The following is a 56,386-nucleotide window of genomic DNA, read 5'->3' on the forward strand; positions in this document are numbered from 1 at the left end:
GGGGGGTGGGGGGGGGGGGGGGGGGGGGGGGGGGGGGGGGGGGGGGGGGGGGGGGGGGGGGGGGGGGGGGGGGGGGGGGGGGGGGGCGGGCCCCCCCCCCCCCCCCCCCCCCCCCCGGAGCGAGCGGCCGAGCCCGGCCTCGCCGACCCCGACGCCGTGGACGCCGGCGAACTCATGCTGCAGGTGCCCGCGGGGCGGCTCCTCGGCTCCGTCCTGCTCTCCGGAGGCGTGCTGGGGGTGCTGGCCGGGTCCCTGATCTGGCTGGGCGGTCTCGCCCTCGTGGTCGCGCTGCTGCCCGAGGCGGTGCTGGACGAGGGGGAGACCCTGACCGGGATCGGCGCGGCCGCGTCCCTGCCGGCCCTGTTCTCCGTGGCCGGCGTCGCGTGGTCCCGGCTGAACGCCGGCTGGGGCTTCCAGGTGCGCCGCTCCACCGACGGGCTGCGACTGCGGCACGGGCTCACCGAGACCACCCACCAGACCGTCCCGCCGGGGCGGGTGCAGGGGGTGACCGTCTCCCAGCCCCTGTTCTGGCGGCCCTTCGGCTGGTATCGGGTGAACATGGCGGTGGCCGGCTACCTGCAGGAGTCCGACGGCGCCCGGGACGTCGCGCTGCCCGTCGGTCCGTGGGAGGACGTGCTCCGCGTCCTCACGGTCGTGGCACCGGACCCGGGCCTGGACGGTGATCCGCGCGCCGCGCAGGGGCTGACCCCCGCCGGGCTCATGCACCTGGGCGTGCACGGCTCCGGCACGGAGGGCGGCTTCCAGCACGTGCCGCGGCGCGGCAGGTGGTGGTTCAACTGGTTCGCCTGGCAGCGGATCGGCTTCACGACGACGCGGACCCTCCTGGTGGTGCGCAGCGGCTGGTTGAACCGCCGGCTGCAGACCCTCCAGCACGAGCGCGTGCAGGCGGCCGAGCTGGTGCAGGGCCCGGTGCAGCGCCGCCTGGGTCTGGCCACGGTGCGCGTGTGGGTCGCGGGGGCGAAGGCCGTGGTCCGCGACCTCGACGAAGACGTGGCCGTGGACCTGTACGCCCGGGAGGCCCGGCACGCGGCCGTCTCGCGTCGCCTCGCCGACCGCGATCAGTGGATGCGCCCCGAGGAGCTGGCCCGCTTCGAGCAGCGCACGCGCGAGGTCGCGGCCACCGAGGTGGGCCGCCGCGAACTGGCGCGGGCCGGCGTCGGCGGCGGCGCCGTCGTCGGGGAGGAGAGCGGGGCAGACGTCCCCGCTGTGCGCGGCGAGGAGGAGCGATGACCGGCGGACTCGACCTGAGCCTGGACCCGCACGACCCGGCGCAGCGGCCCGGGCGGCTGGGCGTCGGCGTGGTGAGCGCGGGCCGGGTGGGGGCCGTGCTGGGCTCGGCGCTGCGGGCTGCGGGCCACACGATCACGGGCGTGCACGCCGTCTCCGAGGCCTCGCGGGACCGCGCGGAGATGCTCCTGCCGGGCGTGCCCGTCCTGGAGATCCCCGAGATCCTGCGCCGCTCCGAGATGGTCGTCTTCGCCGTCCCGGACGACGCGCTGGGCGAGCTCGTGACCGGCCTGGCCGCCGCGGGCCACGTGCAGACCGGCCACCTGCTCGTGCACACCTCCGGCCGCTACGGGGTGGGGGTGATGGAGCCGGTGCGCGCGCACGGGGCGATCCCCCTGGCGATCCATCCGGCCATGACGTTCACGGGGCTGAGCCTCGACGTCGCCCGGCTGCAGGACTGCGTGTTCGGCGTGACCGCTGACCCCGTGGTGCTGCCCGTGGCCCAGGCGCTCGTGGTGGAGATGGGCGGCGAGCCCGTGGTCGTGAAGGAGGCCGACCGGGCGGCCTACCACCTGGCGCTGTCCCACGGGTCGAACCACCTGGTGACGCTGACGGCGCAGGCCCGTCAGATCCTCGAGACGATCGGGGTGGCCGACCCGGAGCGGGTGCTGCGCTCGCTCATGACCGCCGCCCTGGAGAACGCGCTCACCGACGGCGACGGCGCCCTCACCGGCCCCGTCGCCCGCGGTGACGTCGACACGCTGCGGACCCACCGCGAGACCCTCGGCGAGCTCGAGGCCGGGGGATTGCCCGCCGACGTGCGTGCCGTGTGGGAGACCCTCGCCCGCGCGACGACCGACCGCGCCGAGACCCGCGGCACGCTGCGCGCGGACGCGGCGGCGCGGCTGCGCGAGGTCCTCGACGGCTCCGACGACCCCCACGACGACTGACCGACCCCCCCGCCGCCCCCGCTTTCGTTCGGGAAACGGCGGGTCCCGGATCGTTTTCGTTCGGGAAACGGCGGGTCCGGCGGCGTTCGCGTCGCTGGGACGGGACCCCGAGACCGCGCCCCGGCCGTCAGAGGCGCCCGTCGCGGATCGCGGCGACGACGCCGTCTGCTGCGTCCTCGATCTGCCGGTACATCTCCTCGAACTGCGGCCGCGGATACCCATACGGATCGGGGACCTCGCGCACCCCGGCGCTGTCCGCATCCGACGCGAACTCGCCCATCAGGTGGATCCGGTCCCGCTGCTCGTCCGTGGTCGCGAGCCGCCGCGCATCGGCGAGGTTGGACTCGTCCATCGCGAGGATCAGGTCGGCGTCGTCCATGAGGTCGGCGGACAGCTGCACCCCCACCGTCGGGAACTGGTAGCCCAGTTCGCCGCCGACCTCGCGGGTGAGGTGATGCGGCCGGGCGCCCACGTGCTCGCCGGACGTGCCGGCGGAGGTGACCTCGACGTCGTCGAGACCAGCCTCCGCGAGCTTGCGGTTCAGCACGGCCTCGGCGGCGGGCGAGCGGCAGATGTTCCCCAGGCAGACGGTCATGATGCGCATGGGGCCAGTGTCTCAAGTCCGGGCGGGGGCGGCGGACGACGACGGTCAGCTCGGCCGCGCATGCGTTCTCGGTGCCGAGATGGGCGCGTCCACGAGCGTTTTCGCTGGTGAAACGGAGGCCTCAGGCGGTCCGTCCCCCGGCTCCTCGCCGTTTCCCGAACGAAAGCGCTGCGACACGCCGCCGTTTCTCGAACGAAAGCGCGGCTGGCACCGTCGGTTCCGGCGACGGCGGCGCCCGACGCGCCTGGCAGGATGGAGGCCATGACCGACCAGCCCGAGATGAGCCCCCTGACCGAGCCCGAGCGGGAGTGGGTGCGCGTCCGCCGCGACTTCGCCGCGCAGGAGGGCGTGGACCACCTGGACCTGGACGCGGTCGCCGCCTACTACGACGCCGTGCTGGCCCGCTCGCAGGCCGAAGCCGAGGAGCTGGACCCCGAGGAGCTGGCGGTGCTGCTGGACGTCGTCGCGGTGCTGCTCGGCGAGCACCTGGGCGCGCGCCACGGCATGCAGTGGGTGACGGTCGCGGATGAGGAGGGGCCCGCCCTCGCGCTGCGGGACACCCTCTCGGACGCCGTCGTCTTCCCGCAGCCGGTGGTCGGCCAGAGCTGGAACCATCAGGCCACGGGGGAGTGGATGGGCGAGTACGTCGACTGGCTCGGCGAGCAGCTCCAGCAGATCCGGGCCGACGCCGGCACGCGGCCCGGCGCCTGAGGCGCGGCGGGCACCGGGGCGGCCCGCCGTCGATGCCACCACCCCGCCGCCCTCCGTGTTGCCCGGATCACGTGCGGGCCGATAGAAACGAACGCATGACCTCCACCCCGGACACCGCGGACACCCCCGCCACCCCCTTCCACGACCTCGACGCCTTCACCGCCCTGCCGCGCGTGGCCGGTCTCACCCTCAGCCCGGACGGCGCCCGCCTGGTGACCACCGTCGCCACCCGGGACGCGAAGGGCACCGGCTACGCCACCGCCCTCTGGGAGGTCGACCCCGCGGGCGAGCGCCCCGCCCACCGCCTGACCCGCTCCCGCGAGGGCGAGGCCGGCGCACAGTTCGCCGCGGACGGCACCCTCTTCTTCACCTCCGCCCGCCCCGACCCCGCCGACGCCGAGGCCGAGAAGCGCAGCGCCCTGTGGGCCCTGCCGGCCCGGGGCGGCGAGGCGCGCGTGGTGCTCTCCCGCCCGGGCGGCGTCGCCGCGGTCACGTGCGCCTCCGCGGCGGACCGCGTGGTCGTCACGGCGGACCGGCTGCTCGGTGCGACCACCGAGGCCGAGCACGCGGCCCTCGCGCAGACCCGCAAGGACGCCGGCGTGGACGCCATCCTGCACACCGGCTACCCCATCCGCTTCTGGGACCACGACCTCGGCCCCGCCCGCCCCGAGCTCTTCGTCCTCGAGCCCGGCCCGGACCCGCAGGGTGAGCCCGCCACGGACGCCGACGCCGCCGAGCCCGCCACGGACGCCGACGCCGCCGAGCCCGGCCCCGCCGCCTCCGGCCTGGCTCCCGAGGCCGACGACGTGGCGCACCACCTGCGCCACGTCTCCGGATTCCCGCGCTCCCACGCGTTCGGGATCGGCGCGCAGGTGGCCCCGGACGGCTCGTTCCTGCTCACCACGGCCGCCACCGCCGAGGCTCGCGGCAACGTGCGCGAGGGCACGGTGGTGCGCGTGGACCTGGCCACGGGCGAGCACCGCGTCCTGCACGACGTCCCCGGTGAGGACGTGGCCGTCGGCCCCGTCAGCCATGACGGCACGCGCGCCGTCGTCGTCCGCACCCCCGACTCCACCCCGCACTCCGCCGTGCACCCGCGCCTGTACGTGATGGACACGGCCACGGGCCAGACCACGCCCCTGGCCCACGGCTGGGACCGCTGGGCCGACGTCGTCGCGTGGCTGCCGGACGACTCCGCGGTGATCGCGCTCGCGGACTCCGAGGGCCGCCGCCCGGTGTTCCGCATCGAGGTGGCCACCGGCGCCGTCGCGCAGGTGACCCGGGAGGACGAGGCGTGGACCGACATCGTGCTCTCCCCGGACGGGGCCACGGCCTACGGCGTCCGCTCCTCCTACCTGTTCCCGCCGGAGGTGGCGCGGATCGACCTGGCCACGGGCGAGACCACGCGCCTGCCGAACCCCGTGGAGCGCCCCGCGATCCCGGGCACCCTCGAGGACGTGGAGACCGTCGCCGAGGACGGCACGCGCGTGCGCGGCTGGCTCGTGCTCCCCGAGGGGGAGGCGCCGGCCGGCGGCCACCCGCTGCTGCTGTGGATCCACGGCGGGCCGCTGGGCTCGTGGAACGCGTGGAGCTGGCGCTGGACGCCGTGGATCATGGCGGCGCGCGGCTACGCGGTGCTGCTGCCGGACCCGGCGCTGTCCACGGGCTACGGCCAGGACTTCATCGAACGCGGCTGGGGCCGCTGGGGTCAGGCGCCCTACACGGACCTGATGGCGCTCACGGACGCCGTCGTGGCGCGCGAGGACGTCGACGGCGACCGCACCGCCGCCATGGGCGGCTCGTTCGGCGGCTACATGGCGAACTGGGTGGCCGGGCACACCGACCGGTTCCGGTGCGTGGTCACGCACGCCTCGCTGTGGGCGCTGGACGGCTTCGGCCCGACGACGGATGCCGCGTTCTACTGGGCCCGCGAGATGGACGAGCAGATGCAGCAGGAGAACTCGCCGCACCGGTTCGTGGGCGAGATCGTCTCCCCGATGCTCGTCATCCACGGCGACAAGGACTACCGCGTGCCGATCGGCGAGGGGCTGCGCCTGTGGTCGGACCTGCTGGCGAAGTCTGGGCGGCCGGCCGCCGCGGACGGCACCACCGACCACCGGTTCCTCTACTTCCCGCACGAGAACCACTGGATCCTGGCCCCGCAGCACGCGAAGGTCTGGTACGAGGTCGTCCTCGGCTTCCTGGGCGAGCACGTCCTCGGCGACGGCGCCCCGTCGGCCCCGGAGACGCTGGGACTGACGCGGCCGTCGTCGACGGCGGGCTGAGCCGCCGGGCCCGGCGCCGGGCATCGTGACGGGCGGTTGAACGTCTCCGATCAGCTGCCCGTCACCGGCTGTTCACCGGGCGGGCCGTCTGTGGCCGGTGGGGGGCCACCCGGCCGACACCCGGATCTGGCCCACTGGAGCGGTCATCCCCCTCCCGGAAAGGACCGTTCCATGACCTCCGTCCGTCGTCACGCCGCCCGCGGCCTCGTGGCCCTCGCCGCCGCCGTCGCCGTCAGCGCCCCGCTGGCCGCCCCGGCCGTCGCCGCCCCCGCCGCACCGACGGCCCCGGCCGCCGCGCAGTCCGCCACGGGCAAGCCCGTGGTGCGCCCCGACGTCGTCGGCCACCGTGGTGCCTCCGGCTACCGCCCCGAGCACACCCTGGCCGCCTACGAGCTGGCCGCCGCCCAGGGCGCGGACGTGATCGAGCCGGATCTGGTCTCCACCAAGGACGGCGTGCTCGTGGTCCGCCACGAGAACCTGATCGACGGCACCACGGACGTCGCCCAGCGACCCGAGTTCGCGGGCCGCAAGACCACCAAGGTCGTCGACGGCGTGGCCCTCACCGGCTGGTTCACCGAGGACTTCACCCTCGCCGAGCTCAAGACCCTGCGCGCCAAGGAGCGCCTGCCGCAGGTCCGCCCCGAGTCCGCGTCCTACGACGGCCGGTACCAGGTGCCCACCTTCGAGGAGGTGCTCGAGCTGCGGGAGCGCCTCTCAACTCGGTACGGCCGCGAGATCGGCGTCATCCCCGAGATCAAGCACCCCACCTACTTCGACTCCCTCGGCCTGTCCATGGAGGAGCGCGTCGTCGAGCTGCTCCACGAGCACGGCCTGAACAAGCGCAACGCCCCCGCCGCCGTGCAGTCCTTCGAGCTCGCCAACCTGCGCGACCTCAACGAGAACCTCGGCCTCAAGGCCGAGACGGTGTTCCTGTCCAGCGTCACCGGCGCGCCCTACGACTCCGTGGCCGCCGGCGACACCGTCCGCGACTACGACTTCTACGAGACCGCCGCGGGCATGCGCGAGGTCTGCGCGGCCGGCGTCGACACGCTCGGCCCGGCCTTCGCGCAGATCATCACCAAGGAGAAGGACGGCTCGATGGGTGAGGAGACCGCGTTCGTCTCCCTCGCCCACCGCGCGGGTCTCGAGGTGGTGCCGTACACCTTCCGCGCCGAGAACCAGTTCCTCTACACGGAGTTCCGCTCCTCCGCGGATCCGAATGCGCAGGGCGACATGGTCGGCATGATCCAGCCGTTCCTCGACGCCGGCATCGACGGCTTCTTCACCGACCACCCCGACCTCGGCGTGCAGGCCGTGGACACCTGGATGCAGGGCAAGAAGGAGCACCCGGGCCGGGGCGTCGGCAAGACCGCCCAGCAGGGCCTGAAGGTGCGCTGACCCCGTCCCGACCGGAGACGATCCCGGCGGACCCGAGGTCTTCCGGCAGGGTCCCTGCGGTGCTTACCTTGGCGTTCAAGACCGGTGGACCCGGTGACGTGGACGGCCAGAAGGGTCGGCCACGAGGGGCCGCCGACCCGGACGAAGGAAGGCACAGCATGACGACGAACACGCCGAAGAACGCCCACGGCTCCTCAGCCGAGGGCCGTGACGCCAAGGACCAGGCGAAGGACAAGGCCCAGCAGGCCGCGGGCGAGGCCCAGGGCCAGGCGAAGGCCGTGGCCGACGACGCCAAGGACAAGGTCCAGGACCTCGCAGCCACCGCCAAGCACGAGGCCGGCCAGGTGAAGGACGAGGCCGCTGACCAGGTGCAGTCGCTGGTCGGCTCCGCCCAGGAGCAGGTCGGCGCGCAGGTGCAGACCCAGCAGGAACGGCTCGCGGGCCAGGTGCGCAGCTACACCGACGACCTGCACCGCGTGGTCTCCGGTGAGCAGCCGCAGACCGACCTGGTGCGTCAGGGCGTCGCCTCGGTGGCGAACCGTGCCGAGGCCCTGACGCAGCGCCTGGAGACCGCGTCCCCGCAGGACCTGCTGCAGGACGTGCGCGGCTTCGCCGCTCGCCGCCCGGGCACGTTCCTGGCCCTCGCCCTGGGCGCCGGGCTGGTGGCCGGTCGACTGACGCGCGGCATCCGCGACGCCGCCCAGCCGGACTCCGCCGCCTCCACCGCGCCGCGCCGTCACGAGACCCGTCCGGACGCGGTGCACGCGGACGTGACCCCGCACCACCTGGACTCGCAGGCCCCGGCCTACTCGAGCGATTCGCTCTCCCAGGCCGACGGCCGCGTCGCGGACGGTGCCGGGCCCCGCCGCGCGGCCGGCGTCGGGGACATCCCGTACGGCACGCAGGCGCCGGTACAGCAGGGCCTGACCGCCGAGCGGCCGTTCGACCAGACCCGGCCCGGGGGTGACGCATGAGCACCGCCCACGAACCGTTCCGCGACGCGACGCCGCACTCCGGCGCGCACACCCCGCCGCCCACGCAGGCGGAGTTCCGCGCCGAGCACGAGAGCCTCGGCGAGATGTTCCAGAGCCTGTCGGCCAAGCTGTCGACGCTGGTCAGCCAGGAGATCGCCCTGGCCAAGGCCGAGGCCACCGAGTCCGCGAAGAAGGCCGGCAAGGGGGCGGGCCTGCTGGCCGGCGCCGCCGTCGGCGGCTTCTTCCTGCTGATGTTCCTGTCCCTGGCCCTGATGTACCTGCTCGACGTGTTCCTGCCGATCGGCTGGGCCGCGTTGATCGTGGCCGTGCTGTGGGGCGTCGTCGCGGCCGTGCTGGCCGTGCAGGGCAAGAAGGACATCGAGAAGATCAAGGGTCTGCCGCAGACCCAGGAGACGCTTCAGGAGATCCCCGAGACCCTGAACCCCGCGAAGGAGACGCGATGACCACGAGCAACAACCCCGATGAGATCCGCGCCGACATCGAGCGCACGCGCCGCGAGCTCGGCCAGGACGTGGACGCCCTCGCCGAGAAGGTGAGCCCCACGAAGGCCGTGTCCCGGCAGACCAACCGCATCAAGGACGGCTTCATCCACGCGAAGGAGAACATCATGGGCTCCCCCGAGCAGCACCGCCACGAGCCCTCGCTGGGCGATCGCGCCCACGGGGTGCTCGACGACGCCCGGGCCTCCGCGTACGGCGCGGCAGGCCAGGCCCAGGACCGCCTGGGCGACGCCGGCGACCGCGTGTCCGAGTGGGCCGACGACGCCCAGCTCGCCCTGCAGCAGGCCCCGGCTCAGCTGCGCGGCCGCACCGCGGGCAACCCGCTGGCCGCCGGGCTGATCGCCTTCGGCGCCGGCCTGCTGCTCAGCTCGCTGATCCCCGCCTCACGCGTGGAGCAGCGCGCCGCGGAGGGCCTCAAGGAGCAGGCCGCCCCGCTGGTGGACGAGGCCAAGCAGGCCGCCCAGCAGCTGCGCGAGGACCTCGAGCCCGCCGCCCGCGAGGCCGCCGGGAGCGTGAAGGAGTCGGCCGCCGAGGCCGCTTCCCACCTCAAGGAGCAGGGCACGGACACGGCGCAGGACCTCAAGGCGGAGTCCCAGGACGCCGCCCGCCAGGTGAAGGACACCGCGAAGGACGCCTGAGCCCGACCCGAGCACGACGCCGGCCGGTCCCGTTGACGGGACTGGCCGGCGTCGCGCGTTTGGGGCCGAATCCGGCCCGCGGCTCAGGCCTTGGACCAGATGCGCGTGGTGAGGCGGAAGTCCTCCCCGAGGCCCCGTGCCTAGACTCGGAGGGTGACCCCTCTCGACCGCGTCCCCGACCAGCGCCCCGTCCCCGCCGGCACCGGCCTGACCCTCGAGGACGCCCTCCCCGCTCCCGTGACGGCCGAGGCCGACGGCGTCTCCGCGCGCCCGCGTCTGGCCCGGACCGTCGCCGAGATGCGCTCCGCTCTCCGTGAGCTCGTCGCCCACGCCACGGACGACGGCGACGCCGAGCCCGTCACCGTCGGCCTGATCCCCACGATGGGCGCCCTCCACGGCGGCCACGCGGCCCTGGTGCGGCGGGCCCGCGCCGAGAACGACGTCGTCGCGGTCAGCATCTTCGTGAACCCGCTCCAGTTCGGCGATCCGGCCGACCTGGAGCACTACCCGCGCACCCTCGACGCGGACCTGGACCTGCTGGCGGCGGCGGGCGCCGACGTCGTGTTCGCCCCGGACGTGCAGGAGATGTACCCGGGTTACCCGGACGCGCCGATCGTCACCGTCTCCGCCGGCCGCATGGGGGAGGTCCTCGAGGGCGCCTCCCGCCCGGGCCACTTCGACGGCGTGGCCACCGTCGTGGCGAAGCTGTGGAACATCGTGCGCCCGGCGGCGCCGGTCCTGCGCAGCTACTTCGGCCAGAAGGACGCGCAGCAGCTCACCGTCCTGCGCCGCCTGGCCACGGACCTCGACATCGACGTCGACGTCCGCGCCGTGCCCATCGTCCGCTCGCCCGAGGGCCTCGCGCTCTCCAGCCGCAACACCCGCCTGGACGCCGCGGGCCTGGAGCACGCGCTCGTCCTCAGCCGCGCCCTGCGCTCCCTGGCCGACGCCGCGGCGTCCGGTGAACCCGTCGACGTCCAGGCCGCGCGCCGGATGGTCGAGGACGAGCCGGGCGTCGAGCTGGACCACCTCGTGGTGGTGGACCGGGACACCTTCGCCGAGCTCGGTCCGGAGCTGCTGTGCCAGCCGCTGCGCCGCGAGGCCCTCGCCCTCGTGGCCGCGCACGTGCCGCCCGTCCGGCTGATCGACACCATGGTGCTGCCCGCCGCGGGGCCCCTGCCGTGACCCCGGAGCGTCTCGCCGCCGCCTTCGACAGCCCCTCGCCCACGCTCGCCGCGACGCTGCTGGGGTGCCGGCTGACCGTCGTCGCCCCGGACGGCGCCGTCACCGTGCGGCTGACCGAGACCGAGGCGTACGGGAACGCGGGCGCGGACCCCGGCGCCCACTCGTTCCGCGGTCGCACCGAGCGCAATGCCGCGCTGTTCGGGCCGCCGCGGCGCACGTACGTGTACCTGAACTACGGCATCCACCGCTGCCTGAACCTGGTCGGCCACCCCGAGGGGGAGGCCGGCGGTGTGCTGCTGCGTGCGGCCGAGGTGCTCGCGGGAGGGGACCTCGCGGTGGCCCGCCGTGGCCGGGACACCGGCCTCAAGCTGCTCTCCGGCCCGGGCAACCTCGGCCAGGGCCTCGGCATCACCCTGGAGATGGGCCATGCGCCCGTGGAGATCGTCGCCGCGCCGCCGGAGGTGGCCGACGACGGCGGCACCCCGGCCCGCCTCGCCGCGCCGGCCGCGCCCGCCCGGTTCCTCCTGGCCCCGCCCGCGCCCCGCGATCCGGCCGAGCCGCCGACCGAGGTCGTGACGGGCCCGCGCGTCGGCGTCTCGGGGGAGGGCGGCTCCGTGCGCTTCCCGTGGCGGTTCAGCGTGGCCGGCCACCGCAGCGTGTCCGCGTTCCGGCGTGGGCGCAACGTGCCGGACTGAGCCCCAGACCTTGTCGGCCGCCCCGGCCCCGTGCCTAGGTTGATCCCATGACCGAGATGAACAAGACCGCCCACGGCGAGACCCAGCAGACCGTCACCCGGACCATCGACGCGTCCGCCAAGGACGTGTTCGACTTCCTGACCCTGCCCGCGAACCACGCGAAGTTCGACGGCTCGGGCATGGTGCAGTCGGACGACAAGACCCAGCGCATCCAGAAGGTCGGCGACGTGTTCACCATGAACATGCACGCGGAGCACATGGGTGGCGACTACCAGACGGACAACCACGTGGTCGCCTACGACCCGAACAAGCTGGTCGGCTGGAAGACCGCCCCCGCCGGCACCGAGCCCAAGGGCTGGCAGTGGGTCTACCGGCTCGAGGACAACGGCTCCGGCAGCACGGACGTGTCCCTCACCTACGACTGGACCGACGTGACCGACCCGGAGCTGCTGGAGAAGAACCTCTTCCCGATGGTCTCCGAGGAGCAGATGGAGGAGTCGCTCGCGAAGCTGGCCGCCGAGGTCGGCTGAGCCCCCGCCTCCCGACGGCGGCCCCCGGGCCGGCCGTCCCCACGACGACGGGCACGCACCCGACCAGGGTGCGTGCCCGTCGTCGTGTCCGGTGTCACGGCTAGAGTGCCGTGCGAGACCGTCCCACCCCCCACGTCCAGGAGGATCCGCCGTGACCGCCACCGCCGAGCCCGAAGTCCCGTCGCCGCGCGAGGACCTGTACCGCCACGTCAACACCGGGTGGCTGGACACCCACGAGATCCCCGCGGACCAGGGCGCCTACGGCGCGTTCCTCGAGCTGCGGGACGCGGCCGAGCTCGCCGTCCGGCACCTGTGCGAGGACGCCGTGCGCGAGGTCGGCGCGGGCTTCGACCCCGCCCAGGCGCGCGTGCAGGCCACGGCCGCGGCCGGCGCGCACCGGGACGCCCCGCTCGCGCCGCTGGATGCGGAGGACACGGAGGGCATGGAGCATCCGGAGCTCAAGCGCCGGATCGCCGCGCTGTACGCCTCCTTCATGGACGACGAGACCGTGGAGGCCCGCGGCCTCGAGCCGATCGCCTCGGACCTGGCGGCGGTGGCCACCGTGACCACCCCTGCGGAGCTGCTCACCCTCTCCGGGCGACTGCAGCGTCAGGGCGTCTCCGGCCTCATCAACACCGGCGCACTCAACGACGCCGGGAACCCGGACCGCATGCTCCTGCACCTGCTCCAGGGCGGCCTGGGCCTGCCGGACGAGTCCTACTACCGGGACGAGGCCTACGCCGAGATCCTCGCGCAGTACACCGAGCACACCGGCCGCCTGCTGACGCTGGCCGGGATCGGCGCGGACCGGGACGAGGCCGCCGCGCTGGGCGTCCGGGTGGTGGAGCTGGAGAAGCGCATCGCCGCCCTGCACTGGGACCTGGTCCGCAGCCGGGACGCCGTGGCCCGCTACAACCCCATGACCCACGACCGGCTGACGGAGCTCTTCCCCCTGGCCGACGCGTGGCTCGAGGGCGTGGACGCCGCCGGCGAGCGCGCCGCGGAGGTCGTGGTGTGGCAGCCGGACTTCCTCTCCGGTGTGCAGGGGCTGCTCGAGGGACCCGAGGCCGCCGACCTCGAGGACTGGCGTCACTGGCTGATCCTGCAGGTGCTGCGCTCCTTCGCCGGCTTCCTGCCGGACGCGTTCGTGCAGGAGAACTTCTCCTTCTACGGCCGCCGCCTGGCCGGCACCGAGGAGGTCCGCCCCCGCTGGAAGCGCGCGGTCGCGTTCGTCAACGGGGCGGCCGGCGAGGACGTGGCGCAGCTCTACGTGGCCCGCCATTTCCCGCAGGGCCACGTGGCCGCGATGGACGAGCTCGTGGGCCTGCTCCAGGAGGCCTATCGCCGGTCCATCGAGGAGCTCGAGTGGATGGGCGAGGAGACCCGTCAGCGGGCGCTCGAGAAGCTGGCGATGTTCCGCCCCATGGTGGGCTACCCCTCGAAGTGGCTGGACTACTCCGCCCTCGAGGTCCACGCCGGCGACCTGCTGGGCAACGCCCGCTCCTCCTCGGAGCTCGAGTGGGAGCGGGACCTGCGCAAGATCGCGGACGGGCCGGACCCGGAGGAGTGGCACATCACGCCGCAGACGGTGAACGCGTACTACTCCCCGCTCGAGAACGCGATCGTCTTCCCGGCCGCCATTTTGCAGCCCCCGTTCTTCGACCCCGAGGCCTCGATGGCCGCGAACCTGGGGGCGATCGGCGCCGTGATCGGCCACGAGATCGGCCACGGCTTCGACGACCAGGGCTCGCGGTACGACGGCGCCGGTCGGCTCGAGGACTGGTGGACCGAGGAGGACCGCGCGGCGTTCACCGAGCGCACCTCCCGGCTGGTGGCCCAGTACAACGCGCTCTCCCCGGCCGAGGCCCCGGACCACCGCGTCAACGGCGAGTTCACCCTGGGGGAGAACATCGGCGACCTCGGCGGCCTGGGCATCGCCCACCGCGCCTTGGAGATCTGGCGGGACGAGGGCGACGGCGCCTCCCTCGACGCCGCGGCGGGGGACCGCGAGTTCTTCACCGCCTGGGCCACCGTGTGGCGTCAGCTCACGCGACCGGAGGCCATGGTCACCCGCATCGCCTCGGACCCGCACTCGCCCAACGAGTTCCGCTGCAACCAGGTGGTCAAGAACATCGACGCCTTCCACGAGGCGTTCGGCACGCGCGAGGGGGATCCCATGTGGCTGGCCCCGGAGGAGCGCGTCACCATCTGGTGATCCCGCCCGCCGGCCGGGCCCGCGGGTCCGGCCGGCGGCTCACTCGGACTCGGCGGGGTCCTGCATCCGGGTCTGACGCTCGGCGGCCAGCCGGTCCAGCAGGCGCGTCAGCGTCCGGATGTCCTCGCGGTCCCAGCGCGCCAGGTCGTCGCGCAGCCCGCGACCCGCCGGGCCGCCGCGCACCGCGTCGAGGCGGGCGAGCCCCTCGGGGCTGGCGCTCAGGAGGGCGGAGCGGCGGTCCCGCGGGTCCGGCTCTCGGGTGATCAGCCCGGCGGCCTCGAGGTCGCGGACCATGCGGGAGACCTGGGCGCGGTCCACCAGCAGGCCCTCGGCCACGGCCGAGGGCGTCATGGTCCCCTCGTTGGCCAGCATCATGAACGCCTTCATCGCCCCGACGGACAGGGCCGGGCTGAGGGCCGCCGCGTAGCGGACCATCACCTGGCGGTGCTGCAGGACCAGACGCGAGAACGCCTGCTCGAGCCCCTGGACGGCGGCCTCGAAGCCCGCGTCGTCGCCGCCTCTGCCCGGGTCCGGGGCGCCGTCAGCCACGGCGGGCCCGGACCAGCGCGGTGACGACGGCCGCCAGCAGGGCCGTCCCCGCCACGGCCAGCGCCGCGGGGACGACGGGCCGGCCGGCCACCGGCGACGCCGTCGCCGGGCGCTCGGCCGCCACCGCCCGGGACTCCTCCGGGTCCTCGGCGGGATGCTGCCCCTGCGCCGCGGTCACCACGGGGATCGGACCGGTCGCGGGCAGCGTCTGCATGGCCTCGGCCGTGGAGTGGGTGGCCAGGTCGGCGCGGGTGGCGTGGAGACGCTCGGAGGTGGTCATGCGACCCAGCGGGATGTTCGGCAGGAACAGGATCGCGATCAGCGCGACGATTGCGAGGGGCACGCCCACGAGGAACGCGTGGGAGATGCCGGTGGCGTAGACGTCCTCGAAGATCGAGCGCAGGCCGTCGGGCATCTCTGCCACGCGTGGCAGGGTGCTGGACTGCAGGCTCTCGGACCACTCGGCGGCGTCCGGGCCCAGGCTGCGCAGGGCCGCGGCGAGGTCCGCGCGGCGCTCCTCGATGCGGTCCGGGACCACGTTGGAGACCACGGCGCCCATCACGGCGACACCGATGCTGCCGCCCAGGGTGCGGAAGAAGGTGACGCCGGAGCTGGCGACGCCCATCTGCCGCGGGTCGGTGGTGTTCTGCACCACGAGCACGAGGTTCTGCATGGTCATGCCGACGCCGGCGCCGAGCAGGAACATGTAGAGGGACACCAGCCAGAAGGAGGTGTCGTAGTGCAGGGTGCCGAGCAGGGCGGTGCCGGCGATCAGCAGGACGGCGCCGATCACGAGCCAGCGCTTCCACACGCCGGTGCGGGTGATGAGGCCGCCGATCACCGTGGAGGACACGAGCAGGCCGAGGATCATCGGGATGGTCATGAGGCCGGCCTGGGTCGGCGTCGCGCCGCGGGCCAGCTGCATGTACTGGGCCAGGTAGACGGAGGAGCCGAACATGGCCAGGCCCGTGGCGATCGAGGCGATCGTCGCGAGGGTGAAGGTGCGGTCGCGGAAGAGGGTGAGCGGGATGAGCGGCTCGGCGACGCGCAGCTCGGTCACGACGAACAGGACGGTGGCGACGGCGGCGCCGCCGAGCATCCACGCGGTGGTGGTGCTGGCCCAGTCGAAGTCGCGACCGGCGCTGGTGACCCAGATCAGCAGCAGCGCGGTGGCCGCGGTCAGGAACACGATGCCGAGGTAGTCGATGGACACCTTCTGGCGCTCGCGGTGCGGGAGGTGGAGGGTGCGCTGCACCATCACCAGGGCGACGACGGCGAAGGGCACCGCCACGAAGAAGTTCCAGCGCCAGCCCCACAGGTCGGTGATCACGCCGCCGGCGAGCGGGCCGCCCACCGTGGCCACGGCCATCACGGCGCCGAACAGGCCCATGTAGCGGCCGCGCTCACGCGGGCTGATGATGTCCGCCATGATCACCTGGCTGAGCGCGACGAGGCCGCCGCCGCCCAGGCCCTGCACGGTGCGGCAGACGATCAGGAAGGTCGGATCGTGGGTGAACCCGGCCGCCGCGGAGGCGGCGACGAAGATCGCCAGGGCGACCTGGAAGAGGACCTTGCGGTTGACGAGGTCGGCCAGCTTGCCCCAGATCGGGGTGGCGATGGCCGTGGCGAGCAGGGCCGAGGTGATGACCCAGGTGTAGGCGGTCTGGTCGCCGCCGATGTCGTGGATGATCACCGGCATCGAGGTCGAGACCACCGTGTTGGCGATCATCGAGACGAACATGCCCAGCAGGAGGCCGGTCAGGGCCTGGAGCACGGAGCGGTGGCGCGCGGCGTCGGCGGCGGCGCGCTCGAGCGAGGGGGCGCCGGCCGGCGCGACGGCCTCGGGGGCGGGGGAGGTCGGGGTCATGGGGTCCTTCGGCGGGAGGGGCGGCGCGGTGATTGACATAAGTCAATGATTGACGAGAGTCAATCATAAGGGGCGTCGGCCCGGGCCGCACCCGCCGTCCGCAGTTAGCCTGGTCACGCCGGACGACGCCGCGTCCTCCCCCCGATCCGAGAGTGAGGCCCCGCCGTGACCCCCCGTTTCCTGCTCATGACCCGCCTCCCTGAGCCCGGGCTCGGGATGCTGCGCGAGGCCGGAGAGGTGGTGGACGGCGCCGACGTCGGAGGGGACGCCGCGCTCGCGCGGCTGGTGGCCTCGGGGGACTACGACGTCGTCGTCGCGGCCCTGGACCAGAAGTTCACCGCCGACGTGCTCGCCGACGCGCGGATCAGGGGCATCGCCAACTACGCGGTCGGCTACAACAACGTGGACGTGGCCGCCGCGACGCGGCGGGGGATCGCCGTCGGCAACACCCCGGACGTGCTCACGGACGCCACCGCGGACATCGCGATGCTCCTGATTCTCGGTGTGACCCGCCGCGCCCCCGAGGGTGAGCGGATGGTGCGCGAGGGGCGGTTCCACGGCTGGGCGCCGGACCTGCTCGTGGGCCGGGACGTGCGCGGCGCGACCCTGGGCCTGGCCGGTTTCGGGCGGATCGGCAAGGCGGTGGCCGAGCGTGCGCTCGCCTTCGGCATGGACGTCGTGTTCGCGCCGCGGCCGCCCGCGCACCGGGAGGTCGCGGCCGCGGAGCTCGGCGACCTCGCCGGCCGCGTCCGTCAGGTCCGCTGGGAGGAGCTCGTCGAGGCCGCGGACGTCCTGTCCCTCCACGTGCCCCTGACGGACGACACCCACCACCTCGTGGATGCGGACGTGATCGCGAAGATGAAGGACGACGCCGTCCTCGTCAACACGGCCCGCGGCCCCGTGGTGGACGAGGCGGCCCTCGTCACGGCCCTGCGCGAGGGGCGGCTCTTCGGCGCCGGTCTGGACGTCTACGAGGACGAGCCCGCCCTCGCCCCGGGCCTGGCCGAGCTGGGGAACGTGATGCTCCTGCCGCACCTGGGCTCCGCCACCCGGGACACCCGCGCCGCGATGGCCGAGCTGGCCGCGCGCAACGCGATCGCCATGGCCACGGGCGCGGAGGTCCCGGCCCTCGTCAACCCCGGGGTGCGCGGCTGACCGGCGGGGCGCCGTCGGTAGACTCGGGGACCGTGACCACCCAGAACTCCGCCTCCGCCGCCGTCGACCACCACGATCAGCAGGCCGTCCGCGCCGCCAAGCGTGAGCAGCTGCTCGCCTCGGGCCGCGAGGCCTACCCCGTGCAGGTGCCGCGCACCCACGCGCTGGCCGAGGTGCGTGAGCGGTTCGACGGCCACGAGCCTGACTGGGCCTCGGGCGAGACCGTGTCGGTGACCGGGCGCGTCGTCTTCCTCCGCAACACCGGCAAGCTCTGCTTCGCCACCCTGCAGGAGTCCGGCGCGGACGGGGAGGCCGTCCGCCTCCAGGTCATGGTGTCCCTGGCCGCCGTCGGTGAGGAGTCCCTGGCCGACTGGAAGAAGGTCGTGGACCTGGGCGACTTCCTCTCCGTCACCGGCGAGGTGATCGTCTCGCGCCGCGGCGAGCTGTCCATCATGGCCTCGGCATGGGAGATGGCCTCCAAGGCGCTGCGCCCCCTGCCCGTGCTGCACGCGGACCTGAACGAGGAGACCCGCGTCCGCCAGCGCTACGCGGACCTGATCGTGCGCGAGGAGGCCCGCCGCATGGTCTACACCCGCGCCAAGGTCACCTCGGCGGTGCGGCGCACCCTCGAGGGCCACGGCTACGTGGAGGTGGAGACCCCGATGCTCCAGCTCGTCCACGGCGGCGCCCTCGCGCGTCCCTTCGAGACGCACCTCAACGCGTTCGACCAGCCGATGACCCTGCGCATCGCCACCGAGCTGTACCTCAAGCGCGCCGTCGTCGGCGGCATCGACCGCGTGTTCGAGATCGGCCGCGTGTTCCGCAACGAGGGCGTGGACTCGACCCACTCGCCCGAGTTCACCACCCTCGAGTCCTATGAGGCGTGGGCGGACATGCACGTCATGGCCGAGCGCATGCAGGAGATCATCCTCAACGCCGCGGACGCGGTGGGCGCCGGGCGTCGGCTCGAGACCGCGAAGGGCGTCATCGACCTCGACGGCGAGTGGGCCTGGGTCGCCGTGTACCCGGGGCTGTCCGAGGCCGTGGGCCGCGAGATCACCCCGGAGACGGACGCCGAGACGCTGCGGGCGATCGCCGCGGAGCACGAGGTCAAGGTGGACCCCGCGTGGGACGCGGAGAAGCTCGTGATCGAGCTGTTCGGCGAGATCGTGGAGCCCACCCTGATGTACCCCACGTTCGTGTACGACTACCCGCCGGCCGCCCAGCCGCTCGCGCGCCCGCACCGCTCGGACGACCGGGTCATCGAGGCCTGGGACCTGATCATCGGCGGCATGGAGCGCGGCACCGCGTTCTCCGAGCTGATCGACCCCGTCATCCAGCGCGAGCGCCTGACCGCCCAGTCGGCGATGGCGGCCGCCGGCGACGACGAGGCGATGCAGCTGGACGAGGACTTCCTGCGCGCCCTCGAGTACGGCGCCCCGCCCATGGGCGGCATCGGCCTGGGCATCGACCGCCTGGTGATGCTGTTCACGGACGCCGGCATCCGCGAGACCATCCTCTTCCCGCTGCTCAAGCCGGAGGCCTGACATGGCCGACTTCTGGGACTACTTCTCCGTCCTCGCCCCCTCGATCGGCCTCGGGCTCATCTTCTGGCTGGTGATGCGCTCCCTGCTGCGTTCGGACACGGGTGAGCGCGAGAGTCAGGCCCGCCGGCTCTCGGGCGCGGACGCGCGGGCGGCCCGCGAGGAGGCCGAGGCCCGTGAGTGGGCGGCCCGACGCCGAGCCGAGGGAGGGCCGGAGGCCGATCCGGAGGACCGCGCCCGCTGAGATTCCTTCCCCGGCGTTGAAGAATCCTTCTGCCCGGTTTTGTTGCGGTATTCTTGACTCACCACAAGTGCACGGCCGGAATCGTGAGCACGCGGGAAAGAAGCCCGAGAGCGAAGACCGGAACCCAGGGACACGCGCACGAGAGAAGAAAGTGGGAATCACCGTTGGCACAGAAGGTAGAAGTGGTCCTCGTGGATGATCTTGACGGTTCGCCTGCAGATGAGACCGTGAACTTCGCATTGGACGGTCGCAATTACGAGATCGACCTGTCGAAGGAGCACGCCGCAGAACTCCGTGAGTTCCTGAAGCCCTACATGAAGAAGGGCCGCGCCGTGGCGCCGCCGTCGCCCAAGGTCGAGGCCGCCCAGATCCGCAAGTGGGCGGCCGAGAACGGCTACGAGGTCTCGAGCCGGGGCCGTCTGCACCGCGACGTGGTGGAGGCCTACCGCAACGCGAAGCGCAAGTGAGCGTCCCGCCCGGGTGCGTCGAGGAATCGGCGTCCCCGGGCCTCGTTCCGGCCCCTCCCGACGACGGCCGGGCCGCTTCTCCCGCTGGCGAACAGCCGCGCGGCACGCGGTCCGGGTGCGTAGTGTCGACCACGACCGTACGCAAGGAGTGTGCCCATGTTCGAGAGATTCACCGACCGCGCCCGTCGGGTGGTCGTGCTCGCCCAGGAAGAGGCGCGCATGCTCAACCACAGCTACATCGGCACCGAGCACATCCTGCTCGGACTGATCCACGAGGGTGAGGGCGTCGCAGCCAAGGCACTGGAGTCCATGGACATCTCCCTGGGCGCCGTGCGAGAGAAGGTGCAGGAGGACATCGGCCAGGGCCAGCAGAACCCGCCCGGCCACATCCCCTTCACGCCGCGCGCCAAGAAGGTGCTCGAGCTGTCCCTGCGCGAGGCGCTGCAGCTCGGCCACAACTACATCGGCACCGAGCACATCCTGCTCGGCCTGATCCGCGAGGGCGAGGGCGTGGCCGCCCAGGTCCTCGTGCAGCTCGGCGCGGACCTGAACCGCGTCCGTCAGACGGTCATCCAGCTGCTCTCCGGCTACCAGGGCGGCGCCCAGGGCGGCAAGGAGACCGCGGGTGCCGGGGTGGGCCAGGGCGCGGAGGCCGGCCAGAACGCCGGCTCCGTGGTGCTGGACCAGTTCGGACGCAACCTCACCGCGGCCGCGCACGACGGCAAGCTGGATCCCGTCATCGGGCGTGCGGGTGAGATGGAGCGCGTCATGCAGGTGCTCTCCCGCCGCACCAAGAACAACCCCGTGCTCATCGGCGAGCCCGGCGTCGGCAAGACCGCCGTCGTCGAGGGCCTGGCCCAGGCGATCGACCGCGGCGACGTCCCGGAGACGCTCAGGGGCAAGCAGCTCTACTCGCTGGACCTCGGCTCCCTCGTGGCCGGCTCCCGCTATCGCGGCGACTTCGAGGAGCGCCTGAAGAAGGTGCTCAAGGAGATCCGCACCCGCGGGGACATCATCCTGTTCATCGACGAGATCCACACCCTCGTCGGGGCGGGCGCGGCCGAGGGCGCGATCGACGCCGCCAGCATCCTCAAGCCGATGCTGGCCCGGGGCGAGCTCCAGACCATCGGCGCCACCACGCTGGACGAGTACCGCAAGCACATCGAGAAGGACGCCGCGCTCGAGCGCCGCTTCCAGCCGATCCAGGTCGCCGAGCCGTCCGTCGAGGACGCCACGGAGATCCTGCGTGGCCTGCGGGACCGCTACGAGGCACACCACAAGGTCTCCATCACGGACGGTGCGCTCAAGGCCGCCGCCGGCCTGGCGGACCGCTACGTCTCCGACCGGCACCTGCCGGACAAGGCCATCGACCTGATCGACGAGGCCGGCGCGCGTCTGCGCATCCGTCGCATGACCGTGCCGCCGGAGATCAAGGCCTACGAGTCCCGCATCGCGGAGGCGCGCACCCAGAAGGAGGCCGCCATCGACGGCCAGGACTTCGAGGGCGCCGCCCGCCTGCGCGACCGGGAGCAGCAGCTCGAGGACGAGCGCCGCGAGAAGGAACAGGCGTGGCGCACCGGTGCGGACGCCGACGTCGCCACGGTGGACGAGGACCTCATCGCCGAGGTGCTCTCCAAGTCCACCGGCATCCCGGTGTTCAAGCTCACCGAGGAGGAGACGGACCGCCTGCGCAACATGGAGGAGGAGCTCCACCGCCGCGTGATCGGCCAGGACGAGGCGATCAAGTCCCTGTCCCGCGCCATCCGCCGCACCCGCGCGGGCCTGAAGGACCCGAACCGCCCCTCGGGGTCGTTCATCTTCGCCGGCCCCACCGGCGTCGGCAAGACGGAGCTGGCCAAGTCCCTCGCGGAGTTCCTCTTCGGGGACGAGGACGCGCTCATCACGCTGGACATGTCCGAGTTCCAGGAGAAGCACACCGTCTCGCGTCTGTTCGGTGCCCCTCCCGGCTACGTGGGCTACGAGGAGGGCGGCCAGCTCACCGAGAAGGTCCGCCGCCGTCCGTTCTCCGTGGTGCTGTTCGACGAGGTGGAGAAGGCCCATCAGGACCTCTTCAACTCCCTGCTGCAGATCCTCGAGGACGGTCGCCTGACCGACTCGCAGGGCCGTGTGGTGGACTTCAAGAACACCGTGATCATCATGACCACGAACCTCGGCACCCGGGACATCTCCAAGGGCGTCATGACCGGCTTCCAGTCGGCCACGGACACCACCACCGGGTACGAGCGGATGAAGGGCAAGGTCAAGGAGGAGCTGCGCCAGCACTTCCGCCCCGAGTTCCTCAACCGTGTGGACGACGTGATCGTGTTCCCGCAGCTGCAGAAGCACGAGATCGTGCAGATCGTGGACCTGTTCATCTCCCGCCTCGGCAAGCGCCTGGCGGAGCAGGACCTGTCCATCGAGCTCACCCAGTCCGCCAAGGAACTGCTCGCGGACCGCGGCTACGATCCGGCCATGGGTGCCCGCCCGCTGCGCCGCACCATCCAGCAGATGGTGGAGGACCAGCTCTCGGAGAAGATCCTCTTCGGTGAGATCCCGGCCGGCTCCCTCATCACCGTGGACACCACGGGCGAGGGGGAGGGCGCCGAGCTGACGTTCACGTTCTCCGGCGGCCGGGAGGCCCTGGAGGGCGCGGACCTGGCCGAGCTCGAGTCCGGTGCCGGCGATCCGGTGGACGCCGCCCGCTCCGCGTGACCCGCGGGGCCTGATCCGAGACGCCGGACCGCGCATCCGGTGCCCACGGCCCGTCGCCCCTCCCCTCGGGGAGGAGGCGGCGGGCCGTCGTCGTGCCCCCGCGGGGCGCCGGGGCCGAGGTCCGCGACACCGCCGCCGGCATCAAGGACGGCCTCGCGAAGGACCGCTGAACCGGCCCGCCTCCCCGCAGGCGCGAGAGGGGTTCCCTCGCGGCGGGATCGGTGCCACTGTGGTCTGTGACCGCTCGACGGTGGTCCTGTCTCCGCTTCGGCCCGGCACTCGCCGGGACGGCCGCGGAGCAGCCCCGAGAAGAAGGAGGCCGCCCATGGGTATCGGTGACCTGAACAACCTCGCAAACCAGCACTCGGACAAGATCGACGAGGCCGTGGACAACGCTCAGGAGCAGCACGGCGACAAGCTCGGCGAGCACGGCGACACCGTGAACAAGGGTGTCGACGGCGCGCAGGAGAAGTTCCTGTCCGGGGACGAGGGCGAGCAGCAGGCCTGAGCCTGCCGTCGACGCCGCGGGAGCCCCCGCCCGGTCCGCCGGGACGGGGGCTCCCGTCTGTCCGGGGTCGGGATGTCCGTGCCTAGACTGGACCCCATGCCTGCCGACCGCCCCCTCACCCTCCGCTCGGCGCGGACCCAGGACGTCCCGGTCATCCAGGCGCTCGTGGAGCCGCTGGCGCGGGAGCGCGTGCTGCTCCAGAAGGAGGCTGTGGCCTACTACGAGGCCATCCAGGAGTTCGTGGTCGCCGAGGAGGCGGATGGGACCCTGGCCGGCTTCGGCGCCCTCCACGTGATGTGGCAGGACATCGCCGAGGTCCGCACCCTCGCCGTCTCGGAGGCCCACCGGGGGGCCGGCGTCGGGCACCTGATCATCGAGGAGCTGCTGGGCCGGGCGCGGGCCGTGGGCGTCGAGCGGGTCTTCTGCCTGACCTTCGAGGTCGAGTTCTTCCGCCGGCACGGTTTCGAGGTGATGGCGGACCAGTCCGCCGTGGACCCGGAGGTCTACGCGGAACTGCTGCGCTCCACGGACGAGGGCGTCGCCGAGTTCCTGGACCTCGCCCGGGTCAAGCCGAACACCCTCGGCAACACGCGGATGATCCGCCGCCTCTGATCCGCCGCACCGCGGGCCGCCCCGTGCCCCGGCGAGGTCAGTCCGGGAAGGTGAGGCCGCCGTCGTCGTCCCGGGCCAGCAGCCCGTCCGACACGAGCCCGGCGACGCACCGCGCCCACTGCGCGTCGTCGGGGCGGTGCGACCCGAGCCGCCCCCCGGCCACGACGACGGCGGGCACCTCCGCCTCGGCCACGCGCCCGTGCTCGCGGACGGCGGCCATCACGGCCCCGCGCACCTGACGGTCCGTGCCGGCCCAGGCCTGGCCGCGCGGCACCTCCACCGGCGGCGGGGAGCCCGCCGCGACCCACGCGCACGTCTCCGCCAGGGGGCAGCGCTCGCAGGCGGGGGAGCGGGCGGTGCAGACGAGGGCCCCGAGCTCCATGACGGCCGCGTTCCACGCGTTGGCGCGGGTGGGGTCCTCGGGCATGAGGGCCTGGGCGCGGCGCATCTCGGCGCGGGTCAGCGACCTGCCGGGCAGGGCCTCACCCGCGACCGCGCGCGCGATCACCCGGCGCACGTTGGTGTCCACGACGGTCTCGGGGATGCCGAACGCGAAGCTCGCGACCGCCGCGGCCGTGTACTCGCCGATGCCGGGCAGGGCGCGCAGGGCGGCGGGGTCGGCCGGCACCCGGCCGTCGTGGCGCTCGACGACGGCCCGGGCGGCCTCCTGGAGGCGCAGGGCCCGGCGCGGGTAGCCGAGCCGGTCCCAGGCCGTGAGCACGTCTGCGGTGGGGGCGGCGGCCAGGTCCGCGGGGGTGGGCCAGCGCTCCAGCCACTCCCGCCAGCGGGGCAGCACCCTCACGACCGGTGTCTGCTGGAGCATGATCTCCGAGACGAGCACGCCCCACGGGGAGCAGTCCGGGCTGCGCCAGGGAAGGTCCCGGGCGTGGACGGCGAACCAGCCCAGCACCGCGTCGTGCAGGCGCGGCACGTCCACCGTGGGCGGGACGAGGGGGGCGGGCGCGGGCATGGCGTCCACTGTAGGGTGCGCCGCCGCCTACCCTGGATCGCATGCCGTCTCGTCCGACTTCCCCCGGGTCGAAGCCGTCCCCCGCCGTCTACCGCCGCCGGCGGCTCGTGGCCGCCCTGCTCGCCCTCGTGCTCCTGCTCCTGGTGGGGTGGGCCGTCGTGGCGCTCGTCCGCGCCGGGATCGGCGCCTTCTCCTCCGAGGACGCCGACCCCTCCGCCGCCCCGACGCCGGTGCACTCCCCGTCGCCCGCCCCGGCGACGGACGCCGAGTCCGGCTCCGCCTCGCCCACCGTGGCCCTCGAGGACGCGGCCGAGTGCCAGCCCTCGGACCTGCGGATCACCGCCTCCGCGGACCGGTCCGAGTACCAGCGGGGCGAGGAGGCCGAGCTGCGCCTGGGCATCACGAACCTCTCCTCGACCCCGTGCCGCACGGATGTGGGCACGGCCCGACAGGAGTTCAGGATCCGCACGGCCGAGGGCGACGACGTCTTCTCCACCCGCATCTGCCAGGCGGACCCCGCGGAGGCCCAGCGGGTGCTGTACCCGCACGAGGAGCTCACCGCCGTGTACCGCTGGTCCGGCCGTGCCTCGAGCCAGGACTGCGGCCGACTCGGCGCTCTCGCGGAGCCCGGACCCCATCTGCTGACGGTCAGCCTCGGCGACGTCACCTCCCGCCCCGTCGCGCTGAAGATCCTCGAGGAGCTCGCCCCGGGGGCCCAGGACGGCGGCTCCTCGGCCACCCCCTCCTCGGCCACCCCCTCCTCGAGCGGCAGCGCCTCCCCGTCGGCGTCCGCCTCAGCTCCGGCGTCGGCCTCAGCCTCGGCGTCCGCCTCAGCATCGGCGTCGGCCTCGCCGTCCGCGGCACCGGCCACGACCACCGACCCGTCGCCGTCGCCGTCCCGCTGAGCCGGGCGCGTCGTCAGCGGCCGGGGCCGACCTCCGGACGCGCGGCCGGGCCGCCGCCGGTCCACGTGGGGATCGTGGCGAGGGCCTCGCCGATCGAGCCGACCTCCGCCACCGTGAAGCCCGCCGGGACCTCCCCGAGCGGCTCGGGGGAGCGGGGGACCAGCGCGCGGGTGAAGCCCAGCCGCGCAGCCTCACGCACCCGTCGCCCGATGCCGGGCACGGGGCGCACCTCCCCGGCAAGCCCGAGCTCGCCGACCGCGATCATCCCCTGCGGGACGGGGGCCGAGAGCTTCGCCGAGGCCACGGCGACGGCCACGGCCAGGTCCGAGGCGGGCTCCGAGAGTCGCACGCCGCCCACGGTGGCCACGTAGCAGTCGTCCTGGGCGAGGGCGAAACGGGCCCGGCGCTGGAGCACGGCCAGGAGCATGTTCACGCGCGCCGCGTCCACGCCGGAGACGGTGCGGCGCGGGCTGCCGCCGGCGGACGGGGTGAGCAAGGACTGCACCTCGGCCACGAGCGGGCGCCGGCCCTCGAGCGTCACCGTCACGCACGTGCCCTCGACCGGCTCCGAGACGCCCGAGAGGAACAGACCGGAGGGGTCGTCCAGGGACTCGATGCCGTCCTCCCGCAGATCGAAGCAGCCGACCTCGTCCGTGGGCCCGAAGCGGTTCTTCACCGCACGCACCAGGCGCAGCCGTGAGTGGCGGTCCCCCTCGAACTGGCAGACCACGTCCACGAGGTGCTCGAGCAGCCGCGGACCCGCGATGGTCCCGTCCTTCGTCACGTGGCCCACCAGGACCGTGGTGATCCCCTTCTCCTTGGCCGTGCGGATGAGGCTGGCCGCCACCTCGCGCACCTGGCTGACGCCCCCGGCGATCCCGTCCACCTCGGTGGACTGCAGGGTCTGCACGGAGTCCACGATCACCAGCTCCGGGTCCGTCCGCTCGATCTGCCCCAGCGCCCGACCCAGGTCCGTCTCCGCCGTCAGACGCAGGGTCTCCGCGATCGCCCCGATCCGGTCTGCCCGAGAGCGCACCTGCGCCGCCGACTCCTCACCCGTCAGGTACAGCACCGAGCGCGGACCGCCGCCTCCCGCGCCGCGCGCCGTCTGGGCGGCCACGTCCAACAGCAGCGTGGACTTGCCGATGCCCGGCTCGCCGGCCAGCAGGATCACCGCGCCCGGCACGAGGCCGCCGCCGAGCACGCGGTCCAGCTCGCGCACCCCCGTGGAGCGGAACGAGGCCAGCGTGGCGTCCACGTCCGCGATGCGCGGCGCGACCTCCGCGACCGTGGCCGCGCGCGTGCGGCCGGTGGTCGACGTCAGCCCGATCTCCTCGACCGTGCCCCACGACTGGCACTCCCCGCAGCGGCCGACCCACTTCACGGTGGTCCAGCCGCACTCGGTGCAGCGGTATCCGGGGGCGCGCTTCGGGGCGGTCTTGGTGGCCATGCGCCCACTCTAGGAGCCGGGGCGGACGCGTTAACCGGCCCGCGCACGGCCCCGCCGTCGACCGCCGGGGCCGCGCTCCGCCGTCGGGCTCAGACGCGGGGCAGGTAGGCCCGCGCCTCGTCGTGCTCGGCGCCCGTGGCCTCGATGAGGTCCACCATCATGGGCCGCAGCAGCATCACGAGCGCCTCGCCGTGCACGGATCCGCCGCCCAGCTGGTGCGGGTCCAACGCGGAGGCGGACGCCCCCAGGGCGTCCCGCGCCACGGACAGCGAGCGATGGCGGCCCTCGGCCTGGGGCTCCACGAGGGAGCGGTGCAGGATCTCGACGGCGTCCGCGGCGTCGTCGAACCAGGCGGCCAGGCGCTCGCGGACGTCGTCGTCGAGCACGCCCTCGTCCAGGGCCGAGACCACCCGCCGGGCCACGATCCGCAGGGAGCGCACCGCCAGATCCGAGCGGTCCGCCGCGTTCACCGCGTCCTCCACGAAGGAGCGCGAGGAGCGGTGCAGCGGGTTGAACACGGTCTGCTCATGCGTGACGCGCAGCTCCTTGCGCAGCGCCTCCAGCGTGGTGTGCATGCCGCGGCTGGCCACCAGCGCCATCCAGGCGGTGCGGGAGTCGTCCTCCCGCAGGGCCCGGGAGAGGTCGCGCAGCACCGTGGCGATCGAGTCGTAGAGTCCACCCAGCTGACGCACCGCGGGACGGCGTACGTCCTGGGGCGAGAGGAACGTGACGAGCAGGGCCAGGACGCCGCCCACGATCGCGTCCTGGCTGCGGACGAACGGCCCTCCCGTGCCGGTGGGCAGGAGGACCACGAGGACGGACTGCAGGGACATCTGCATCGTGAATGTGGCGCCGGAGTCCAGGAACCGGGCCACCATCACGGACACGAACAGGACCACCGAGGCCTGCCACAGGCCGCGGCCGAGCCCGACCATGAGCAGGTCCCCGATCAGGATGCCGACGGTGCAGCCGACGGCGACCTCGGCCACCTTGCGCAGCTTCGGCTCCCGTTGGAAGCCGAGGGCGATCAGCAGGGCGGTGGAGGCGAACAGGGGCTGCTGGTGGCCCAGGACGGCCTCCGCGAACCAGTAGGCGCCCACCGCGCAGACAGCGACGAGGGCGGCCTGGCCCACGGAGGAGCGGACGCGGGACCAGCCCGCACGGGCGCGCCGACGCAGGAAGCGGCCGAGACGTTCCCCGCGGGTCTGGGGGTCGACCATCGGCACCGTGCCCGTGGCGGTGGCGAAGCGGTCCGTCATGCGGCCAGCCTAGTCCGACGCCGGGGAGCCCTCGCCGTGCGAGGCTCAACCAAGCATTGTGGTCCACGGCACAGATCATTCCTGCGAATGCCGCTCCCGTTCACCATCTGTTCACCCCGGCCGAGCACTCGATTCACCTCTGGACCGTACGGTCGGGTGCGGTGCAGAACCGGGCCAGCCGGACGCTCTGCCCTCACCGTCGTCATCCGATTGAAAGAGGCTCTTCGTGAAGGCTCACCGCTTCGGCCGCTCCGCCGCCCTCCTGTCCGTGGCCGCCATCGCCCTGACCGCCTGCTCCTCCGCGGACAGCGGCAACGGCGGCTCCGATGCCTCCGGCTCCGCCAGCGGCGAGCAGGGCACCACCTCCGAGGTCCAGGGCAACCTGGTCGGCGCCGGCGCCTCCTCGCAGGAGGCGGCCATGACCGCCTGGACCCAGGGTGTCACCGAGATCGCTCCGAACCTGACCGTGCAGTACTCCCCGGACGGCTCCGGTGCCGGTCGTGAGAAGTTCCTCGCCGGTGCCACCTCCTTCGCCGGCTCCGACGCCGCCCTCAAGGAGGAGGAGGCTGAGTCCGCCAAGGAGAACTGCGGCGACGAGGGTGCGTTCCACGTGCCGGCCTACATCTCCCCGATCGCCGTGGCCTACAACCTGCCGGGCGTCGATGAGGTCAAGATGGACGCCGAGACCATCGCCAAGGTGTTCTCCGGCGAGATCAAGAACTGGAACGACGAGGCCATCGCCGCGCAGAACGAGGGCGTCGAGCTGCCCGACACCCCGATCACCGTCGTGCACCGCTCCGACGACTCGGGCACCACCGAGAACTTCACCGCCTACCTCACCGAGGCCGCCGGCGATGCCTGGTCCTACGACGAGGTCGAGACCTGGCCGTCCGACATCACCGCCGAGTCCGCCCAGGGCACCAAGGGTGTCGTGGGCCTGGCCTCCCAGACCGAGGGCGCCATCACCTACGCCGACGCCTCCGCCGTGGGCGAGCTGGGCACCGTGTCCGTGAAGGTCGGCGAGGAGTACGTGAAGTACTCCGCCGAGGCCGCGGCCGCCACCGTCGAGAAGTCCGAGGCCAAGGAGGACGGCTCGATCGAGCTCGACCGCGCCACCGACGAGTCCGGCGTGTACCCCGTCGTGCTGGTCTCCTACCACATCTACTGCAACCAGTACGAGTCGCAGGAGACCGTGGACCAGGTCAAGACCTTCGCCGAGTACGTCGTGTCCGAGGACGGTCAGAAGACCGCCGAGAAGTCCGCGGGCAACGCCCCGATCTCCGAGGAAACCCGCAAGAAGGCCATGGAGCGCATCGAGGCCATCTCGGTCAAGGGCTGATGTCGCTTCTTGTCGGCTGACCCACCGTCGCTTCGGCCGCCGGGCCCCACGGGCCCGGCGGCTGAAGCCGCGTCAGGGCGCTCGTTCGTCGCGGCCCGTCCATCACCATGCACGTCGATCCGAGGGAAGGCACTGTGTCCTCAACCACCAACGAAGCGGCACCGAAGCCGTCCAGCCTGCGCGGCCCCCGCCGCGGAGCCGCCGGAGACAAGCTCCTCTCCGGCGGGGCCCTGGCGGCCGCCGTCCTGATCCTGCTCGTGCTCGCCTTCGTGGCGGTCTTCCTCCTGACGGAGGCATGGCCTGCCCTGCAGCCGGGCGCGGAGCTCGTGTCTGCGGACTCCTTCTTCCAGTACGTGTGGCCGCTCATGGCCGGCACCGTGATGGTGTCGATCATCGCTCTGCTCATCGCCACCCCGGTCGCGATCGGTGTCGCCCTGTTCATCTCGCACTATGCGCCCCCGCGCATCGCGCAGTCGGTGGGCTTCGTGATCGATCTGCTGGCCGCGATCCCCTCCGTGGTCTACGGCGTGTGGGGCTGGCTGACGCTCGCTCCGCTGATGGTGCCGATCTACGGCTGGCTCAACGAGAACCTGGGCTTCATCCCGTTCTTCGGCGGCTCGGCCACCACCACGGGCCGTACCCTGCTGACCTCGGGCGTCGTGCTGGCCGTGATGGTCCTGCCGATCATCACCGCGCTCTGCCGTGAGATCTTCACCCAGACCCCGAAGCTCCACGAGGAGGCCGCGCTCGGCCTCGGCGCCACGCGCTGGGAGATGATCAAGATGACCGTGTTCCCGTTCGCCCGGGCCGGCATCGTCTCCTCGATCATGCTCGGCCTCGGCCGCGCGCTCGGCGAGACCATGGCGGTCACCATGGTGCTCTCCGGCGGCGTCTTCTCCTGGTCGCTCGTGGAGTCCGGCAGGAACCAGACGATCCCGTCGGAGATCGCGCTCAACTTCCCCGAGGCGTTCAACATGCGCCTGCACGAGCTGATCGCTGCCGGTCTCATGCTCTTCATCATCACCCTCGTGGTGAACATGATCGCCCGCGCGATCGTGAGCAAGCACAAGGAATTCTCGGGAGCCAACTGACATGAGCACTGTCTCGACTTCTCCCCGGGCCACCGAGGACAGCGTGACGCCGCGGCGTCATTCCCTGACCGAGGGTCAGAAGCCCGGCTGGACCTGGATGGCCGTCGCAGCTGCCGCGGCCGTCGTCGCCGCCGGCCTGACCGTGCTGCTCAGCGGCGCCTTCAACGTGGTCGGTTTCGTGATCATCGCCGCCATCCTCTACATCGCGGGGCTCTACGTGGCCACGCGCGTGATGGAGAACCGGCGCCGCGCCGCAGACGGCCTGTGTCGCAACCTCGTGTGGCTGGCGTTCCTCGTGGCCCTGGTGCCGCTGGTCTCCGTGCTGTGGTCGGTCCTCTCCGCCGGTCTGCCGACCCTGATCGCCAACCCGCAGATCATGGCGTACGACATGAAGGGCATCACCGGCATCGACGACTCGGCGTGGGTGGAGGACGGCAAGCCCGCCGGCGGGCTCGCGGGCGGTTTCGGCCACGCCCTGATCGGCACCGTCGTGATCACGATCATCGCGACCCTGATCTCCGTGCCGATCGGCATGCTCACGTCCATCTACCTGGTGGAGTACAGCCGCGGCGGCTGGTTCTCCCGGGCCATCGTGTTCTTCGTGGACGTCATGACCGGCATCCCTTCGATCGTGGCCGGCCTCTTCGCCTACGCCGCGATCACGTGGGTCCTGACCCTGGTCACCGGCAGCAAGTCCACCGCACTGCAGTCCGTGCAGATGGGTCTCACGGCCGCGATCGCTCTCTCCGTGCTCATGATCCCCGTGGTCGTGCGATCCACGGAGGAGATGCTCCGTGTGGTGCCCAACGAGCTGCGCGAGGGCGCCTACGCCCTCGGCGTGCGCAAGTGGCAGACCATCGCCAAGGTGGTCCTGCCCACCGCGATCTCCGGCATCGCCTCCGGCGTCACCCTGGCCATCGCCCGCGTGGCGGGCGAGACCGCGCCGATCCTCGTGACGGCCGGCTTCGCCACCAGCATCAACTGGAACCCGTTCGACAACTGGATGACCGCGCTGCCGGTGTACATCTACCGCCAGCTGGTCGCCCCGACCTCACCCACGGCGGCGGACCCCTCGACCGCCCGCGCCTGGGCAGCCGCCCTGCTGCTCGTGACCATCGTCATGCTGCTCAACCTGGCGGCACGGTTCATCGCCAAGGCGTTCGCCCCCAAGCAGGGCCGGTGAGGCCCGGCCGCCCGGAATCCCCCGGGCGGCCGGCCCCGACCCCGTCGCACCCCCCCAGAGACTTCCACGAAGGAACAGAACCACTCATGTCCAAGCGCATCCAGGCCATCGACGTCGATGTCTTCTACGGCAAGTTCAAGGCCGTCGAGGGCGTCAACATCGACATCGCCCCCCGCTCCGTCACCGCCTTCATCGGCCCCTCCGGCTGCGGCAAGACCACCTTCCTGCGCACCATCAACCGCATGCACGAGGTGCTCCCCGGCGCCACCGTGGACGGCCAGCTCCTGCTCGACGGCGAGGACATCTACGGGCCCGGTGTGGACCCGGTCCGCGTCCGTTCCCAGATCGGCATGGTCTTCCAGCGCCCGAACCCGTTCCCCACGATGTCCATCCGGGACAACGTGCTGGCCGGCTACAAGCTCAACGGCACCCGCCTGAACAAGTCCCGTGCGGACGAGCTCGTGGAGAAGTCCCTGCGCGGCGCCAACCTGTGGAACGAGGTCAAGGACCGCCTCGACAAGCCCGGCTCCGGCCTCTCCGGCGGTCAGCAGCAGCGTCTGTGCATCGCCCGCTCCATCGCGGTGCAGCCCGACGTGATCCTCATGGACGAGCCCTGCTCCGCGCTCGACCCGATCTCCACCCTCGCCGTCGAGGACCTGATCAACGAGCTCAAGGAGGAGTACACGGTCATCATCGTCACGCACAACATGCAGCAGGCCGCGCGCGTGGCGGACAAGACCGCGTTCTTCAACATCCAGGGCGTCGGCAAGCCCGGCAAGCTGATCGAGTACGACGACACCAACGTCATCTTCAACAACCCCTCGAGCCAGCAGACCGAGGACTACGTCTCCGGCCGCTTCGGCTGAGCCGCCCCGCGCTCCGTCCCCGACCCCGTCCGGCCGCACGCCGGGCGGGGTCGCGGCGTCTGCGGGGCCGGGCCGCCGTCGTCGGGCGCGGCCTCAGGCCAGCGGGACGAGGGCCAGCGTGCCGAGGAGGCCGAGAAGGGCGCAGGCCACCGGCGTGAGCACCCACCAGCCGACCACGCGCAGCACGGTGGGCCAGCGCACGGACGCGTAGGTCTGCGTCTGGCCGGCGCCCACGATGGCCGCCGTCGCCGTGTGGGTGGAGGACAGGGGCAGGTGGAACACCAGGGATCCGACGAACAGCAGGCCCGCGGGGATGACGGCGGCCACGGACGCCCGCAGGGGGTCGAGGCGCACGAGACGCTCGGTGAGGGTCCAGGCGATCCGCCAGGCGCCGCCCAGCGTGCCGAGCCCGACCGCGAGGGCGAACAGGAACGCGCCCCCCACGAACTCGGCCGTCAGGGCGTCCGGCGCCAGGACGGACCCGGACCCCACCAGCACGGCGGCCCACAGCACCCCCATGCGCTGACCGGCCTGCAGGCCGTGGCCCATGGCCATGGCGCTGGCGGAGATGCCCAACGCGACGCGGGCCCGGTGCTGGACGTTGACCGTGGTGCCCCGGGTGGCGAGCCGCATGGCGGGGGCGGTGAGCAGGCGGGCGAGCGCCCACGCGATCAGGGGCGAGAGCAGCAGGCTGAGCAGCACCTCGGCGCGGACGAGGTCGAAGATGGTGAGGGCGACGTCGATGTCCAGACTCAGGCGCACGGCGAGGTGGCTGCCCGCCAGCGCGGAGATCAGCGCGTGCGTGCTGGAGCCGGGCAGGCGCCGCCACCACAGCAGCAGACCCCACACGAGGGTCACCACGCAGGACACGCCCACGGCCAGGGGGCCGATCTCGCTGCGCACCGCGGGCGAGGTGAAGTAGTGCACGCTCAGCGTGATGAGCCCGATGCCCAGCAGCGCGCCCACGGTGTTGACCGCTCCGGTCAGGAGGAGGGCCCCGCGCGGTGTCAGCGCCCGGTACCGGACAGGCAGCGCCGCGGCGTTGGGGGCGTCGCGGAACCCCATCAGCGCGCCGACGGCGCACAGCAGCACGAGGACGACGGCGAGCCCCGCGGTCACGGCGCCTCCACCGGCTCAGGACTCACGGACGAGCACCATGCCCAGGTCCATGTTCACGCGGGAGAGGGCCTCGAGCGCCGCGTGCAGCGCCCAGGCGACCTCGCGCTGGCGGTTGTAGTCGCGCTGCAGCAGGTCCATGCCGAGGTCGGCGAGCCACTCGACCATGACCCGCTCCGCGCGGCGGGAGGCGCGCAGCAGCTGCATCCACGTGGCCTCCAGGGCGTCGAGGTCGCGCACCTCGGCGGCGCCGCGGGCGAGCAGCTCGGCCTGCCGGCCCACGGTCTCCAGGATGTCGAGGGCGTGCGTCGGCAGCTCCTCCAGATCGGCCCGTTGGATCAGCACGCCCGCCGACACGACGCGCCGGGTGGTCGCGTGCACGCCGCTGGCCAGCCGGTAGAGGTCCTGACGAGGCAGCGGAGTCACGTAGGCGCTGCGCAGCGCGGTGAGGAAGGCCATGAGGGTGGCGCTCGAGGACGAGTCGAGCTCCTCGAGCTCACGGGCGGCACGGTCCGCCTCGGGTCCGCGGGTCCCTGCGACCTGGGCCACCAGGTGCACCGCCCGGTGCAGGGCCTCGGCGAGGTCTGCCATGTGGCGCAGCGCCGGGGTGTCGCGCGTGACGAGCCAGGGCATGCGGGGGGACATGGGCAGCGGTCGCTCTCTCGTCGACGGGTGGCGAAGGGGTCGACGACGACGCCGGACCGGGAACGCCTCTCGGCGGAAGGCCGCTCGCAGCGGCTGTGTGTTGGAGCCCGGGGTTACCAGCGGCCCGGCGCCGTCCCCTTCAGTCTAGCGATCCGTCCCGAAACGCTCGACCCGCCGCCTCCAGGGCGTCGGCGGTGCTGACCAGGCGCGCGGCCCGGCGGGTGAGGGCGGCGGCGCGGTCCGGGGCGGCGGCCTCGGAGCCCTCGGCGTGCTCGACCTGGCCCAGGGCCACGACGCGGGCGTAGGCCGCGGCGCGCTCGAACGCGACGTCGATCTCGGAGCGGTAGGCGCCCGTGAGGATCGTGTCCGTGAGGCGGCGCAGCTCGGCCGGCCCCGGCGGCTCGACGGCGCCCGCCACGACGCGCGAGGCGTAGGCGGCGTGCCCGGCGCGGTACCAGGCGGCCCAGCGTTCGCCGTCGCGGGCCGTCGCCTCCTGGAGCACGTACAGGCGCCACAGGGCGCCGGCGAGCGAGACGGGCGGGGCGTCCGCCCACAGCTCCGCGAGCGTCTCGACGCCGAGCTCGTGGACCAGCCCGACCAGCCGCTCGACGACGGCCGGGTTCTCCTCCGCGCGGCCGCCGGCCACGAGGGCGTGGGCCAGGCGCGAGGCCGCCGCGGCCACTTCCTGCGGGTCTTCGCCGCCGGCGAAGTGCGTGAGCTCCTGCGGCTCCGAGAGGCGGGGCCGGTGCGGGCGCAGGACGCCCGAGGCGCTCGAGCTGGCGCCGCGGCCGGCGGGCAGGCGGTGACGTGCCATGGGCGGGGCTCCCTTCGAGGGCGCATCGGGGTGAGGATGTGGTCGCCGGAGGCGGCGGCCCCGTCCACGGTAGTGCCCCGCACGCCTGGGCTACCATTGGAGGGCACCCGCGAGGGTCGCCGTCGTCGGCCGCACGCCGTCGTCGTCGGCCGCGGGTGAGGGCCTTTAGCTCAGCTGGCAGAGCATCGGACTTTTAATCCGCCGGTCGCGGGTTCGATCCCCGCAGGGCCCACCGGAAAGCGGCCCCTGACCGGGCATGACGCCCGGTCAGGGGCCCCTCCCTAGGATGGAGCCATGAGCCCCACGCCCACACCCGTCACCGAGACGATCAGTTCCGGCCACAGCGTGGTGTGGTCGCGCCCGCCGGAGGAGCGCGCGGGCACGGACCTGGTCCTCGTGTTCCACGGGTACGGCTCCAACGAGGTCCGCGCGGCGCGCCGCCACTTCCCGATGCTCCCGGAGCGGTGCACCGGCCTGGCGGTGCGCGGCGGCTTCGAGATCGACGAGACGGCCTCCGAGAGCCCGGGCGACCCCGGCGCGCACGGCTGGTTCCTGCTCGACCTGCTGCTGCAGTCCGACTTCGCCCAGGTGCTCGCCGCCGCCCACCGCGTGTTCGACGTGCTCTCCGCCGAGGAGGTCGTGGCGGCCGGCTTCCGCACGGTCTCGGTGCTCGGCTTCTCCCAGGGCATGGCCATGGCGACGACGGTCCTGCGTCTGCGTCCCGAGGCGTTCGCCTGCGGTGTGGGCCTGAGCGGCTTCGCCGTCGACAACGAGCTGCTGGCCATGCTCGACTCCCCGGCCGAGGGACCGGGCCCGCGCCCGTTCTTCTGGGGCCGGGACGCCGAGGATCCCGTGATCCATCCGGACGCCGTCGCCCACACCCGCGCGTGGGCCGAGGAGCACACCCGCCTGACCGTGCGCACCTACCCCGGGATCCTGCACGGGACCGGCCCCGACGAGGTCCGTGACGTGCGCATCTTCCTCGAGCATTCCCTGCGCGCGGCGACGCCCGGGTCCTGACCGCGGGGATCGCGCGCCGATACTCTGGCGCGCATGGCAAAGAACTCGACGATCGGCCGGTACGCGTCCGGGAAGGTGAAGGACTTCGGGCTGAAGTCGGCACTCGATGAGAACGGCGAGCCCACGGAGGGCTTCGAGAAGGCCCTCTCCACGGTGTTGGCGGTCCAGCGCCCCCTGGTCCTGAAGAACATCCAGCGCATGGCGGCGAAGCACCCGGGGGAGAGCCCGGAGCGTCTCGCCGAGCGGCTGGGGCAGCAGTACCTGACCACCGTCACGGGGGCCGGCGCCGCCGTGGGCGGCACCGCGATCGTCCCCGGCATCGGCACCGTGGCTGCTCTCGGCCTGTCCGGTGCCGCGGTCGTCGGCTTCCTGGAGGCCACCGCCCTCTACGCGCAGTCCCTCGCCGAGCTGCACGGCATCACCACGCAGGACCCGCAGCGCGCCCAGGCCCTCGTCATGGCCCTCATGCTCGGCGACGACGCCAAGGAGCTGCTCCGCGAGGCCGCCGCCAAGGCCGGCCGTCCCTACGACCCGCAGTCCAGCCTCAACGCGCTCGCGGGCACCGCCTCCGGCACCGGCATCAGCGCGTTCGTGGTGAATCGCCTCAAGAGGACGTTCATGCGCAAGATGCTCCTGCGGCAGGGCGCCGGCTTCGTGGGCCGCGCCGTGCCGTTCGGCGTGGGCGCCGTGATCGGCGGTGTGGGCAACCGCGCCATGGGCAAGGCCGTGATGGAGAACGCCAAGGAGCTCTTCGGCCCCCTGCCGATGGTGATCCCCGGCGAGATCCGTGAGGGCGCCGCGCGGGAGCGCGCCGAGGGGGAGCCGGAGGGCACCAAGGACGACGGCGGCGTCCTCGGCGCGATCCGTCGCGCCCTGCCCGGCGGCAAGGACGAGAAGGACAACAGGCAGAAGAAGGGCAACCCCGCCGCCTGACGGCCCCGCCCCCGCGCTTTCGAACGTGAGAGAGGCCCTCTCTCACGTTCGAAAGCGCCCATTCGCCCCATTTCACGTTCGAAAGTGCGGGGCTGGAGCCGCGGCTCAGAGGAGCAGCGTGGCCACCCCGTGGATCGCCAGGCCCGCGAGCGCGCCGACGATCGAGCCGTTGATGCGGATGAACTGCAGGTCCTTGCCCACGAACAGCTCGAGGGTGCGCGCGGTCTGCTCGCCGTCCCAGCGGGCGACCGTCTCCTCGATCACCCCGGTGAGCGCCGGGCCGTAGGAGCTCAGCGCATACGCCGCGGCGCGGCGGGCGTGGCCGTCCACGCGGTCGCGCAGCTCGGGGTCCTCCTGCAGGCGGGCGCCGAGGTCGCGCAGGGCGGCCACGAGCGCGCGATGCAGGTCGGAGGACGGGTCCTCGAGCGCGTCCAGGAGCGAGTCCCGCAGGGAGACCCAGGCCCGCCCGGCCCACGCGCGCAGCCGTTCGTCCGCGAACAGGTTCCGCTTGAACCGCTCCACCGAGGCGCGGGTGGCGGGCTCGTTCCGCATCTCGTCGGCGAGGCGGTCGAGCCAGTCGTCGACGGCGCGGCGGGCCTCGTGCTGCCGGTCGCGGCGGATGCCGGCGAGATACTTGAGGGTCTCGGCGTGCAGTCGCTCGGCGAGGAGGCGGTCCACGAGGTCCGGGCTCCACTCGGGGGAGCGACGGCGCACCGTCTCGACGAACAGCTCGGGGTGGGCGGCCACCCAGTCCCCGGTGTGGGCGACCACGAGGTCCACCACGCGCTCGTGGTGCCGTCCGGCCACCACGTCCTCCAGCACGCCTGCGAGCGTGGGGGACCAGTCCGGGGCCACCATGTGGCGTTCCATCAGCTGGCGCAGCAGCTCCTGGACGGCGTCGTCGTCGGCCGCGGCCATGGCGCCCCGGGCCGCCGTCGCGATCTCCCGGGCGGTGCGAGCCGCGTTCTCCTCACGGCGCAGCCAGCCGCCGGCGGCCTCGGCCACCTTCAGTCCGTCGACCTTCTCGTGGGCGACCTCCGAGTCCAGGAAGTTCTCCTGCACGAACTCGGTCAGCGCGGCGCCGAGCTGGTCCTTCTTCCGCGGGATCAGGGCGGTGTGCGGCACGGGCACACCCATCGGGTGGCGGAACAGCGCCGTGACCGCGAACCAGTCCGCCAGTGCGCCGACCATGCCGCCCTCCGCGGCGGCGCGCACGTAGCCCCACACCGGGTGGGCGTCCTGCAACGGGAACGCGACCACGAACACCACGGCCAGCAGGATGAGCAGCCCCAGGGCGACGGCCTTCATGCGCCGCAGGCCCGCCGCGCGTTCGAGGGCGCCGGCGCTGAGCAGCTGCTGGGCGGGGTCGGGGGAGAAGGACACGGCAGGCTCCTGATCGCGTGCACCGAATGGTCCCCACCAGTTAACCAGCCGGGCACCCTGCGGTGACGTGGTCGGCACACGCGCTCCCTAGCCTGGCGGCGTGCCCGCCCTCGTGATCGCCCACCGCGGTGCCTCCGTCGCCTTCCCCGAACACACCCGCGCCGCCATGCTCCACGCCCTCGCCGTGGGCGCGGACGGTCTCGAATGCGACGTCCAGCTCACGCGGGACCGCGAGGTCGTCTGCTGGCACGACCCCACCGTGGACCGCACCTCGGACGGGCGCGGCGCCGTCGCGGACCACACGCTCGAGCGTCTGCGCGGCCTCGACGTCGTCTCGTGGCACGCCCGGCGCCCGGGGGCCGAGCCCACCACGACGACGACGCCGCCCGCCGCGTACGGCGGCGCGGGGGAGCAGGTGCTCACCCTGGCCGACCTCCTGGCGATCGCGACGGCCGCGGACCGGCCGCTGCGCCTGGCCGTGGAGCTCAAGCATCCCTCCCCGTTCGGGCATGAGCTCGAGGAGCGGGTGCTGCGGGAGCTGCTGCGGGCCGGCTGGGATCCGGAGACCGGCCGGGTGGGTCAGGTGCAGGTGTCCCTCATGAGCTTCCATCCGGACGCGCTGCGCCACGTGGCTCCGCTGGCCGGCACGGACCCCCTCTGCCCCCTGATGGACCTCATGCCGACGGAGCTGCCGACCCGGCTCGCGCGGGGGCCGCTGAGCCGGGCGGCGGTGCGTGCGGCGGCGCGTCAGTCGCTGGCGGGGTCCGAGGCGCTCGTCTGGCGCGGCCGGGCCGGGATGGCGGGGCCCTCCGTGGCCTACGTGCGGGAGCACCTGGCGGACGTGAAGGCGTGGCTGGCGGCGGGGCGGCGGCTGCGGGTGTGGACCGTCGACGAGCGCGAGGACGCCGATTTCCTCCTCGCCCAGGGGGTGCAGGAGCTCACCACCAACCGTCCGGAGGACGTGCTGCGCTGGGTCCGCGAGCGGGCCGCCGCGCGTCGGGAGCGGGTGCCCACCGGGGCCTGAGGGCGCCGTGCCGCACGCGCAGACGCGGCCTGCGTTGCGTTCCTGCCCGCGCTTGTGGCTATAGTCACGTCCAGGAGCGTGCCCGAGGTCACACCCGACGGCGCGGTCCCCTCGCACCCGCGTCTCGGCTGAGACCTCTCCCGGAGGAGCCCCCATGGCCACCCGTCTGCGTCACCGACTCCTGTCCGCCGCCGCGCTCACCGCGGCCGGCGCCCTGCTCGTCACCGGCTGCGCCCAGAGCCAGCGCGACGGCGGCGGCTCCGGCGGCTCGGGCGGGGGCGACGCCGCCCAAGTGGACGGCTCGTTCATCTTCGCCGCCTCCTCCGACCCGAAGACCCTGGACCCGGCCTTCGCCTCCGACGGCGAGACCTTCCGGGTCTCCCGTCAGATCTTCGAGGGCCTCGTGGGCACGAAGCCGGGCACCGCGGACCCCGCGCCGCTGCTGGCCGAGTCCTGGGAGTCCTCGGAGGACGGCCTGACCCACACGTTCCAGCTGAAGGAGGGCGTGACCTTCCACGACGGCGAGCCGTTCAACGGGGAGGCCGTGTGCGCCAACTTCGACCGCTGGTACAACTTCACGGGCATCCAGCAGTCGGAGACCCTCTCGTACTACTACGGCAAGCTGTTCCGCGGCTTCGCGGACAAGCCCGAGGACGCCGTCTACCAGGAGTGCGAGGCCACCGGCGAGCACGAGGTGAAGATCACGCTGGCGCAGCCGTTCGCGGGCTTCATCTCCTCCCTGTCCCTGCCGGCCTTCGCCATGCAGTCGCCGAAGGCGCTCGAGGAGTACAAGGCGGACGAGGTCGGTGGCACCGCCGAGTCGCCCCAGCTGTCCGAGTACGCCCGGGCCCACCCCACCGGCACCGGCCCCTACAAGTTCGAGTCCTGGAGCGTGGGCGAGGACGTCAAGCTCACCGCCAACGAGGACTACTGGGGCGAGGGCGGCGAGGTCACGGACATCACCTTCCGCGTGATCGACGACCCGGTGGCCCGCCGTCAGGCGCTCGAGGCCGGGGACATCGACGGCTACGACCTCGTGGCCCCCGCGGACACCGCGGCCCTGTCCGAGGCCGGCTTCAACGTGGTGGCCCGCGACCCGTTCACCATCCTCTACCTGGGCCTGAACCAGGAGAAGGAGGAGCTCCAGGACGTCAGGGTGCGCCAGGCGATCGCCCACGCGATCGACAAGGACGCCCTCATCGCGCAGACCCTCCCCGAGGGCACGGAGCCCGCCACCCAGTTCATCCCGAAGTCCGTGAACGGGTACAGCGAGGACGTCACCACGTACGAGCACGACCCCGCCAAGGCCAAGGCGCTGCTCGCCGAGGCCGGCTACCCGGACGGCTTCACGATTGACTTCAACTACCCCACCGGCGTCTCGCGCCCGTACATGCCGACCCCCGAGCAGGCGTTCTCCAACCTCTCGAGCCAGCTGGCCGAGGTGGGCATCACGGTGAACGCGAAGCCGGCCAAGTGGAGCCCGGACTACCTCGACCAGGTGCAGGGCACCTCGGACCACGGCATCCACCTGCTCGGCTGGACCGGTGACTACAACGACACGGACAACTTCGTGGGCGTGTTCTTCGGCCAGGAGAAGCCCGAGTTCGGCTTCACCGACGAGGAGCTGTTCTCCGCCCTCGAGGAGGCCCGCCAGATCCCGACGCTCGAGGAGCAGACGCCGAAGTACCAGGAGATCAACGAGCAGATCTCCGAGATCGTCCCGGCGGTCCCGCTCGCCCACCCGGCCCCGTCGCTGGCCTTCGACAAGCGCGTGGCCTCCTACCCGGCGAGCCCGGTCAACGACGAGGTCTTCAACGAGATCGACCTGACCGAGTGAGCCCGGCGGGCCGGGGACGACCCGCCCCACCGGCGACGACGGCGCCGCGCCCCGGCGCCGTCGTCGCCGGCCCGCCCGCCACCGCCCGTCCCTCGCACCGACCGGCCCGGCCCCCGCGCCGGCATGGAGGCCCCTCGTGCTCAGACTCATCGGCAAGCGCCTGCTGCTGCTGATCCCCACCCTGTTCGGACTGTCCGTCCTGCTGTTCGTGTGGGTCCGCAGCCTGCCCGGCGGCCCCGCCACCGCCCTGCTCGGCGACCGCGCCACCCCCGAGGCCGTGGCCCGGGTGAACGCGGCGTACGGCTTCGACAAGCCGCTGCTCGAGCAGTACGTCACCTACATGGGGCGGCTGCTGCGCGGCGACTTCGGCACCTCGATCATGACGAATCGGCCCGTGGTCGAGGAGTTCGCGGACCGTTTCCCGGCCACGCTGGAGCTCTCGATCTTCGCGATCGTGTTCGCGGTGGTCATCGGCATCCCGCTCGGCTACTGGGCCGCCCGCCATGTGGGCCGGTGGCAGGACGACGTCGCCGTCGTGCTGTCCCTGATCGGCGTGGTGGTGCCCGTGTTCTTCCTGGCGTTCATCCTCAAGTGGGTGTTCGCGGTGAAGCTGGGCTGGCTGCCCACCGACGGCCGACAGGACCCGCGGATCGACGCCACCCACTACACGAACTTCTACGTGTGGGACGGCATCATCACCGCCGAGTGGGACGCGGCCCTGAACGCGCTGACCCACCTGGTGCTGCCCGGCATCGCGCTGGGCACCATCCCGCTGGCGATCATCGCGCGCATCACCCGCGCCTCCGTGCTGGACGTGCAGGACGCGGACTTCGTGCGCACAGCCCGCGCCAAGGGCCTGGCCCCGCGCCTGATCCGGGACCGGTTCATCATGCGCAACGCCCTGCTGCCGGTGAGCACCACGCTCGGCCTGCAGCTGGGCCTGCTGATCTCCGGGGCGGTGCTCACCGAGACGGTGTTCGCGTTCAACGGGATCGGCCGGTTCCTCGCGCAGGCGATCTTCCAGCTCGACTTCCCGGTGCTGCAGGGCTTCATCATCTTCATCGCCCTGCTCTACTCGCTGATCAACCTGGTCGTGGACGTCTCCTACGGCCTCATCGACCCGAGGGTGCGTGTCTCATGAGCGTGAACCTGCCCCCCAGCCCCGGCGGCGGACCCACCGAGCACGCCGTCGAGCACGCGCTGGCGCCCGTCGAGGCCGGGGCGACCCAGGCGACCACCGAGGCCGCCGCGGACACCCGCGGCACCTCCGTGTGGGGCGCCGCGTTCCAGCGGCTGCGCCGCAACCCGGCGGCGATCGCCGGCGCCGTGATCGTGCTGCTCTTCGTGCTCGTGGCCGTCCTCGCCCCGGTGCTGGCCCCGTACGCGGGCACGGCCACACCCGGCATGCGCGAGATCCGCCCCACCCACGTGCCCGGCCCCGGCGAGGTGGCCGGCTACCCGCTGGGCCTGGACCGCTTCGGCGGGGACGTGCTCTCCAAGCTGATCTGGGGCGCGCAGGCCTCGCTGCTCATCGGCGTCGTCTCGACGGCGTTCGGCCTGGCCGGCGGCATGCTGCTCGGCCTGCTGGCCGGCACGTTCGGCGGCTGGGTGGACTCCGTCGTGATGCGCGTCGTGGACATCCTGCTCTCGGTGCCCAACCTGCTGCTGGCGGTGTCCATCGCGGCGATCCTCGGACAGACCCCGTTCGCGGTGATGATCGCGATCGGGGTGGCGCAGGTGCCCGTGTTCGCGCGGCTGCTGCGGTCCTCGATGCTCACGCAGAAGGGGTCGGACTACGTGCTCGCGGCGCAGACCCTCGGCCTCTCGCGCGGGCGGATCACGATGTCCCACGTGCTGCCGAACTCGCTGGGCCCCGTGATCGTGCAGGCCACGCTCACCCTGGCCACGGCCGTGATCGACGCGGCCGCCCTGTCCTTCCTCGGCCTCGGCGGCGGCCGCCCCGAGACCGCCGAGTGGGGCCGCATGCTCACCTACGCGCAGGCCGAGCTGGGCATCAACCCGTGGCTCGCGTTCCTGCCCGGCCTGTGCATCGCCATCACCGCGCTCGGCTTCACCCTGCTGGGCGAGTCCCTGCGCGAGGCCCTCGACCCGACCTCCCGGAGGCGCTGACCATGGACCCCAAGCACGACGACGGCGCGCCCGGCCCCGGCGTGACCCCCGCGGCCGGCGCCCCGCTGCTGGAGATCCGCGACCTGGACGTGGAGTTCACCACCCAGCAGGGCACCGTGCAGGCCGTGGAGGGCGCGTCCCTCACGCTCCCGACCGGGGGCACGCTGGCGATCGTGGGCGAGTCCGGCTCGGGCAAGTCCACCACCGCGATGGCCGCGATCGGCCTGCTGCCCGGCAACGGCCGGGTCACGGCAGGCTCCGTCCGCTTCGCGGGCGAGGAGCTCGTGGGCCTGCCCGAGTCGCGGATGCGCCGCATCCGCGGCCGCCGGATCGGGCTGGTGCCGCAGGACCCGATGTCCAACCTCAACCCCGTGACCCGGGTGGGGCAGCAGATCGGGGAGACCCTGCTGACCCACGGCATGACGACGAAGAAGGACGTGGGGGCCGCCGTCGTCGAGGTGATGGAGCGCGCCGGCATCCCCGAGCCCGCGCGACGGGCCAAGCAGTACCCGCACGAGCTCTCGGGCGGTCTGCGCCAGCGCGTGCTGATCGCCATCGGCCTGGCGTGCCGGCCGCAGCTGCTGATCGCGGACGAGCCGACCTCCGCCCTGGACGTGACGGTGCAGCAGGTGATCCTGGACCAGATCGACGAGATGACCCGCGAGCTCGGCAGTTCCGTGCTGCTGATCACCCATGACCTCGGCCTCGCCGCCGAGCGGGCGCAGCAGCTCGTGGTGATGCACCGCGGACGCGTGGTGGAGTCCGGCGACGCGCGAGCCATCCTCGAGGACCCGCAGCACGCCTACACCCGCTCGCTCGTGGCGGCCGCGCCGTCGGTGGCGGCGGCCCGCCTGCTGCCCGAGGCCTTCGACCCCGCGCCCGCCGCCCTGGCCGAGGACGACACCGCGGCCCTGACCACGGTGGCCCTGGCGAAGCAGGACCTCACCCCGCTGGTGGAGATCCGCGACCTCACGAAGGTCTACCCCGTGCGCGGGCACGAGGACTTCACCGCCGCGAAGGACGTCTCCCTGAAGATCCCGCGCGGCAAGACCGTCTCGATCGTCGGCGAGTCCGGCTCCGGCAAGACGACGACGGCGCGCATGCTGCTCAAGCTGATCGAGCCGACCTCGGGCGAGATCAGCTTCGAGGGCAAGGACGTGCTGGCGCTGAAGGGGGAGGGGCTCAAGGACTTCCGGCAGCGCGTGCAGGCCGTGTTCCAGGACCCCTTCTCCTCGCTCAACCCCTCGTTCACGGTGGGACGGATCATCGAGGAGCCGCTGCAGACGTACCGGCGGGGCAACGCCAGGCAGCGGCGGGCGCGCGTGCTCGAGCTCATGGACCAGGTGGCCCTGCCCTCGCACTTCCACCGCCGGTACCCGGCCGAGCTCTCGGGCGGGCAGCGCCAGCGCGTGGCGATCGCCCGGGCGCTCGCGCTGAACCCCGAGCTGATCGTGTGCGACGAGCCGGTCTCCGCGCTGGACGTGCTCGTGCAGGACCAGATCCTCACGCTGCTGCGCCGCCTGCAGGACGAGCTGGGGCTGAGCTACCTGTTCATCTCGCACGACCTGGCGGTGGTGCGGCTCATCTCCGACTACGTGTGCGTCATGAAGGACGGCCAGGTGGTGGAGGCGGCCAGCTCCGAGGAGGTCTTCACCAACCCCCGACACCCGTACACGCGGCGGCTGCTCGCCTCGATCCCGGGCAACGAGCTGGGGATCGCGGTGGAGGCGGACGGGACGCACGTGTGAAGCACCGCAGAATGATGTGAGCGGCATCGCTCCCGTGCGTGATACTTGCTGCATCACTCGCATCCCCGATCGCAGGAGCATCCCATGGCCCACGCCGTCAACCCCGGGCGCCCCGTGCACAACCCGGACATCGTCGGGTTCACCGACGCCGAACTGAACGAGACGCCGATCCGCCCGCGCTGGAACTCCCTCGGCCCGGGCATCGTCGCCGCGGCCACGGGCGTGGGCGCGGCGGACCTGGTGGCCACCCTGACCGCCGGCTCCCGCTACGGCTACATGCTGCTGTGGGCCGTGGTGCTGGGCGTGATCTTCAAGATCGTGCTCGTGGAGGGGGTGGGCCGCTACTACCTCTCCACCGGCAAGACGATCTTCCAGGGCTGGCGCACCCTCGGGGCCTGGACGTCCTGGTACTTCGGCCCGTACATCCTCATCTGGGGCATCGTGTACGGGGCGACGGCGATGTCCTCCACCGCCCTGCCGCTCGCGGCGCTGTTCCCCGGGGTGGACAGCAAGGTGTTCGCGATCGCCTCGGGCCTGATCGGCCTGGGGCTGGTCTGGCTGGACAGGTACCGGCTCATCGAGTGGCTCATGACGGTGCTGATCGGCGTCATGTTCGTGACGGTGCTGCTCTCCGCGGCGCTGACCGTCCCGAACCTGGGCGAGATCCTCGCCGGTCTCGTGCCGCGCCTGCCCTCCGGCGATCCCCAGGCCATGTTCTACGTGCTCGGCCTGGCCGGCGGCGTCGGCGGCACCATCACGCTCGCGGCCTACGGCTACTGGCTGCGCGAGAAGGGCTGGAACGTCCCGAAGTACCTGAAGGTCATGCGGTTCGACAACGCGACCTCGTACATCCTCACGGGCATCTTCGTGATCGCCACCATGGTCATGGGCGTGGAGCTGCTGCACTCGGCGGGGCTGGCGATCTCCTCGGGCGACAAGGGCCTGCTCGACGTCGGCGACGTGCTGGCCGAGCGCTACGGCTCGGTGTGGTCCACGGTGTTCCTCATCGGATTCTTCGCCGCGTCCTTCTCCTCCCTGCTGGGCGTGTGGCACGGCGTCTCGTTGATGTTCGCGGACTTCTGGACGAACTTCCGCCGGCCCGCCGAGGAGCTGGACCAGGACGACGCGCCGTCGCTGTCCTCGAAGCCCGGCCGCTTCTTCCTGCTGTGGCTGACCCTGCCGCCCATGGCGCTGCTGTTCCTGGACCGGCCGATCTTCCTGATCCTGCTCTACGGCACGCTCGGCGCCCTGTTCATGCCGTTCCTGGCCGTGACCCTGCTGTTCCTCAACAACAAGAAGGACGTGCCGCGGCAGTTCCGCAACGGCTGGGTCCGCAACACCCTGTTGGGCCTGACCGCGGCCGTGTTCGTGGCGATCGGCGTGAACGAGCTGATCAAGGCCCTGCAGCCGGTGCTCGGGGGGTGAGCCGGCGGCGGGGGCGGGGCACACTGGTGCCATGATCGTCGCCTTCTCCGTCGCCCCCTCCGGCCAACCCGCCGACGCCGAGCACCTGCCCGGCGACGCGGACACCGCGTCCGTGCACCGGGCGGTGGCGGCCGCCGTCGCCGTGGTGCGCGCCTCCGGCCTGCCGCACCGCACCTCCTCGATGTTCACCGAGATCGAGGGGGAGTGGGACGAGGTGATGGAGGTCGTGCGCGCCGCCGTGGACGCCGTGTCCCCGTACGGCTCCCGCGTCTCGCTCGTGCTGAAGGCGGACATCCGCCCCGGCCACACCGGCGAGCTGGACGGCAAGCTCGAGCGTCTCGAGTCGGCCCTCGCCGAGGACGAGCAGCGGCGCGCCGCCCCGGCCCCGCACGACGGCGACGCCGGGTGACCCCCCTCCCCGCTGCCCCCGGACGCTTTCGTTCGAGAAACGGCGGCGTGTCGAGGCGCTTTCGTTCGAGACATGGCCGCCGCGCCGGCGGCCCGGAGGAGCAGTCCGTGCCTGAGCCCGTGGCCGTGCGCCCCGCCGCACCCGGGGACGTCGAGGCGCTGCTGCGCGTCAAGGCGCGGTCGTGGCGGGAGGCCTACGGCGCGCTCCTGCCGTCCGCGTACCTGGACGCGATCGAGGCCCGGATCCCGGAGGACGTACCCGCGTGGACCGCGCTGATCGGACCGGACCGTGACCTCTGGGTCGCCGACGACGGCGGCCGGCTGCTCGGCGTGGCGCTCGCGGGCCCGCGTCGCTCGGCGGCGGAGACGGGCCGGACGGGCGCGGACGACGCGGCCGCATCGCCCGCCGACCTGCCCGATGTGGAGCTCATGGTGCTCTACGTCCTGGCCGAGGCGTACGGGACCGGCCTGGGAGCGCGCCTGCTGGACGCCGTCGTCGGGGACCGCCCCGCGATGCTGCGCGTCCTCGCCGAGAATCCGCGGGCCGTGGCGTTCTACGCCAAGCACGGGTTCGCGGCCGTGGGGGCGCCGGAGCCGATGACCGGCCCGTGGGCCGGCCTGCACGAGCAGCTGATGGTGCGCCGTCGCCCGCACGACGGCGGTGCGGCGTGAGTCGCCGGTCATCGGCGCGCCGGGGCCGGGCCGCGGGCGGATCCGCCGGCCCCGCCGGGATCGAGCCGGGCGTCCACGCGATCACCCACGGCACCGCCGAGATCCGCGAGGACGCCTTCGAGCCGGACGCGTTCATCCTCTACGTCAACGGCGTCGAGTCCTCGCCGCTGGACCCCGAGCGCCCCGAACGCATGGCCTTCGAGTACATGCGCTGGGCCGCCGCGGCCGTCCGGGCGCACTGGCCGGAGCCCACGCCGCTGCGGGCCCTGCACCTGGGCGGCGCGGGCTGCGCGCTCGCCCGCTGGGTGGACCACGCGTACCCGGGCTCCCACCAGACCGCGGTGGAGATCGACGCCGGCCTGGCCGCCCTCGCCCGCGAGCGCTTCGGCCTGCCCCGCGCCCCGGCCCTGCGCATCCGCGTGGCAGACGCCGCCGAGGTCCTGGCCACGGCCCACCCGGCCAGCCGCGACCTGATCATCCGCGACGTCTTCGCCCCGGACCCCACGGACCTGACCGGTGCCCGCCACATCACCCCGCCGGGCCTCACCGGCCTGGACGCGGCCCGCGCCGCCGCGCGGGTCCTCGCCCCGGGCGGGCTGTACGTGCTCAACGTGGGCGGCGGGCCGGACCTGACGTCGGTGCGGGCGGACGTGGCTGCCGTCGTCGCCGCGTTCGAGCACGTTGAGGTGATCGCGGATCCGCCCATGCTCAAGGGGCGGCGCCGCGGCAACGTCATCGTGGCGGCCTCGGACGCCCCCGTGGCCCGCCCCGCCGCGGACGCCCCGCCCGGCTCCGACCCCCGCGACCGCCTGGCCCGCGCCCTGCGCATGGACGCCTTCCCGGCCCGGCTCACGGAGGATCCACGCGGCTTCCCCGCGGGCGTCTCGCCCGGGATCACGGGGCTCGTCCCGGGCTCCGAGGCGTAGACGGGCTCCGAGGCGTAGACTGGAGGCACTCGGCCGGGTCCGCCCGGGGCCCGTCGAGTCTGACTCGAGGAGGTCGCCATGTCCGCCCAGACCCAGCCCGCCGCCCCCCGCCGTGAGGACGCACCGCTCGGCGTCCTGGTGGGTGTGGACGGCTCCGACCAGTCCGTCTCCGCCGCCCGCTGGGCCCAGCGCGAGGCCGCCCTGCGCGGCGAGCCGCTGACCCTCGTCACCGCCTACTCGATCCCCGCGTACTGGGGCTACGGCGCGGACGCCGGCGGCGCCGTCCTGGACGACTCCCGCCTCCGCGAGGGCGTGCAGGCCCTCCTGGAGGAGGTCGCCGGCAAGCTCGACGCCGACGGGGTGCGTCCGGAGCTGCGCGTGGAGATCGGCGACGCGGCCGGCGTCCTCGTGGAGCTCTCCGCCGACGCCTCCCTGCTCGTCTCGGGCGCCCGCGGCCGCGGCGGCTTCATGGGTCGCCTGCTCGGCTCGGTGGCCGCCGCGCTGCCCGGCCACGCGCACTGCCCCGTCGCCCTCATCCCCGCCGGGGTCGAGGCCAGTCGCGCGGGGGACAGGACCGCCGTCGTGGTGGGCGTCGACGGTTCCGAGCAGGGCCGTGCCGCCGCTCTCGAGGCCGCTGAGGAGGCCCGCCTCCGCCAGGCGCCGCTGAAGCTCGTGTGCGCCGTCCCGCCCCTGGGCGCGAACGCCGCGTGGCTGGCCGTCAGCCTGGACGAGGAGGCCCGAGAGCGGGAGCTGCGCGAGCGTCTCGACGCCGGCGCCGCGTGGATCCGCTCCGAGTTCCCCGGCCTCGAGGTCCTCACCGAGCTCGTGGACGGCACCCCCGTGGACGTGTTGGTGGACCAGAGCGCCACCGCCTGCCTCACCGTGGTGGGCACGCGCGGTCTGGGCGGCTTCGCCGGTGCGATCGTCGGCTCCACGAGCCGCGGCGTCGCGGACCACGCGAAGGGCCCGGTGCTCGTCGTCCCGTTCCGCGAGGACGTCCGCCTCAGCCGCCGCGCCTCGTTCGGCCCGGTCCAGGACCAGCCGGAGTCCTGACCGGCGTTCAGCCCCAGCCGAGCTCGTGGAGGCGCTCCTCGGAGATGCCGAAGAAATGCCCCACCTCGTGCATGACGGTGACGGTGATCTCGTCCTCGAGCTCGGCGCGGGAGGTGCAATGGCGGGTGAGTGGACCGCGGAACACCACGATCCGGTCCGGCATCTGCCACGCGAACTCGGCGCGCTCGGTCAGCGGCACGCCCTCGTAGAGGCCGAAGAGCTCGGTGGTCGGGTCCTCCCAGCGCTGCGGCTCGTACTCGTCCTCCACCACCACGACGACGTTCGTCAGCAGCCGTGCCAGCTCGTCGGGGATACGGGCGAGGGCCGCGGAGACGGCGTCGTCGAACTCCTGCTCGCTCATCCACGTGGCGGCGGGCTGGTCGGGCGACGGGCGGTGGTCCACGGCGGCTCCTGGGGGTGCGGGGCTCCGCGGTGCGGAGGGCGGCCGGCCGGCGGCCGGACTTGCCGGAGGGTGTGCGGCCACCATAGACTCCCAGGGTCCACCTCGGGAATCTCGACATCGGACCTGCCCCTATCGTCTAGAGGCCTAGGACACCGCCCTTTCACGGCGGCGACACGGGTTCGAATCCCGTTGGGGGTACGCAGAACGGCCGCCCTCGGCGGCCGGAACGGCACGTGGAGCGTGGATTTGCACGACGCTCGGAGGCTCTGCTAGAGTTTCCACTCGTTGCGAAAGCGGCGAGAACAACAGAACATGGCCCTGTAGCGCAGTTGGTTAGCGCGCCGCCCTGTCACGGCGGAGGTCGCGGGTTCAAGTCCCGTCAGGGTCGCTCGGATCGTCCGATCACCGGCATTCGGAAACGGAGTCCGGTGACGCATGGTCCTGGTGACGAAGGTCGCCGGGCTCTGTAGCTCAGTTGGTAGAGCGTACGACTGAAAATCGTAAGGTCACCGGATCGACGCCGGTCGGAGCCACCACTTCGAGAAGGCCCCCCGCAGACGCGGGGGGCCTTCGTCGTCCGGGGCGACGGGCCGCTGACAGACGGCGACGCGGTGGGCACACTGGGTCGATGCCCGATCGCCCCTCCCCCCGCGCGACCGGCGGCGAGACCGCGCTTGTGGTGATCGACGTCCAGCACAGCTACTTCGAGCATCCCGCGCTGGCCGCCCAGCAGGCCGAGCTGACGGCGGCGGTCGTGGAACTGCTCCGGACCGCGCGCGAGGCCGGCCGTCCCGTCTTCCTGGTGCGGACCGAGCACGCGCGGGACCGCTCCACGTGGACGTTGAACATGCTGGCCGACGGCGAGGGCTTCGCCTTCCCGGGCACCCGGCAGGCGGCTCTGCTCGACGGGGTCGCGGCGGCCGCCCCGGACGCCGTCGAGGTCGTGAAGACCCGGGACTCCGCCTTCCACGGCACGGGACTGGCGGCCGAGCTGCGGGGCCGCGGGGTGGATCGGCTCCTGCTGTGCGGCGTCTCCACCCACAGCTGCATCGCCGAGACCGCCACGGCCGCGTTCGCCCTCGACTTCCACGCCGCGATCGCGACGGACGCGATCGCCTCCGAAGAGCCGGCGCTGGCCGCCGCGATGCTCGACTTCCTCCGCGCCGAGATGCGTCAGCCGCTCCTCGGGCAGGACGAGGCACTCACCCTCCTGCGCACCGGCCTCGTCCCCGACCGGGGCTGAGGGGCGGTCACAGGATCTCGACGTCGCCCTCGTCCGTACGCGTGCGGTCCTGGGCGTCCTCCTCGATGTGCATGGCGGCGGACTCCGCATTGCGCAGGGAGTCCGGGGCACGTCCCTCCCCGGCCCGGTGCTGCGGGTCGTCCGAGCCGCCGCGCACGGGCTGGCCGTCGCGGCCGTCCTCCGGCTCGGGGTCGCCGGCGGCGTTGGGATCGGCGAGCAGGTCCGTCTCGAGCTCTCGTTCGTCCTCGCGGTCCTCGAAGGGGACGTCGGTCATGGTGCGGTCCTTCCTCTCGCGGGCGGGCCCGTCCGGCGCCGCCGTCGTCGTGGTGCCCCACACCCTAGTGAGGCCGCCCACGCCTCACCAGGGGACGCCCGCGCCGGGGCCGTGGGCGCGGTCACCCCACCGGGTGAGACCGTCCGCTCGGCCGCGTCTCAGGCAGGGAGCCGGCGTGCGGGACCACGTAAGGTCGGGAGGATGAGCGATCCGACACCGCCCTCGACCGAGCCCATGATCCCCGAGCAACCCGGGAACCATCCGTCCTCGGCGACCGCCCCCGACGCCGGCGTCGCCCCTGCCACCTCCGCCGCGGCCGCCCGCGACCGCGTCCTGCTGCCGTGGGTGTTCTGGCCCTCCGCGGTCATCGTGCTCTCCTTCGTGGTGGCCACACTACTCGCCCCCGAGCAGATGACCGTGGGCATCGGCCTGGTCCAGCAGGCCATCATCACGAACTTCTCGTGGTGGTACGCGCTCGTCGCTCTGTTCTTCGTGCTGTTCTGCGGCTACCTCGCGTTCTCCCGCAAGGGCGGGATCACGCTGGGCAAGCCCGATGAGAAGCCCGAGTTCTCCACGCTGTCCTGGTTCTCCCTGCTCTTCGCGGCGGGCATGGGCATCGGCCTCGTGTTCTTCGGCATGACCGAGCCGCTCATGCACTTCACCGATCCGCGGCCCGACGTGGCGGCCGCCAACCCCACCCAGGCGGAGGCCGCCCAGTCGGCGCTGGCCACCACGTTCCTGCACTGGGGCCTGCAGCCCTGGGCGATCTACGCGGTGGTGGGCGTGGCGGTCGCGCTGGCCATCCACCGGCGCGGCCGTCCCCTCGCGCTGCGCTGGGCCTTCGAGCCGCTGATCGGCGAGCGCCGCGTGCGCGGCGGCTGGGGCCACCTGATCGACAACATCGCCCTCATCGGCACCGTCTTCGGCGTGGCCACCTCGCTGGGCCTCGGGGTCACCCAGATGTCCGCGGGCCTGCGCGCGCTGGGCATCGTGCCCGAGGACAGCCCCTGGCTCGAGTACGCCATGATCGGCGCGGTCACCTGCGTGGTGCTCTACACCGTGGTCTCCGGCGTGGAGCGCGGCATGAAGTGGCTGTCCAACACCAACCTGATCCTGGCCGCCGGCCTGCTGCTGTTCATCGCGATCGTGGGACCCACCGCGTTCCTGTTCAAGGAGATGGTGCAGTCCCTCGGCTCCTACATGCAGTACTTCTTCGCGAACTCGCTCAACGTCTCCGCGTTCTACGGCGCCGAGGGCGACGCGTGGCAGGCCGGCTGGAGCGCGTACTACTGGGGCTGGTGGATGTCCTGGACGCCGTTCGTCGGCATCTTCATCGCCCGCATCTCGCGCGGTCGCACCGTGCGCGAGTTCATCGCCGGCGTGCTGCTGGTGCCCACCATGGTGGGCGTGGTCTGGTTCGGCATCCTGGGCGGCACCGCGATCTTCCTCGAGACCACCCGCCCGGCCGGGTACACCTCCGTGGTGGGCGCGGACGGCGCCATCGACTCGAACACCGCGCTCTTCCAGGTGCTCGAGCAGCTGCCCGCGGGCACGATGCTCGTGGTCGGCGCCATCATCCTCTCGGGCATCTTCTTCATCACCTCCGCCGACTCGGGCTCGCTCGTGATGGGCATGCTCGCCACGGGCGGCGACGTGAACCCGAAGGCCACGGTGAAGATCTTCTTCGCCATCGCCACCTCGCTCATGGCCGCGGCACTGCTGGCCGCGGGCGGCCTGTCCGCGATCCAGGTCCTGGCCATCACCATCGGCCTGCCGTTCTCCGTGCTGATGCTGCTGATCTGCCTGGCCACGTTCCGCTCGCTCGGCTACTCCGTGGCGCGGGTGGAGGCGGTGCGCCGCCAGGCCATGCTGGCCTCCATCAAGGACCGCCTGGGCCTCGAGTCCGACGACGACGAGGTGGTCGACGCCGGCCCCGTGGCGGCCTCGCAGTGGTGGGCCTCGCTCAGCCGGGACCACCAGCAGCGGATCGCCGATGCGGCCGCCGGCGTCCCGGCCTCAGAGGGGCCCCGCCGCCCCCGGCTGCGCCGCCACGAGCACTGACGTCCGGCCTCCCGGGCGACCTCCCGGCCCCGACGAGAACGGCCCCTGTCCCGCGCGGGACAGGGGCCGTCGTCGTCGTGGGGGTCAGTCCTCGTGGGACTGGCGGGTGCGGACCACCGGCAGGGTGCCGGTGCGGTCGTGGGCCGCGGCCGACGTGCGGGTGCCCGTGACGAACCAGGCGAGGGTCAGGACCGCGACCCACACGAGACCGATGATGAGCGCCTGGCGCGAATCCGGGATGGTGGCCATGGTGATCACCACGGTGGCCACGAACGCCAGGCCCAGGTAGGTGCCGACGCCGCCCAGCGGCATGGGGAAGGGGGACGGCTCCGCGCCCTGCTCCGCGACGCGCCTGCGCATGGCGCGGTGGGACAGGAAGATCATGGCCCAGGTCAGCACCACGGCGAACGAGGCGACGCCGGCCACCAGGCTGAAGGCGTTCGGGTCCACGGTGATCAGCACCGCGCCGAGCACCATCACGCCCAGCATCACGGCCACGGACAGCCACGGCACGCCGCCGCGGTTGGTGTGGGTGAAGGCCCGGGGTGCCTGGCCGTCGTGGGCCATCGCGTAGAGCAGGCGACCGGACGCGTAGATGCAGGCGTTGATCGCGGAGACGGCGGCGGTGAGCACCACGAAGTTCAGCAGGTGCGGGGCGAAGGGGACGCCGAGGCCCTCGAAGATCTGCACGAACGGGCTGGCCTTGCCGTCCACCTGGTTCCAGGGGACGAGGGCCATGATGACCGCCATCGTCAGCACGTAGAACAACAGGATGCGGATCGGCACCGTGTTGATGGCCTTGGGCAGCACCTTCTCCGGGTTCTTGGCCTCGCCCGCGGCCACGCCGAGGGTCTCGATGCCGCCGAAGGAGAACGTCACGATGGTGAGCGCGGTCAGCACGCCCAGGATGCCGTGCGGCAGGAATCCGCCGTGGTCCACGAGGTTCGCCAGGCTGGCCTGGGTGCCGTCCGCGGTGGAGGCGCCGGTGAAGAGCAGGATCACACCGCCGAAGATCATCGCCACGATGGCCCCGACCTTCACGAGCGTCAGCCAGAACTCGGCCTCACCGAAGTTGCCGACGTGCGTGAAGTTGATCAGGCCGACCACGAGGATCGTGGGCGCGACCCAGGCCCAGGCCGGGACCCCCGGGAACCAGAACGCCATGTACGTGGTGATGGCGGCGGTGTCCGCGACGATCACGACGGCCAGCTCGAAGACGAAGGTCCAGCCGGTCACGTAGCCGGCGAAGGGGCCGAGATAACGGGAGGCGTAGGCGGCGAAGGACCCGGAGACGGGCTCCCGGAGCGTCATCTCGCCGAGGGCGCGCATCACGAGGAACACGGCGGCGCCCGCGACGAGGAAGGACAGGATCACGCCCGGCCCGGCGGCCTGGATGCCGCCGGCCGAGCCGTAGAAGAGGCCGGTGCCCACCGCCGTGCCCAGGGCGATGAACATGATGTGCCGCTGGCTCAGGCCGCGGTGCAGCTGCCCGCGGTCCGCGGTGGCCGCGCCGGTCTCGGCGACGCGGGAGCCGGAGGGGGAGGTGCTCACGTGAAGTCTCCGCTCGAAGGGGGGGTGGATCAGGACACGCCATGGTGACTCGTGATACAGCGTTCATGCCACTTTGTCCGGTGTGATGCAAGTCATCGTGGACGTTACGTCGCGTTCGTCCGGCCAGGCCGGATGATGTGACCTCGCCCACCGCGGATTCCCCGCGGAAGGTCCGTGGCGCCCCGGCGGGTCCCGGGGCGCGCCGGGCTCAGTCCATGAGCAGCCACGCGGCGGCGTCGTGCGCGAGCCGCCCGTCCTGCACGGCCTCCGCCTCCTCGAGGGAGAACAGGGCCCGGGAATGGTTCGCGGGCAGGTCGACGGGCTCGGTCGACAGGTTCGCCATCACGAGCACGGTGCGCGCCGGGATCGGCTCGCCCGAGCCCAGGTGCCGGCCACCGCCCGAGGTGACCGTGAACGCCAGCACGCCGCGTGTGGGGTCGTGGTGCTCGGACCACGCGAACGTGCCCGTGCCCAGGTCGAGCTCGCCGCGGATCTGCAGCAGACGCCGGTACAGCTCGAACACGGAGCCCTCGACGCCGACCTGCCGGTCCGCCGCCAGCGCTCGGAAGGACGCGGGCTGGGGCAGCCACGGCGCGGCGACGCCCTCGGCGGCGGACGCGGGGCCGTCGTCGTCCGCGGGGGTCGAGAAGCCGTAGGACGGCTCGTCGGCGGCCCACGGCAGAGGGATGCGGCAGCCGTCGCGGCCGGGCTCCTTGCCGTCCGTGCGGAAGAAGTACGGGTCCTGGCGGTGCTCGGCGGCGAGGGTGGTGTGCTCGGGCAGGCCCAGCTCGTCGCCCTGGTAGATGTACGCGGAGCCGGGCAGGCCCAGCTCCACCATCGCGGCGGCGCGGGCCCGACGGCGACCGACCGCCTCGTCTGGCTGCTCGTCCTCGGCCGTGATGCCGGCGGGGTAGGAGCTCGGGTCGGCGAGGCCGTAGCGGGAGGCGTGGCGCACCGTGTCGTGGTTCGAGAGCACCCAGGTGTTCGGGGCGCCGACCCGGCCGGCCTGCTCGAAGGACCGGTCGATCGCGTGGGTCAGCGAGGC

At 73.0% G+C, this 56,386-nt stretch carries 52 protein-coding genes and 4 tRNA genes (1 of these 56 cut by a window edge); 42 read left to right on the plus strand and 14 right to left on the minus strand.

The genetic code is table 11. The features are described 5' to 3' along the window. Window positions 1-156: 156 nt before the first annotated feature. Together ACFI33_RS02880 and ACFI33_RS02885 are read left to right on the plus strand one after the other, a co-directional pair. The gene (locus ACFI33_RS02880) at window positions 157-1,251 is read left to right on the plus strand and encodes a PH domain-containing protein (protein ID WP_462623754.1); all 1,095 of its coding nucleotides are present in this window, start codon (window positions 157-159) and stop codon (window positions 1,249-1,251) included. Further along, complete coding sequence (locus ACFI33_RS02885; protein ID WP_036337199.1) at window positions 1,248-2,198, plus strand: Rossmann-like and DUF2520 domain-containing protein; 951 nt, start codon at window positions 1,248-1,250, stop codon at window positions 2,196-2,198. The genes ACFI33_RS02880 and ACFI33_RS02885 overlap by 4 nt, the downstream gene beginning before the upstream one ends. A 127-nt stretch (window positions 2,199-2,325) precedes the next feature. Here ACFI33_RS02885 and ACFI33_RS02890 read toward each other — a convergent pair whose 3' ends face one another. Then, window positions 2,326-2,802 (minus strand): low molecular weight protein-tyrosine-phosphatase, encoded by a 477-nt coding sequence (locus ACFI33_RS02890; RefSeq protein ID WP_036316216.1) that lies wholly within the window; start codon window positions 2,800-2,802, stop codon window positions 2,326-2,328. Between the two features lie 261 nt (window positions 2,803-3,063). On the opposite strand from ACFI33_RS02890, the gene ACFI33_RS02895 reads away from it, so the two are divergent. The 10 genes from ACFI33_RS02895 to ACFI33_RS02940 all read left to right on the plus strand — a co-directional run bounded on the left by ACFI33_RS02895 (window position 3,064) and on the right by ACFI33_RS02940 (window position 13,954). Continuing rightward, entirely contained in the window at window positions 3,064-3,513 is a 450-nt protein-coding gene (locus ACFI33_RS02895; protein ID WP_020625300.1) for a DUF3806 domain-containing protein, read from the plus strand. A 95-nt stretch (window positions 3,514-3,608) separates the two neighbouring features. Next, a complete protein-coding gene (locus ACFI33_RS02900) occupies window positions 3,609-5,798 on the plus strand; it encodes an alpha/beta fold hydrolase (protein ID WP_095347121.1) in 2,190 nt (729 codons plus the stop codon). A gap of 171 nt (window positions 5,799-5,969) precedes the next feature. After that, on the plus strand, window positions 5,970-7,196 hold the full coding sequence (locus ACFI33_RS02905; RefSeq protein WP_127445785.1) for a glycerophosphodiester phosphodiesterase: 1,227 nt from the start codon (window positions 5,970-5,972) through the stop codon (window positions 7,194-7,196). A 158-nt stretch (window positions 7,197-7,354) separates the two neighbouring features. Then, complete coding sequence (locus ACFI33_RS02910) at window positions 7,355-8,170, plus strand: hypothetical protein (RefSeq protein ID WP_115260168.1); 816 nt, start codon at window positions 7,355-7,357, stop codon at window positions 8,168-8,170. Continuing rightward, complete coding sequence (locus ACFI33_RS02915; RefSeq protein WP_115260167.1) at window positions 8,167-8,634, plus strand: phage holin family protein; 468 nt, start codon at window positions 8,167-8,169, stop codon at window positions 8,632-8,634. Before ACFI33_RS02910 ends, ACFI33_RS02915 begins: the two co-directional genes overlap by 4 nt. Then, window positions 8,631-9,329, plus strand: coding sequence for a DUF3618 domain-containing protein (locus ACFI33_RS02920; protein WP_127445786.1), 699 nt, complete (start codon window positions 8,631-8,633; stop codon window positions 9,327-9,329). The genes ACFI33_RS02915 and ACFI33_RS02920 overlap by 4 nt, the downstream gene beginning before the upstream one ends. A gap of 153 nt (window positions 9,330-9,482) precedes the next feature. After that, window positions 9,483-10,514: a pantoate--beta-alanine ligase gene (panC, locus tag ACFI33_RS02925; RefSeq protein ID WP_036338460.1), complete on the plus strand. Its 1,032-nt coding sequence runs from the start codon at window positions 9,483-9,485 to the stop codon at window positions 10,512-10,514. Continuing rightward, on the plus strand, window positions 10,511-11,209 hold the full coding sequence (locus ACFI33_RS02930; RefSeq protein WP_036338463.1) for a DNA-3-methyladenine glycosylase: 699 nt from the start codon (window positions 10,511-10,513) through the stop codon (window positions 11,207-11,209). The genes panC and ACFI33_RS02930 overlap by 4 nt, the downstream gene beginning before the upstream one ends. Before the next feature lie 47 nt (window positions 11,210-11,256). After that, entirely contained in the window at window positions 11,257-11,739 is a 483-nt protein-coding gene (locus ACFI33_RS02935) for an SRPBCC family protein (protein WP_036314813.1), read from the plus strand. Window positions 11,740-11,890: 151 nt separating this feature from the next. Continuing rightward, window positions 11,891-13,954, plus strand: a complete 2,064-nt coding sequence (locus ACFI33_RS02940) for a M13 family metallopeptidase (protein ID WP_061866852.1) — start codon at window positions 11,891-11,893, stop codon at window positions 13,952-13,954. Between the two features lie 39 nt (window positions 13,955-13,993). Here the strand turns inward: ACFI33_RS02940 and ACFI33_RS02945 are convergent, their stop codons facing one another. Both ACFI33_RS02945 and ACFI33_RS02950 read right to left on the minus strand, forming a co-directional pair. After that, a complete protein-coding gene (locus tag ACFI33_RS02945) occupies window positions 13,994-14,503 on the minus strand; it encodes a MarR family winged helix-turn-helix transcriptional regulator (RefSeq protein WP_036314817.1) in 510 nt (169 codons plus the stop codon). Continuing rightward, window positions 14,496-16,370, minus strand: a complete 1,875-nt coding sequence (locus ACFI33_RS02950; RefSeq protein ID WP_044658624.1) for an MDR family MFS transporter — start codon at window positions 16,368-16,370, stop codon at window positions 14,496-14,498. The genes ACFI33_RS02945 and ACFI33_RS02950 overlap by 8 nt, the downstream gene beginning before the upstream one ends. A 165-nt stretch (window positions 16,371-16,535) precedes the next feature. Here ACFI33_RS02950 and ACFI33_RS02955 point away from each other — a divergent pair, with 165 nt between their 5' ends. The 7 genes from ACFI33_RS02955 (at window position 16,536) to ACFI33_RS02985 (ending at window position 23,612) form a co-directional block, all read left to right on the plus strand. After that, complete coding sequence (locus ACFI33_RS02955; RefSeq protein ID WP_127435170.1) at window positions 16,536-17,525, plus strand: 2-hydroxyacid dehydrogenase; 990 nt, start codon at window positions 16,536-16,538, stop codon at window positions 17,523-17,525. A 32-nt stretch (window positions 17,526-17,557) separates the two neighbouring features. Beyond that, window positions 17,558-19,072: a lysine--tRNA ligase gene (gene lysS, locus ACFI33_RS02960; protein ID WP_127435171.1), complete on the plus strand. Its 1,515-nt coding sequence runs from the start codon at window positions 17,558-17,560 to the stop codon at window positions 19,070-19,072. A 1-nt stretch (window position 19,073) separates the two neighbouring features. Beyond that, complete coding sequence (locus ACFI33_RS02965) at window positions 19,074-19,313, plus strand: hypothetical protein (RefSeq protein ID WP_002856071.1); 240 nt, start codon at window positions 19,074-19,076, stop codon at window positions 19,311-19,313. Between the two features lie 164 nt (window positions 19,314-19,477). Beyond that, window positions 19,478-19,780, plus strand: a complete 303-nt coding sequence (locus tag ACFI33_RS02970) for a histone-like nucleoid-structuring protein Lsr2 (RefSeq protein WP_036314827.1) — start codon at window positions 19,478-19,480, stop codon at window positions 19,778-19,780. 156 nt (window positions 19,781-19,936) lie between these two features. Next, window positions 19,937-22,492 carry an ATP-dependent Clp protease ATP-binding subunit gene (locus ACFI33_RS02975; protein ID WP_127435172.1) on the plus strand — a complete coding sequence of 852 codons (2,556 nt, stop codon included), beginning with the start codon at window positions 19,937-19,939 and terminating at the stop codon, window positions 22,490-22,492. Between the two features lie 325 nt (window positions 22,493-22,817). Continuing rightward, complete coding sequence (locus ACFI33_RS02980; RefSeq protein ID WP_041104640.1) at window positions 22,818-23,000, plus strand: Rv0909 family putative TA system antitoxin; 183 nt, start codon at window positions 22,818-22,820, stop codon at window positions 22,998-23,000. Between the two features lie 96 nt (window positions 23,001-23,096). Beyond that, window positions 23,097-23,612 (plus strand): amino-acid N-acetyltransferase, encoded by a 516-nt coding sequence (locus ACFI33_RS02985; RefSeq protein WP_065572796.1) that lies wholly within the window; start codon window positions 23,097-23,099, stop codon window positions 23,610-23,612. Window positions 23,613-23,649: 37 nt separating this feature from the next. Here ACFI33_RS02985 and ACFI33_RS02990 read toward each other — a convergent pair whose 3' ends face one another. Further along, complete coding sequence (locus tag ACFI33_RS02990) at window positions 23,650-24,582, minus strand: HhH-GPD family protein (protein WP_179297177.1); 933 nt, start codon at window positions 24,580-24,582, stop codon at window positions 23,650-23,652. 41 nt (window positions 24,583-24,623) lie between these two features. Between ACFI33_RS02990 and ACFI33_RS02995 the strand changes: the two genes are divergently transcribed. Beyond that, the gene (locus ACFI33_RS02995) at window positions 24,624-25,487 is read left to right on the plus strand and encodes a hypothetical protein (protein ID WP_036339123.1); all 864 of its coding nucleotides are present in this window, start codon (window positions 24,624-24,626) and stop codon (window positions 25,485-25,487) included. A 13-nt stretch (window positions 25,488-25,500) separates the two neighbouring features. Here the strand turns inward: ACFI33_RS02995 and radA are convergent, their stop codons facing one another. After that, on the minus strand, window positions 25,501-26,937 hold the full coding sequence (gene radA / locus ACFI33_RS03000) for a DNA repair protein RadA (RefSeq protein WP_061873059.1): 1,437 nt from the start codon (window positions 26,935-26,937) through the stop codon (window positions 25,501-25,503). An 89-nt stretch (window positions 26,938-27,026) separates the two neighbouring features. Continuing rightward, complete coding sequence (locus ACFI33_RS03005; RefSeq protein WP_036314845.1) at window positions 27,027-28,196, minus strand: FUSC family protein; 1,170 nt, start codon at window positions 28,194-28,196, stop codon at window positions 27,027-27,029. Between the two features lie 226 nt (window positions 28,197-28,422). Here ACFI33_RS03005 and pstS point away from each other — a divergent pair, with 226 nt between their 5' ends. The 4 genes from pstS to pstB all read left to right on the plus strand — a co-directional run bounded on the left by pstS (window position 28,423) and on the right by pstB (window position 32,675). Continuing rightward, complete coding sequence (gene pstS, locus ACFI33_RS03010) at window positions 28,423-29,535, plus strand: phosphate ABC transporter substrate-binding protein PstS (protein ID WP_127435315.1); 1,113 nt, start codon at window positions 28,423-28,425, stop codon at window positions 29,533-29,535. 134 nt (window positions 29,536-29,669) lie between these two features. Continuing rightward, the gene (gene pstC / locus ACFI33_RS03015) at window positions 29,670-30,626 is read left to right on the plus strand and encodes a phosphate ABC transporter permease subunit PstC (RefSeq protein WP_036314850.1); all 957 of its coding nucleotides are present in this window, start codon (window positions 29,670-29,672) and stop codon (window positions 30,624-30,626) included. 97 nt (window positions 30,627-30,723) lie between these two features. After that, window positions 30,724-31,809 carry a phosphate ABC transporter permease PstA gene (pstA, locus tag ACFI33_RS03020; RefSeq protein WP_330872674.1) on the plus strand — a complete coding sequence of 362 codons (1,086 nt, stop codon included), beginning with the start codon at window positions 30,724-30,726 and terminating at the stop codon, window positions 31,807-31,809. A gap of 86 nt (window positions 31,810-31,895) precedes the next feature. Continuing rightward, the gene (pstB, locus tag ACFI33_RS03025; protein ID WP_036314853.1) at window positions 31,896-32,675 is read left to right on the plus strand and encodes a phosphate ABC transporter ATP-binding protein PstB; all 780 of its coding nucleotides are present in this window, start codon (window positions 31,896-31,898) and stop codon (window positions 32,673-32,675) included. A gap of 93 nt (window positions 32,676-32,768) precedes the next feature. Here the strand turns inward: pstB and ACFI33_RS03030 are convergent, their stop codons facing one another. The 3 genes from ACFI33_RS03030 to ACFI33_RS03040 all read right to left on the minus strand — a co-directional run bounded on the left by ACFI33_RS03030 (window position 32,769) and on the right by ACFI33_RS03040 (window position 35,250). Next, window positions 32,769-33,794, minus strand: a complete 1,026-nt coding sequence (locus ACFI33_RS03030; RefSeq protein ID WP_002856097.1) for an inorganic phosphate transporter — start codon at window positions 33,792-33,794, stop codon at window positions 32,769-32,771. A gap of 15 nt (window positions 33,795-33,809) precedes the next feature. After that, a complete protein-coding gene (locus ACFI33_RS03035; protein ID WP_036339118.1) occupies window positions 33,810-34,436 on the minus strand; it encodes a hypothetical protein in 627 nt (208 codons plus the stop codon). Window positions 34,437-34,575: 139 nt separating this feature from the next. Further along, on the minus strand, window positions 34,576-35,250 hold the full coding sequence (locus tag ACFI33_RS03040) for a hypothetical protein (protein WP_152743585.1): 675 nt from the start codon (window positions 35,248-35,250) through the stop codon (window positions 34,576-34,578). Window positions 35,251-35,409: 159 nt separating this feature from the next. Between ACFI33_RS03040 and ACFI33_RS03045 the strand changes: the two genes are divergently transcribed. The 3 genes from ACFI33_RS03045 (at window position 35,410) to ACFI33_RS03055 (ending at window position 37,203) form a co-directional block, all read left to right on the plus strand. Continuing rightward, window positions 35,410-35,482: transfer RNA gene (locus ACFI33_RS03045), tRNA-Lys, on the plus strand. 62 nt (window positions 35,483-35,544) lie between these two features. Further along, entirely contained in the window at window positions 35,545-36,270 is a 726-nt protein-coding gene (locus tag ACFI33_RS03050; protein WP_127435419.1) for an alpha/beta hydrolase, read from the plus strand. A gap of 33 nt (window positions 36,271-36,303) precedes the next feature. Continuing rightward, a complete protein-coding gene (locus tag ACFI33_RS03055) occupies window positions 36,304-37,203 on the plus strand; it encodes a hypothetical protein (protein ID WP_127435420.1) in 900 nt (299 codons plus the stop codon). 105 nt (window positions 37,204-37,308) lie between these two features. On the opposite strand, the gene ACFI33_RS03060 is transcribed toward ACFI33_RS03055, so the two are convergent. Beyond that, window positions 37,309-38,586: a DUF445 domain-containing protein gene (locus ACFI33_RS03060; protein ID WP_127435421.1), complete on the minus strand. Its 1,278-nt coding sequence runs from the start codon at window positions 38,584-38,586 to the stop codon at window positions 37,309-37,311. Window positions 38,587-38,686: 100 nt separating this feature from the next. Between ACFI33_RS03060 and ACFI33_RS03065 the strand changes: the two genes are divergently transcribed. The 10 genes from ACFI33_RS03065 (at window position 38,687) to ACFI33_RS03110 (ending at window position 49,809) form a co-directional block, all read left to right on the plus strand. Further along, window positions 38,687-39,610, plus strand: coding sequence for a glycerophosphodiester phosphodiesterase (locus ACFI33_RS03065; RefSeq protein WP_036339109.1), 924 nt, complete (start codon window positions 38,687-38,689; stop codon window positions 39,608-39,610). Between the two features lie 154 nt (window positions 39,611-39,764). Continuing rightward, window positions 39,765-41,447 (plus strand): ABC transporter substrate-binding protein, encoded by a 1,683-nt coding sequence (locus ACFI33_RS03070; RefSeq protein WP_036339106.1) that lies wholly within the window; start codon window positions 39,765-39,767, stop codon window positions 41,445-41,447. 136 nt (window positions 41,448-41,583) lie between these two features. After that, window positions 41,584-42,588: an ABC transporter permease gene (locus ACFI33_RS03075; protein ID WP_036341532.1), complete on the plus strand. Its 1,005-nt coding sequence runs from the start codon at window positions 41,584-41,586 to the stop codon at window positions 42,586-42,588. Beyond that, complete coding sequence (locus ACFI33_RS03080; protein ID WP_036341535.1) at window positions 42,585-43,577, plus strand: ABC transporter permease; 993 nt, start codon at window positions 42,585-42,587, stop codon at window positions 43,575-43,577. Before ACFI33_RS03075 ends, ACFI33_RS03080 begins: the two co-directional genes overlap by 4 nt. 2 nt (window positions 43,578-43,579) lie before the next feature. Continuing rightward, a complete protein-coding gene (locus ACFI33_RS03085; protein WP_127435224.1) occupies window positions 43,580-45,325 on the plus strand; it encodes a dipeptide ABC transporter ATP-binding protein in 1,746 nt (581 codons plus the stop codon). A gap of 84 nt (window positions 45,326-45,409) precedes the next feature. Next, on the plus strand, window positions 45,410-46,750 hold the full coding sequence (locus tag ACFI33_RS03090; RefSeq protein WP_036341541.1) for an Nramp family divalent metal transporter: 1,341 nt from the start codon (window positions 45,410-45,412) through the stop codon (window positions 46,748-46,750). Window positions 46,751-46,781: 31 nt separating this feature from the next. Then, window positions 46,782-47,159 carry a thiamine-binding protein gene (locus tag ACFI33_RS03095; RefSeq protein WP_036341543.1) on the plus strand — a complete coding sequence of 126 codons (378 nt, stop codon included), beginning with the start codon at window positions 46,782-46,784 and terminating at the stop codon, window positions 47,157-47,159. Window positions 47,160-47,266: 107 nt separating this feature from the next. Further along, window positions 47,267-47,830: a GNAT family N-acetyltransferase gene (locus ACFI33_RS03100; protein WP_145950570.1), complete on the plus strand. Its 564-nt coding sequence runs from the start codon at window positions 47,267-47,269 to the stop codon at window positions 47,828-47,830. Next, on the plus strand, window positions 47,827-48,756 hold the full coding sequence (locus ACFI33_RS03105; protein WP_148408381.1) for a spermidine synthase: 930 nt from the start codon (window positions 47,827-47,829) through the stop codon (window positions 48,754-48,756). The genes ACFI33_RS03100 and ACFI33_RS03105 overlap by 4 nt, the downstream gene beginning before the upstream one ends. Before the next feature lie 78 nt (window positions 48,757-48,834). Beyond that, entirely contained in the window at window positions 48,835-49,809 is a 975-nt protein-coding gene (locus ACFI33_RS03110; protein ID WP_036316765.1) for a universal stress protein, read from the plus strand. Between the two features lie 7 nt (window positions 49,810-49,816). Here the strand turns inward: ACFI33_RS03110 and ACFI33_RS03115 are convergent, their stop codons facing one another. Further along, the gene (locus ACFI33_RS03115; protein WP_036341550.1) at window positions 49,817-50,212 is read right to left on the minus strand and encodes a metallopeptidase family protein; all 396 of its coding nucleotides are present in this window, start codon (window positions 50,210-50,212) and stop codon (window positions 49,817-49,819) included. A 125-nt stretch (window positions 50,213-50,337) separates the two neighbouring features. On the opposite strand from ACFI33_RS03115, the gene ACFI33_RS03120 reads away from it, so the two are divergent. The 4 genes from ACFI33_RS03120 (at window position 50,338) to ACFI33_RS03135 (ending at window position 51,455) form a co-directional block, all read left to right on the plus strand. Beyond that, window positions 50,338-50,410: transfer RNA gene (locus ACFI33_RS03120), tRNA-Glu, on the plus strand. Window positions 50,411-50,526: 116 nt separating this feature from the next. Continuing rightward, window positions 50,527-50,600 (plus strand) — tRNA-Asp (locus ACFI33_RS03125). A 72-nt stretch (window positions 50,601-50,672) separates the two neighbouring features. Then, window positions 50,673-50,748: transfer RNA gene (locus ACFI33_RS03130), tRNA-Phe, on the plus strand. 92 nt (window positions 50,749-50,840) lie between these two features. Then, window positions 50,841-51,455: a cysteine hydrolase family protein gene (locus tag ACFI33_RS03135; protein WP_127435246.1), complete on the plus strand. Its 615-nt coding sequence runs from the start codon at window positions 50,841-50,843 to the stop codon at window positions 51,453-51,455. Window positions 51,456-51,462: 7 nt separating this feature from the next. On the opposite strand, the gene ACFI33_RS03140 is transcribed toward ACFI33_RS03135, so the two are convergent. Then, on the minus strand, window positions 51,463-51,729 hold the full coding sequence (locus tag ACFI33_RS03140) for a hypothetical protein (RefSeq protein ID WP_127435247.1): 267 nt from the start codon (window positions 51,727-51,729) through the stop codon (window positions 51,463-51,465). Window positions 51,730-51,930: 201 nt separating this feature from the next. Between ACFI33_RS03140 and ACFI33_RS03145 the strand changes: the two genes are divergently transcribed. Continuing rightward, window positions 51,931-53,790, plus strand: a complete 1,860-nt coding sequence (locus ACFI33_RS03145) for a BCCT family transporter (protein WP_127435248.1) — start codon at window positions 51,931-51,933, stop codon at window positions 53,788-53,790. 84 nt (window positions 53,791-53,874) lie between these two features. On the opposite strand, the gene ACFI33_RS03150 is transcribed toward ACFI33_RS03145, so the two are convergent. Together ACFI33_RS03150 and ACFI33_RS03155 are read right to left on the minus strand one after the other, a co-directional pair. Further along, window positions 53,875-55,341, minus strand: a complete 1,467-nt coding sequence (locus ACFI33_RS03150) for an amino acid permease (protein WP_462623755.1) — start codon at window positions 55,339-55,341, stop codon at window positions 53,875-53,877. 208 nt (window positions 55,342-55,549) lie between these two features. Next, window positions 55,550-56,386: the final stretch of a glycoside hydrolase family 13 protein gene (locus tag ACFI33_RS03155; RefSeq protein ID WP_036383521.1), read on the minus strand. Its footprint extends 987 nt past the window's final position; 837 of the gene's 1,824 nt are visible here — the last part of the coding sequence; its start codon lies off the right edge, out of view; its stop codon occupies window positions 55,550-55,552.

It is taken from the genome of Micrococcus sp. PSi08 (genome assembly GCF_054960655.1).

Excerpts from the sequence above, each read along its gene's own strand:
- ACFI33_RS02885 (WP_036337199.1), top strand. The coding sequence starts at position 1,248 with ATGACCGGCGGACTCGACCTGAGCCTGGACCCGCACGACCCGGCGCAG.
- ACFI33_RS02890 (WP_036316216.1), bottom strand. The coding sequence starts at position 2,802 with ATGCGCATCATGACCGTCTGCCTGGGGAACATCTGCCGCTCGCCCGCC.
- ACFI33_RS02895 (WP_020625300.1), top strand. The coding sequence starts at position 3,064 with ATGACCGACCAGCCCGAGATGAGCCCCCTGACCGAGCCCGAGCGGGAG.
- ACFI33_RS02900 (WP_095347121.1), top strand. The coding sequence starts at position 3,609 with ATGACCTCCACCCCGGACACCGCGGACACCCCCGCCACCCCCTTCCAC.
- ACFI33_RS02905 (WP_127445785.1), top strand. The coding sequence starts at position 5,970 with ATGACCTCCGTCCGTCGTCACGCCGCCCGCGGCCTCGTGGCCCTCGCC.
- ACFI33_RS02910 (WP_115260168.1), top strand. The coding sequence starts at position 7,355 with ATGACGACGAACACGCCGAAGAACGCCCACGGCTCCTCAGCCGAGGGC.
- ACFI33_RS02915 (WP_115260167.1), top strand. The coding sequence starts at position 8,167 with ATGAGCACCGCCCACGAACCGTTCCGCGACGCGACGCCGCACTCCGGC.
- ACFI33_RS02920 (WP_127445786.1), top strand. The coding sequence starts at position 8,631 with ATGACCACGAGCAACAACCCCGATGAGATCCGCGCCGACATCGAGCGC.
- ACFI33_RS02935 (WP_036314813.1), top strand. The coding sequence starts at position 11,257 with ATGACCGAGATGAACAAGACCGCCCACGGCGAGACCCAGCAGACCGTC.
- ACFI33_RS02950 (WP_044658624.1), bottom strand. The coding sequence starts at position 16,370 with ATGACCCCGACCTCCCCCGCCCCCGAGGCCGTCGCGCCGGCCGGCGCC.
- ACFI33_RS02965 (WP_002856071.1), top strand. The coding sequence starts at position 19,074 with ATGGCCGACTTCTGGGACTACTTCTCCGTCCTCGCCCCCTCGATCGGC.
- ACFI33_RS02975 (WP_127435172.1), top strand. The coding sequence starts at position 19,937 with ATGTTCGAGAGATTCACCGACCGCGCCCGTCGGGTGGTCGTGCTCGCC.
- ACFI33_RS02980 (WP_041104640.1), top strand. The coding sequence starts at position 22,818 with ATGGGTATCGGTGACCTGAACAACCTCGCAAACCAGCACTCGGACAAG.
- ACFI33_RS02985 (WP_065572796.1), top strand. The coding sequence starts at position 23,097 with ATGCCTGCCGACCGCCCCCTCACCCTCCGCTCGGCGCGGACCCAGGAC.
- ACFI33_RS02990 (WP_179297177.1), bottom strand. The coding sequence starts at position 24,582 with ATGCCCGCGCCCGCCCCCCTCGTCCCGCCCACGGTGGACGTGCCGCGC.
- ACFI33_RS02995 (WP_036339123.1), top strand. The coding sequence starts at position 24,624 with ATGCCGTCTCGTCCGACTTCCCCCGGGTCGAAGCCGTCCCCCGCCGTC.
- radA (WP_061873059.1), bottom strand. The coding sequence starts at position 26,937 with ATGGCCACCAAGACCGCCCCGAAGCGCGCCCCCGGATACCGCTGCACC.
- ACFI33_RS03005 (WP_036314845.1), bottom strand. The coding sequence starts at position 28,196 with ATGACGGACCGCTTCGCCACCGCCACGGGCACGGTGCCGATGGTCGAC.
- pstA (WP_330872674.1), top strand. The coding sequence starts at position 30,724 with ATGGCCGTCGCAGCTGCCGCGGCCGTCGTCGCCGCCGGCCTGACCGTG.
- pstB (WP_036314853.1), top strand. The coding sequence starts at position 31,896 with ATGTCCAAGCGCATCCAGGCCATCGACGTCGATGTCTTCTACGGCAAG.
- ACFI33_RS03035 (WP_036339118.1), bottom strand. The coding sequence starts at position 34,436 with ATGTCCCCCCGCATGCCCTGGCTCGTCACGCGCGACACCCCGGCGCTG.
- ACFI33_RS03040 (WP_152743585.1), bottom strand. The coding sequence starts at position 35,250 with ATGGCACGTCACCGCCTGCCCGCCGGCCGCGGCGCCAGCTCGAGCGCC.
- ACFI33_RS03050 (WP_127435419.1), top strand. The coding sequence starts at position 35,545 with ATGAGCCCCACGCCCACACCCGTCACCGAGACGATCAGTTCCGGCCAC.
- ACFI33_RS03055 (WP_127435420.1), top strand. The coding sequence starts at position 36,304 with ATGGCAAAGAACTCGACGATCGGCCGGTACGCGTCCGGGAAGGTGAAG.
- ACFI33_RS03070 (WP_036339106.1), top strand. The coding sequence starts at position 39,765 with ATGGCCACCCGTCTGCGTCACCGACTCCTGTCCGCCGCCGCGCTCACC.
- ACFI33_RS03080 (WP_036341535.1), top strand. The coding sequence starts at position 42,585 with ATGAGCGTGAACCTGCCCCCCAGCCCCGGCGGCGGACCCACCGAGCAC.
- ACFI33_RS03085 (WP_127435224.1), top strand. The coding sequence starts at position 43,580 with ATGGACCCCAAGCACGACGACGGCGCGCCCGGCCCCGGCGTGACCCCC.
- ACFI33_RS03090 (WP_036341541.1), top strand. The coding sequence starts at position 45,410 with ATGGCCCACGCCGTCAACCCCGGGCGCCCCGTGCACAACCCGGACATC.
- ACFI33_RS03095 (WP_036341543.1), top strand. The coding sequence starts at position 46,782 with ATGATCGTCGCCTTCTCCGTCGCCCCCTCCGGCCAACCCGCCGACGCC.
- ACFI33_RS03110 (WP_036316765.1), top strand. The coding sequence starts at position 48,835 with ATGTCCGCCCAGACCCAGCCCGCCGCCCCCCGCCGTGAGGACGCACCG.
- ACFI33_RS03135 (WP_127435246.1), top strand. The coding sequence starts at position 50,841 with ATGCCCGATCGCCCCTCCCCCCGCGCGACCGGCGGCGAGACCGCGCTT.
- ACFI33_RS03140 (WP_127435247.1), bottom strand. The coding sequence starts at position 51,729 with ATGACCGACGTCCCCTTCGAGGACCGCGAGGACGAACGAGAGCTCGAG.
- ACFI33_RS03145 (WP_127435248.1), top strand. The coding sequence starts at position 51,931 with ATGAGCGATCCGACACCGCCCTCGACCGAGCCCATGATCCCCGAGCAA.